55 protein-coding genes, 1 other RNA gene and 1 other annotated feature (1 of these 57 running past the window's edge) are annotated in these 57671 nt (G+C 39.3%); of the genes, 7 read left to right on the top strand and 49 right to left on the bottom strand.

Going from position 1 to position 57671, the window contains the following annotated elements:
- A protein-coding gene (locus RCG25_RS07740; RefSeq protein ID WP_308083091.1) for a M3 family oligoendopeptidase crosses the window boundary here: on the top strand, positions 1-563 show its end. 1237 nt of this gene lie to the left of the window's left edge; only the last 563 of its 1800 coding nucleotides appear in the window; its start codon lies off the left edge, out of view; its stop codon occupies positions 561-563.
- A 431-nt stretch (positions 564-994) separates the two neighbouring features.
- Here RCG25_RS07740 and RCG25_RS07735 read toward each other — a convergent pair whose 3' ends face one another.
- The 6 genes from RCG25_RS07735 to mtnN form a co-directional block, all read right to left on the bottom strand.
- Positions 995-1135, bottom strand: coding sequence for a YrzI family small protein (locus tag RCG25_RS07735; protein WP_308083090.1), 141 nt, complete (start codon positions 1133-1135; stop codon positions 995-997).
- 35 nt (positions 1136-1170) lie between these two features.
- Positions 1171-1311: a YrzI family small protein gene (locus tag RCG25_RS07730; protein WP_308083089.1), complete on the bottom strand. Its 141-nt coding sequence runs from the start codon at positions 1309-1311 to the stop codon at positions 1171-1173.
- 431 nt (positions 1312-1742) lie between these two features.
- Positions 1743-2003 (bottom strand): YrhC family protein, encoded by a 261-nt coding sequence (locus tag RCG25_RS07725; RefSeq protein WP_308083088.1) that lies wholly within the window; start codon positions 2001-2003, stop codon positions 1743-1745.
- Positions 2004-2136: 133 nt separating this feature from the next.
- The gene (locus RCG25_RS07720; RefSeq protein ID WP_308083087.1) at positions 2137-3270 is read right to left on the bottom strand and encodes a bifunctional cystathionine gamma-lyase/homocysteine desulfhydrase; all 1134 of its coding nucleotides are present in this window, start codon (positions 3268-3270) and stop codon (positions 2137-2139) included.
- 1 nt (position 3271) lies between these two features.
- Entirely contained in the window at positions 3272-4195 is a 924-nt protein-coding gene (locus RCG25_RS07715; protein WP_308083086.1) for a PLP-dependent cysteine synthase family protein, read from the bottom strand.
- A gap of 10 nt (positions 4196-4205) precedes the next feature.
- Complete coding sequence (mtnN, locus tag RCG25_RS07710) at positions 4206-4901, bottom strand: 5'-methylthioadenosine/S-adenosylhomocysteine nucleosidase (protein WP_308083085.1); 696 nt, start codon at positions 4899-4901, stop codon at positions 4206-4208.
- 270 nt (positions 4902-5171) lie between these two features.
- Here mtnN and RCG25_RS07705 point away from each other — a divergent pair, with 270 nt between their 5' ends.
- Positions 5172-5375, top strand: a complete 204-nt coding sequence (locus RCG25_RS07705) for a DUF2536 family protein (RefSeq protein WP_308083084.1) — start codon at positions 5172-5174, stop codon at positions 5373-5375.
- A gap of 36 nt (positions 5376-5411) precedes the next feature.
- Here the strand turns inward: RCG25_RS07705 and RCG25_RS07700 are convergent, their stop codons facing one another.
- The 21 genes from RCG25_RS07700 to cymR form a co-directional block, all read right to left on the bottom strand.
- On the bottom strand, positions 5412-6080 hold the full coding sequence (locus tag RCG25_RS07700; RefSeq protein ID WP_308083083.1) for a YrrS family protein: 669 nt from the start codon (positions 6078-6080) through the stop codon (positions 5412-5414).
- A 75-nt stretch (positions 6081-6155) separates the two neighbouring features.
- Positions 6156-7916 (bottom strand): peptidoglycan D,D-transpeptidase FtsI family protein, encoded by a 1761-nt coding sequence (locus tag RCG25_RS07695; RefSeq protein ID WP_308083082.1) that lies wholly within the window; start codon positions 7914-7916, stop codon positions 6156-6158.
- Positions 7917-7964: 48 nt separating this feature from the next.
- Entirely contained in the window at positions 7965-8441 is a 477-nt protein-coding gene (greA, locus tag RCG25_RS07690) for a transcription elongation factor GreA (protein WP_308083081.1), read from the bottom strand.
- 167 nt (positions 8442-8608) lie between these two features.
- The gene (gene udk, locus RCG25_RS07685) at positions 8609-9244 is read right to left on the bottom strand and encodes a uridine kinase (protein ID WP_308083080.1); all 636 of its coding nucleotides are present in this window, start codon (positions 9242-9244) and stop codon (positions 8609-8611) included.
- A gap of 1 nt (position 9245) precedes the next feature.
- The gene (locus RCG25_RS07680) at positions 9246-10517 is read right to left on the bottom strand and encodes a peptidase U32 family protein (RefSeq protein ID WP_308083079.1); all 1272 of its coding nucleotides are present in this window, start codon (positions 10515-10517) and stop codon (positions 9246-9248) included.
- A 15-nt stretch (positions 10518-10532) separates the two neighbouring features.
- Positions 10533-11462, bottom strand: a complete 930-nt coding sequence (locus RCG25_RS07675; protein ID WP_308083078.1) for a peptidase U32 family protein — start codon at positions 11460-11462, stop codon at positions 10533-10535.
- Positions 11459-12109 carry an O-methyltransferase gene (locus RCG25_RS07670; protein ID WP_308083077.1) on the bottom strand — a complete coding sequence of 217 codons (651 nt, stop codon included), beginning with the start codon at positions 12107-12109 and terminating at the stop codon, positions 11459-11461. Before RCG25_RS07670 ends, RCG25_RS07675 begins: the two co-directional genes overlap by 4 nt.
- Positions 12110-12370: 261 nt before the next feature.
- Entirely contained in the window at positions 12371-13507 is a 1137-nt protein-coding gene (gene mltG / locus RCG25_RS07665) for an endolytic transglycosylase MltG (RefSeq protein ID WP_308083076.1), read from the bottom strand.
- A 139-nt stretch (positions 13508-13646) separates the two neighbouring features.
- Positions 13647-13949, bottom strand: a complete 303-nt coding sequence (locus RCG25_RS07660) for a DUF1292 domain-containing protein (RefSeq protein ID WP_308083075.1) — start codon at positions 13947-13949, stop codon at positions 13647-13649.
- Positions 13950-13962: 13 nt separating this feature from the next.
- Positions 13963-14379, bottom strand: coding sequence for a Holliday junction resolvase RuvX (ruvX, locus tag RCG25_RS07655; RefSeq protein WP_308083074.1), 417 nt, complete (start codon positions 14377-14379; stop codon positions 13963-13965).
- On the bottom strand, positions 14379-14648 hold the full coding sequence (locus tag RCG25_RS07650; RefSeq protein WP_308083073.1) for an IreB family regulatory phosphoprotein: 270 nt from the start codon (positions 14646-14648) through the stop codon (positions 14379-14381). Before RCG25_RS07650 ends, ruvX begins: the two co-directional genes overlap by 1 nt.
- A gap of 75 nt (positions 14649-14723) precedes the next feature.
- Entirely contained in the window at positions 14724-17360 is a 2637-nt protein-coding gene (gene alaS, locus RCG25_RS07645) for an alanine--tRNA ligase (protein ID WP_308083072.1), read from the bottom strand.
- A 346-nt stretch (positions 17361-17706) separates the two neighbouring features.
- A complete protein-coding gene (locus RCG25_RS07640; protein WP_308083071.1) occupies positions 17707-18786 on the bottom strand; it encodes an AI-2E family transporter in 1080 nt (359 codons plus the stop codon).
- 91 nt (positions 18787-18877) lie between these two features.
- Positions 18878-19012 (bottom strand): YrzQ family protein, encoded by a 135-nt coding sequence (locus RCG25_RS07635; protein ID WP_308083070.1) that lies wholly within the window; start codon positions 19010-19012, stop codon positions 18878-18880.
- A gap of 21 nt (positions 19013-19033) precedes the next feature.
- Positions 19034-19225, bottom strand: a complete 192-nt coding sequence (locus RCG25_RS07630) for a hypothetical protein (protein WP_308083069.1) — start codon at positions 19223-19225, stop codon at positions 19034-19036.
- Between the two features lie 11 nt (positions 19226-19236).
- Positions 19237-19713, bottom strand: a complete 477-nt coding sequence (locus tag RCG25_RS07625) for a PRC-barrel domain-containing protein (protein WP_308083068.1) — start codon at positions 19711-19713, stop codon at positions 19237-19239.
- A gap of 32 nt (positions 19714-19745) precedes the next feature.
- Positions 19746-22160, bottom strand: coding sequence for an SF1B family DNA helicase RecD2 (locus RCG25_RS07620; protein ID WP_308083067.1), 2415 nt, complete (start codon positions 22158-22160; stop codon positions 19746-19748).
- A 35-nt stretch (positions 22161-22195) separates the two neighbouring features.
- A complete protein-coding gene (locus RCG25_RS07615; RefSeq protein WP_308083066.1) occupies positions 22196-22849 on the bottom strand; it encodes a tetratricopeptide repeat protein in 654 nt (217 codons plus the stop codon).
- Between the two features lie 107 nt (positions 22850-22956).
- On the bottom strand, positions 22957-24075 hold the full coding sequence (gene mnmA / locus RCG25_RS07610) for a tRNA 2-thiouridine(34) synthase MnmA (protein ID WP_308083065.1): 1119 nt from the start codon (positions 24073-24075) through the stop codon (positions 22957-22959).
- Positions 24076-24115: 40 nt separating this feature from the next.
- Entirely contained in the window at positions 24116-25258 is a 1143-nt protein-coding gene (locus RCG25_RS07605; RefSeq protein ID WP_308083064.1) for a cysteine desulfurase family protein, read from the bottom strand.
- 45 nt (positions 25259-25303) lie between these two features.
- The gene (cymR, locus tag RCG25_RS07600; protein WP_308083063.1) at positions 25304-25723 is read right to left on the bottom strand and encodes a cysteine metabolism transcriptional regulator CymR; all 420 of its coding nucleotides are present in this window, start codon (positions 25721-25723) and stop codon (positions 25304-25306) included.
- 169 nt (positions 25724-25892) lie between these two features.
- Here cymR and RCG25_RS07595 point away from each other — a divergent pair, with 169 nt between their 5' ends.
- Positions 25893-27164: a replication-associated recombination protein A gene (locus RCG25_RS07595; protein WP_308083062.1), complete on the top strand. Its 1272-nt coding sequence runs from the start codon at positions 25893-25895 to the stop codon at positions 27162-27164.
- A gap of 203 nt (positions 27165-27367) precedes the next feature.
- Here the strand turns inward: RCG25_RS07595 and RCG25_RS07590 are convergent, their stop codons facing one another.
- Together RCG25_RS07590 and RCG25_RS07585 are read right to left on the bottom strand one after the other, a co-directional pair.
- Positions 27368-28318 (bottom strand): ABC transporter permease, encoded by a 951-nt coding sequence (locus RCG25_RS07590; protein WP_308083061.1) that lies wholly within the window; start codon positions 28316-28318, stop codon positions 27368-27370.
- Positions 28311-29237, bottom strand: a complete 927-nt coding sequence (locus tag RCG25_RS07585; RefSeq protein ID WP_308083060.1) for an ABC transporter ATP-binding protein — start codon at positions 29235-29237, stop codon at positions 28311-28313. The genes RCG25_RS07590 and RCG25_RS07585 overlap by 8 nt, the downstream gene beginning before the upstream one ends.
- A 245-nt stretch (positions 29238-29482) precedes the next feature.
- Between RCG25_RS07585 and RCG25_RS07580 the strand changes: the two genes are divergently transcribed.
- On the top strand, positions 29483-30319 hold the full coding sequence (locus tag RCG25_RS07580; protein ID WP_308083059.1) for a nuclease-related domain-containing protein: 837 nt from the start codon (positions 29483-29485) through the stop codon (positions 30317-30319).
- A gap of 526 nt (positions 30320-30845) precedes the next feature.
- On the opposite strand, the gene RCG25_RS07575 is transcribed toward RCG25_RS07580, so the two are convergent.
- The 5 genes from RCG25_RS07575 to RCG25_RS07555 form a co-directional block, all read right to left on the bottom strand.
- Positions 30846-31613, bottom strand: a complete 768-nt coding sequence (locus RCG25_RS07575; protein ID WP_308083058.1) for a tRNA threonylcarbamoyladenosine dehydratase — start codon at positions 31611-31613, stop codon at positions 30846-30848.
- Positions 31614-31783: 170 nt separating this feature from the next.
- A non-coding RNA gene (gene ssrS / locus RCG25_RS07570) (6S RNA) lies at positions 31784-31981 on the bottom strand.
- A 66-nt stretch (positions 31982-32047) separates the two neighbouring features.
- Positions 32048-33817 carry an aspartate--tRNA ligase gene (gene aspS / locus RCG25_RS07565; protein WP_308083057.1) on the bottom strand — a complete coding sequence of 590 codons (1770 nt, stop codon included), beginning with the start codon at positions 33815-33817 and terminating at the stop codon, positions 32048-32050.
- Between the two features lie 15 nt (positions 33818-33832).
- Complete coding sequence (gene hisS / locus RCG25_RS07560; protein ID WP_308083056.1) at positions 33833-35104, bottom strand: histidine--tRNA ligase; 1272 nt, start codon at positions 35102-35104, stop codon at positions 33833-33835.
- 89 nt (positions 35105-35193) lie between these two features.
- Positions 35194-35438, bottom strand: a binding site (T-box leader).
- A gap of 61 nt (positions 35439-35499) precedes the next feature.
- Complete coding sequence (locus RCG25_RS07555; protein WP_308083055.1) at positions 35500-35676, bottom strand: hypothetical protein; 177 nt, start codon at positions 35674-35676, stop codon at positions 35500-35502.
- Between the two features lie 173 nt (positions 35677-35849).
- On the opposite strand from RCG25_RS07555, the gene RCG25_RS07550 reads away from it, so the two are divergent.
- Positions 35850-37610, top strand: a complete 1761-nt coding sequence (locus tag RCG25_RS07550) for an N-acetylmuramoyl-L-alanine amidase family protein (protein WP_308083054.1) — start codon at positions 35850-35852, stop codon at positions 37608-37610.
- Between the two features lie 35 nt (positions 37611-37645).
- Here the strand turns inward: RCG25_RS07550 and dtd are convergent, their stop codons facing one another.
- From dtd to RCG25_RS07520, 6 genes are all read right to left on the bottom strand, one after another.
- Positions 37646-38089, bottom strand: a complete 444-nt coding sequence (dtd, locus tag RCG25_RS07545; RefSeq protein WP_308083053.1) for a D-aminoacyl-tRNA deacylase — start codon at positions 38087-38089, stop codon at positions 37646-37648.
- A 10-nt stretch (positions 38090-38099) separates the two neighbouring features.
- Positions 38100-40295, bottom strand: a complete 2196-nt coding sequence (locus tag RCG25_RS07540; RefSeq protein ID WP_308083052.1) for a RelA/SpoT family protein — start codon at positions 40293-40295, stop codon at positions 38100-38102.
- Positions 40296-40517: 222 nt separating this feature from the next.
- Positions 40518-41030, bottom strand: a complete 513-nt coding sequence (locus tag RCG25_RS07535; protein ID WP_308083051.1) for an adenine phosphoribosyltransferase — start codon at positions 41028-41030, stop codon at positions 40518-40520.
- Positions 41021-43384, bottom strand: coding sequence for a single-stranded-DNA-specific exonuclease RecJ (recJ, locus tag RCG25_RS07530; RefSeq protein ID WP_308083050.1), 2364 nt, complete (start codon positions 43382-43384; stop codon positions 41021-41023). Before recJ ends, RCG25_RS07535 begins: the two co-directional genes overlap by 10 nt.
- 97 nt (positions 43385-43481) lie before the next feature.
- On the bottom strand, positions 43482-45746 hold the full coding sequence (secDF, locus tag RCG25_RS07525) for a protein translocase subunit SecDF (RefSeq protein WP_308083049.1): 2265 nt from the start codon (positions 45744-45746) through the stop codon (positions 43482-43484).
- 140 nt (positions 45747-45886) lie between these two features.
- A complete protein-coding gene (locus RCG25_RS07520) occupies positions 45887-46183 on the bottom strand; it encodes a post-transcriptional regulator (protein ID WP_308083048.1) in 297 nt (98 codons plus the stop codon).
- A gap of 138 nt (positions 46184-46321) precedes the next feature.
- Here RCG25_RS07520 and spoVB point away from each other — a divergent pair, with 138 nt between their 5' ends.
- Positions 46322-47872 (top strand): stage V sporulation protein B, encoded by a 1551-nt coding sequence (gene spoVB, locus RCG25_RS07515; RefSeq protein WP_308083047.1) that lies wholly within the window; start codon positions 46322-46324, stop codon positions 47870-47872.
- Between the two features lie 41 nt (positions 47873-47913).
- Here spoVB and RCG25_RS07510 read toward each other — a convergent pair whose 3' ends face one another.
- Positions 47914-48576, bottom strand: a complete 663-nt coding sequence (locus RCG25_RS07510) for a DUF421 domain-containing protein (protein ID WP_308083046.1) — start codon at positions 48574-48576, stop codon at positions 47914-47916.
- A 255-nt stretch (positions 48577-48831) separates the two neighbouring features.
- Here RCG25_RS07510 and RCG25_RS07505 point away from each other — a divergent pair, with 255 nt between their 5' ends.
- Positions 48832-49191 (top strand): TIGR04086 family membrane protein, encoded by a 360-nt coding sequence (locus RCG25_RS07505; RefSeq protein ID WP_308083045.1) that lies wholly within the window; start codon positions 48832-48834, stop codon positions 49189-49191.
- A 211-nt stretch (positions 49192-49402) separates the two neighbouring features.
- Here RCG25_RS07505 and yajC read toward each other — a convergent pair whose 3' ends face one another.
- The 8 genes from yajC to RCG25_RS07465 all read right to left on the bottom strand — a co-directional run bounded on the left by yajC (position 49403) and on the right by RCG25_RS07465 (position 56180).
- Positions 49403-49690: a preprotein translocase subunit YajC gene (gene yajC, locus RCG25_RS07500; protein ID WP_308083044.1), complete on the bottom strand. Its 288-nt coding sequence runs from the start codon at positions 49688-49690 to the stop codon at positions 49403-49405.
- A gap of 29 nt (positions 49691-49719) precedes the next feature.
- The gene (tgt, locus tag RCG25_RS07495; RefSeq protein ID WP_308083043.1) at positions 49720-50859 is read right to left on the bottom strand and encodes a tRNA guanosine(34) transglycosylase Tgt; all 1140 of its coding nucleotides are present in this window, start codon (positions 50857-50859) and stop codon (positions 49720-49722) included.
- Positions 50860-50887: 28 nt separating this feature from the next.
- A complete protein-coding gene (gene queA / locus RCG25_RS07490) occupies positions 50888-51916 on the bottom strand; it encodes a tRNA preQ1(34) S-adenosylmethionine ribosyltransferase-isomerase QueA (RefSeq protein WP_308083042.1) in 1029 nt (342 codons plus the stop codon).
- Between the two features lie 41 nt (positions 51917-51957).
- A complete protein-coding gene (ruvB, locus tag RCG25_RS07485) occupies positions 51958-52956 on the bottom strand; it encodes a Holliday junction branch migration DNA helicase RuvB (RefSeq protein ID WP_308083041.1) in 999 nt (332 codons plus the stop codon).
- A 13-nt stretch (positions 52957-52969) separates the two neighbouring features.
- Complete coding sequence (gene ruvA, locus RCG25_RS07480; RefSeq protein ID WP_308083040.1) at positions 52970-53581, bottom strand: Holliday junction branch migration protein RuvA; 612 nt, start codon at positions 53579-53581, stop codon at positions 52970-52972.
- A 140-nt stretch (positions 53582-53721) separates the two neighbouring features.
- Positions 53722-54270 carry a BofC C-terminal domain-containing protein gene (locus RCG25_RS07475; RefSeq protein WP_308083039.1) on the bottom strand — a complete coding sequence of 183 codons (549 nt, stop codon included), beginning with the start codon at positions 54268-54270 and terminating at the stop codon, positions 53722-53724.
- Positions 54271-54396: 126 nt separating this feature from the next.
- A complete protein-coding gene (locus RCG25_RS07470) occupies positions 54397-55089 on the bottom strand; it encodes a YhcN/YlaJ family sporulation lipoprotein (protein ID WP_308083037.1) in 693 nt (230 codons plus the stop codon).
- Positions 55090-55190: 101 nt separating this feature from the next.
- On the bottom strand, positions 55191-56180 hold the full coding sequence (locus RCG25_RS07465) for a phosphotransferase (protein ID WP_308083036.1): 990 nt from the start codon (positions 56178-56180) through the stop codon (positions 55191-55193).
- Positions 56181-57671: the final 1491 nt, after the last annotated feature.

Genomic DNA, 57671 nt, shown 5'->3' with positions numbered 1-57671 from the left:
TGGCAGAAACGGCCTCTACCTTCGCTGAAATGATTGTTGCAGATGCAGCAGTTAAAAATGCAAAAGATGAAGAAGAAAAACTAGTTCTTCTTGACGATAAGATCCAAAGAACCGTTGCCCTTTTAATGAATATACATGCACGCTTCTTATTTGAAACAAGTTTTTATGAAGAAAGAAAGCAAGGACCTGTAAATGCAGAACGTCTGAATGAACTGATGCTTGCTGCACAAAAAGAAGCCTATTGTGATGCCTTAGAAGAATATCATCCATTATTCTGGGCCTCTAAGCTTCACTTCTTTATAACTGGTGTACCATTTTATAACTTCCCATATACGTTTGGTTATCTTTTCTCATTAGGTATCTATGCGCTGGCACTCGAGGAAGGCAAAGGCTATGAAGAAAAATACATTGCTTTGTTAAGAGATACGGCTTCCATGTCCGTTGAAGATTTAGCACAAAAACATCTACAGGTAGATCTAACAAAAAAAGCATTCTGGGAAAAAGCTGTTCATATTTGTCTGGATGACATTGATGAATTCCTTAAATTAACTGACATGAAATAAGAAAAGCATCGGCCGAAACTTTTGGCCGATGCTTTTTAATATTATGCTGCAACACTTAGTTCGGCTGAAATTACACAACCAATCGCCCCAGTAATGACGAATGCCATCACAACCAAAAACATATTCCCCACCCCTTAGTTAGAGACTGCTATTTTCTACTTTGAATTTAACACATTTTCACAGTATCTAACTTCAGGAAATATGAACATTCTGTTAACAAACCTTTGAAGGATTATGATTCTTTTTTCTTTGATTTAAAGAGTAATGATAATAACAAAATATGAAGCGGCATATTGGTTACCTCCTATTTACATTCTTTCACAGTGGCTAGGTGGTATCTTTCATACCCCAGAAACTATTTCCTCGACCTTGCATTAGAAAAAACAACATATTAACAACCACCTTTCTCTATTTTTGTTTTTACTTACCTATTACATTAAACGGTGCATGGAAACCTGACGATCTCTGTTTTTCTCATAAAGTTTATCAACCATTTCTTGATGAGCAGCTTCTTCGAGGCTCATTCGCCGTTTGTTAATAGTTATGGTTAAAAATAAAATATTGAGGGTCATTTCTTTTCACTTCCTTTTTAGTGCATGTGTATTGATTACATGAAATGATGCATGGAAATTTGGCGATCTTTGTTTTGATCATAAAGTTTCTCAACCATCTCCTGTTGAGCTGCTTTTTCAAGATCCATTTTCCGCTTTTTTATTGTGATGGAGAAAAATAATATATTCAGGGTCATGTATCACACCTCCTTTAAAGACTTATTTCTTTCTTGTTCTAACAACATTTTCAATCTATGCATAACATATCCATCTGGCGAATAAAAAGGGCACAAAAAGGCCGCAAGAAGTTATCCCTTGCGGCATGGATTTTTAGGCACAAAAATACCGCAAGGCGTCATTCTCCCTGCGGCATGGATATGTAATGTCACTTAATTACTTAAGCAATCCATTCCAGTCTGGTCGAATGCGTGATATTCAAATATGCTGTTTGTGTGCAGGCTACAATTAAATTCATTTTCTTCGACCTCCTTTTGGAATTTTTTACTTTCTACGGTAATTATATCCACACACCTGCCATTTGTAAACCTTTTACCAGTAAATTTTTTTAAATTAATTAAAATGCCCTTTTTCAGATAAAAAAAAATAAGCGCCCGCAAATGGGAAACGCTTATTTTTTCATTAAATAATCCTGCCCTTCTTCTGTCTCTGACAGCTTCATTTGGCATTGTTTGGATTGAATAAAAAACAAAATAGATAAAGCTAGGAAAGACATTGAGGATAGAACCATTATGTTAACATCCATCTCGCTTTTCGTATCGGATGGAATAATTACACCTAAATAGAAAAATACACCAACAGCCAATAAGATCGTGGCAAACCGTTTAAAATCAATCATTTTTTCATAAAGTCTTCTCGCTTGTTGCTTCACTACTTATCACCTGCTTTTCTTTTAATCTACTAACCTACTTTAACATAAAACTTAATATGAAAGAGGATGTAAATATTAGTAAAAGAAAAGCTCAGGCACCAGGTGAATTCACCTAGTGCCTGGATAATATCAATTATTCTAATGCTTGTGTTAAATCATCAATGAGGTCCTCAACATCTTCTAGTCCAACTGATATACGGACTAATCCATCGGTAATACCTAAATCAGCACGACGCTCTGCCGGTATAGAGGCATGTGTCATTCGGGCTGGTACAGATATTAAGCTTTCGACCGCACCAAGACTTTCTGCCAAAGTAAAGTATTTAATTTTACTTAATAATTGATCTGCATTTTCAGCACTTCCTACATCAAAAGAGACCATTCCGCCAAAACCTCTTGCTTGTTTTTTAGCAATCTCATGATTTGGATGTGATTCAATCCCAGGGTAAAATACCTTTTTTACCTTTGGATGTGATTGTAAAAACTTCACAATCTCAGCAGTATTCGTTTCCGTTTCTTCCATACGGATCCCTAAAGTTTTGATACCACGGATTAATAACCAAGAATCCTGTGGTCCTAAAACACCGCCCGTAGAATTTTGAACAAAATGAAGATCTTCAGCCAATTTATCACTATTCACAACCACTAGACCAGCCACCACATCACTATGTCCACCAATGTATTTTGTCGCACTGTGCAGGACAATGTCAGCTCCTAGCTCTATTGGATTTTGCCAATATGGTGTGGAGAAGGTATTATCTACAATGGTCAATAGCTGATGTTCTTTTGCAAGCTTAGCAACTGCTTCAATATCCGTAATTTTTAGTAATGGGTTTGTTGGTGTTTCTAAATAAACCGCCTTTGTATTCGGTCTGATTTCACTCTTAATATTGTCTAAATCACTAGTATCAACAAAAGTAGAATCGATTCCAAATCGGTTTAATACCTTTGTCATCACGCGGAATGTTCCACCATAGACATCATCAGTAAGAATGACGTGATCGCCGCTATTAAATAACATGATAACCGCAGTGATTGCCGCCATACCTGAACCAAAAGCAAAACCTGCCGTACCGCCTTCAATATCTTTAATTAACACTTCAAGTGCATTCCTTGTAGGGTTTCCAGTCCTGGAATATTCAAATCCCTTATGACCTCCTACCCCTTCCTGCTTATACGTACTAACTTGGTAAATGGGAAAGGACACCGCTCCTGTTGCTGGATCTTGGCTAATTCCTCCATGAATCAATTGTGTTTTCCTTTTCATTCTAAATACCTCCTTCAAAAATCTTTTTGCTTAAATATCGTTCGCTACCGTCTGGAAAAATAACGACGATATTGGTACCAGGTGGAGATATTTGGGCTTCTTTTAGTGCAGCGTGAAATGCAGCACCTGACGAACTACCGACAAGAAGGCCTTCTTTCACTGCTATTTCTTTAACGAGACTAAAAGCATGTTCATCCAACACGGTATAAATGGCATCAAAGTAACTTGCATCCATATATTCCGGCAAGAATTCCATTCCAATACCTTCTGTTTTATGTGGACCTGATTCACCACCGTTTAAAATGGAACCCTCAGGTTCTACAATGACTGTTTTTACTTTCTCGCTCTGTTCTTTTAAGTAACGGGCAGTACCCATGAATGTTCCACCTGTACCCGCACCAGCGACAAACACATGTAATTGTCCTTCAAGCTGCTCCCAAATTTCTGGACCAAGTGTTTTATAGTACGTTTCTGGATTTGCAGGGTTTCCGAATTGCTGAGGGCAATAGGCTCCTGGAATCTCGTTAACAAGTTCCTTTGCCTTTGCAATTGCTCCCTTCATTCCCTTTTCCGTAGGGGTATGAACAATTTTCGCCCCAAGTGCTTTCATTAATTCCTGCTTTTCTGTACTAAACTTTTCAGGAACACATAAAATAACCTGTATACCTTTGTTTATGGCTGCTAGAGCTAATCCGATCCCCGTATTTCCAGCGGTTGGCTCTATGACTGTTCCGTCTTTACACAGCTTTCCACTAGAAAATGCCTCATCCAGCAGTTCCATTCCAAGTCGGTCTTTGACACTACCCCCAGGATTCATAAATTCAAGTTTTGCAAAGATACGAACACCGTCGGGCAAATGAAATTGAGTGATTTCCACCATTGGTGTATGCCCAATTAATTCATGAACATTTTTATAGACCTTCATTTCCCCACTCCTATTTTAACGCTGCCACCATATTCATAACCAACGTAGCAGAATTAGTTGCCGCTTTATCAATAAATTGATCAAAAGATACTTCTGATTCTTTACCAGCAATATCAGAAAGAGAACGAATGATAACGAAAGGAACTCCAAACCGATGGGCAACTTGCGCAATCGCCGCTGCCTCCATTTCAACTGCTTGTAAATCATTAAATTTCGAACGAACAAATTCGACTCTTGCAGGGTCTTCCATAAAGGAGTCACCAGTAACAATTAGGCCTTTGACAATCTGAAACTTTTCCAGTTCCTTTGATGCTTTTTCAGCGATTGCAATTAACTTCTCATCTGCTGAAAAAGCAGCTGGAAGCTGTGGAACCTGCCCGTATTCATATCCAAAAGCTGTTACATCTACATCATGATGACGAACTTCAGTTGAAATGACTGCATCACCAACATTAAGAGCCGGGTTGAACCCACCAGCCGAACCAGTGTTTATAATATAATCAGGCTTATATTTTTCAAGTAAGATGGTTGTTGACATTGCTGCATTTACCTTGCCAATTCCTGAACGGAGCAGAATGACATCTACACCGTACATGGTTCCAAATGTAAATTCACAGCCAGCTACGGTTTCTTGTGTTTTATCTTCGATATGATCCCTTAATAATGTTACTTCCTCTTCCATTGCTCCAATTATAGCGATTTTCATAATTTGACCTCTTTCATCGTGTTTTAACGCTTTACTGCTTATAATCTTCCTCTGTTTTAAGCATCGTATCCGCAAACACTATTCTACCATCTTTTTAAAGATGCTTGCCATAGTAAGCCTGTATTCTCACACTCTCGGAAACTTCATATTAATCCTATAAGCATACTATGAATTGGTTCAAAAAGATGTTATCATAGTCCTCACTTTTATTCAACAATCATTGCTAGCTGATAAATAAATAACTAAAATAGAAATGAAAGGATTGATTTTATGAATTTCCAATTTGATTTAATCGAAGATAAAGTGGAGTTTTTCGAAGCAACTAACCTTAAAACTCTGCAGAAAAAAATTGAGTCACAAATTGATGAAAACCGAGCAATTATGCTTGGAGTCCACTCCGTATCACATCAAATGCATATGAACGAAAATGGACAAACCTATTTCACAGCAGTGGTACATTTTAAGAAAAAATAAACGAGGCTGACTCTAAGTCATCCTCGTCATCATTTATTATTTAACAATTTCAGCTAATTCCTCAACTCGTGTAGGCATCCAACCTTCACCGTCCACCCACTGAAGATACACATTGTATTTTTGCTGCTTATCTTTTGATGCAACGGTAGCAAACGAGCCATTTTGTGTGGATTTATCTCTTCCCAGCCAATATACCGTCATGTTGCTGCCATCTAATCCAGTGGCATAAGATACAGCCTCCAGCATTTCCTGCCAATCGGCTGAATTTGTATCGTATACAGCGGTATGTTCACCAGATTGGGTTGTTCCTACAGGCTTCCAACTTGGATTTTCAATCGTTTTTAGTACATTAGAAGAACTTCCGCCGTCAGTGACCACTTCCTGTGATTCATCTGCCTTTTCAGTTGTTGAAGCTTCCTCACTTTGCTGTTCTTCTTCAGATACTTGATCAGATGAGCTCTCATCGTCTGCCTTAGTGTTCTCTTTTTTATCTGCTTGCTTCTCTGTATGTTGAGATTCTTTTTGCTCTGTTTTTGTGCTTTCTTTCTTAGGTGCTGCATGATCATTTCCTGAAGCAAAAATATTGTATGCCACAAATAATATTAGTAAGAGTACAATGATGATTAAACTATTTAAGACGAGGTTCGTTTTTTTTCTTTTCGATCGGTATCCAGACCGCGAGTTAGAATTAAAATCATTAGTCATACTTTTTCCTCCTAAAATAAAGGCTCTCAATATTCTAACATGATTTTAACAGAACATGAAGGGATAATAGTCGCACTACTCTTTTTCTGTATCTTTTTCATAGAGTGCTTTCACCATATCCGCGAACAATAAATTTATCCCGCCTTCCGAATCTATTACATCCAAATTGACTGCTACTAACGCATATTTGGGCGATTGAAATGGAAAATAACCAGCAAACCATTTATTATGCAATTGCTTCCCGTCTTTAAATTTACCCGTTTCAGCGGTACCTGATTTACCAGCTACTTCATACGGAAGATCTTTAAACCATCTTCCAGTCCCATTTGCATTAGTAATTACTTCACGTAGCAATTTTTGCAGTTTCATGGCTGTATAAGGTGAGATAGAATCCCCGTTTAAGCTTTCCTCTGGGAAATCTACCATCGTTGTTCCATTTTTATATTCTATTTTTGAAACTGCTCTTACCATTTCCTTTTTACCACCCCTTGCAATGGTGGCCATCATGTTAGCGACAGCTAATGGGGTAGCTCGAACCTCGTGCTGCCCGATACCTGACATAGCAATAAAATTAGGATCCTTTCTTGCCTCATCAGACAAAAACACCCTCCCTTTATCTTCATCACCTAGCTGCTTGAAGTCACTGGTATGATACACTTCACCTTGCCAGCCCACCGAACCAGTTAGAGATAATTTATCTGCATAATCCTCGAGTAAATGCGGATCCGTCTTCTGCAATTCCTTTGCCAGTTCCCCGAACGTCCGATTACAGCTTCTTGCAAAACTATTTGTAAAGTTCAACATTCCATAATTATATTTTGATTCTGGTCTTCCATTAATCTTTTTACTGCAATCAAAAAGCCGGGTTGGGTCATCTAAGTTATGATCCATAGCAGCTGCAGCAACCACCGTCTTAAAAACGGATCCCATAATCTGCTGTTTTACCATCAAATTCGTAATTCCTGCTCCATTATAGGGGTCTTTTTTATTGATAGCCGGACGTGAAACCATAGCTAACACACTATTATCCTCAATATTAAGGAGAACGAGTCCCCCCTTTTTAATCTGATACTGATCAGCTAAATCCTCGGCCTTTTGCTGCAGGTCTTTATCAATCGTAGTCCGAATATTAACAGGATAAAACGGGTTAGCAGGGTCCACATATTTTACATTTATTCCAAAAAGCGGGGCTCCCCCACCATCAACATGGTAAACAAGCTTTGACTTACCCTCTGGGAGCAGGAATTCATCAAAGCTTTCTTCAAGGCCAGATACGCCCAGCAGCGTCTTTTCCGATAGCTCTTTACTTGGATAACGTTCTTTTAATTCCTTTGCATTCTCACCTGTTAGCCCAATCAGTTGCTCAGCTGGAATGGAAGAACGTTCAAATTTTTTCTCAATGGCAAATACACCGGGTATTTTTAATTGATTAATTCTTTTCATCTGTGAGGTTGTTAATTCAATGGGCTCTGGGTCTCCGAAAGCAAATGGTTTTTTTGCAGCATCTACTGCAAATTTAAGTGAGTTAACTGATATTCCTGAAATGGTCGAAACCTTTTCGATATCCCAATCTGTCTTTTTTAGAAATGGAAATAAAACGAGCACGGACACTTTTTTATGTGTAAGCATCGTTCCATTTCGATCAAGAAAATTTCCCCTGCCATTATCAATCACTAATTCCTGTGTTCGTTGATTCACACTTTCCTCAAGCAAGTTCACATTGTGCTTTGAAAAGGTTTCTGTCTCAATTAGTTGAATTTGCATTAAACGTACTAAGAGAAGTACTAATCCTGTTATACAAATGACCAGCCAGCCAATGGCTCGTTTTCTCCACATAAAAAACACCTCGTCAAAAGTTTTGACGAGGTTTTCTTATTTCAAACATTATTTAATAGAAACGATACGTACACTCATTTCGCCGCCAGGAGTTTGAACAGAAACCTGTTCTCCCACCTTCTTGCCTAATAGGCTTTTTGCAATTGGAGAATCGTTAGAAATCTTTCCTTCGAACGGATCGGCTTCAGCACTACCAACAATTGTATATGTTTCTTCTTCACCATCAGGAAGTTCAACAAAGGTAACGGAGCTTCCTAATGTAACAGAGTCGCTTGCATTTTCAACTTCAGCGATAATCTTTGCATTGCGAATCATATTTTCTAAGGTCGTAATTCTACCTTCTACAAAGGCTTGCTCTTCTTTCGCAGAATCATACTCAGAGTTTTCAGATAGATCTCCGAAGCTTCTTGCGATTTTAATTCTTTCTACCACTTCTTTACGCTTCACTGATTTTAAAAACTCAACTTCTTGTACAAGCTTATCTTTACCTGCTTGTGTCATTGGAAATACTTTCTCTGTAGCCAAAACCCTCACTCCTTCTAGTCTTCACAATCCCCCAATAGAATTGTGTATGTAATATATGTAGATATTATGCCAATCGGCATAATACATAGCAGCGCGTCCTTTTAATAAGGGCGCGCATAAAAGATATTTATCCAAACGGATTTTTAGATAGTTCTTTTGCTATTGTTTCATAAAATTGACTTTTGTTCAAGAATTGTTTGAATTTTTGTGACCATTATATCGATGGCAACATGGTTATGTCCGCCTTCTGGTATAATGACATCTGCATAACGCTTAGTTGGCTCAATAAATTGATTATGCATAGGACGAACCACATTTAAATATTGCTCGATAACTGAATCAAACGTACGTCCACGCTCACTTATATCACGAGTAAGTCGGCGGATTATTCGTAAATCCGCATCAGTGTCAACATATAGTTTGATATCCATTAAATCCCGAAGACGTTCATCCTCAAGTACAAGGATTCCCTCTAAAATGATTACATCCTTTGGCTCAACAGGAATAACTTTATCTGAACGGGTATGAATGGAATAATCATATACTGGTTTTTCAATCTGTTCATACCTTAGCAGCTGTTCAATATGTTCAATAAGTAAGTCATTATCAAAAGCAAGTGGGTGATCATAGTTAGTTTTTAATCGTTCTTCAAATGGTAGTTCGCTTTGATCTTTATAATAATAATCCTGTTCAAGAACTAATATGGAATGATCTTTTAAACTTTCATAAATGGATTTTGTTACACTGGTTTTTCCGGAGCCGGAGCCGCCGGTTACACCAATAACAACTGGCTTGCGCGTCATGCTAGTTCTCCTTTCGCATCATGTTGTTAGGGTATACCGGTTTGTCCAATTTAAATTGTACAATTTGAAGCGGATGTCTAGCTGCATCCAGTTCATTACCTTTTTCATCCCAAATTTTATCAATCACATGAGTAAAGTTTTGAATTTCTGGTCCGAAGAACTCTACTTCTTCGCCCGGTTTAAAATGATTTCTTTGTTGTAATGTAACGATTTGTGTTTCTGGATTATAATCCAACACAAGACCGACAAACTCAAACTTTGTCTTCTTGCTATGATTACCAAACATTTGCTCTTTATACCCTGGAACACCTTCAAAAAACGCAGGAGCTGTTTCACGGTTAGCACATTTGTCCAATTCTTCAAGCCATTCTCTCTGAATAACAAAGTTCTCAGGGTCCGCGCAATACGCATCAATCACTTTTCGATACACACTAACTACTGTCGCAATGTAGTGAATGGATTTCATACGACCTTCGATTTTCAAGCTGTCGATTCCAAGTTCAATCATCTGTGGGATCGCTTGAATTAAATTTAAGTCTTTTGGACTCATTGCAAAAGGAGCATCTCCCTCTTCAAATAGAGCTGCTTCTTGGTCGTTTCCTTCTAACTGGTAAAGATCATAATCCCAGCGGCAGGACTGACAGCAACCACCACGGTTTGAGTCCCTTGCAGTCATATGGTTACTTAATGTGCATCTTCCGGAATAAGCAATACACATGGCGCCATGAATAAAGGTTTCGATCTCAACATCGACCTTTTCCTTCATTTCTCTGATTTCTTCCGCACTTACTTCACGAGCTAAGACGACACGCTCAGCTCCGGCTTCTTTCCAAAACTGTGCAGCTTTCCAGTTCGAAAGTGACTGCTGTGTACTTATATGAATTTCAATTTCCGGTGCTAGGCGCTGACAAGTTTCAATAATAAGCGGGTCGGCAACAATTATTCCTGCAATGCCTGTCTCTTTTAAACTTAGGATGTATTCCTCTAAGCCATCAATATTTTCATTGTGAGCAAAAATGTTTGTTGTAACATAAATTTTCGCACCGAAACGTTTCGCGAACTCTACGCCTTCCTTCATTTCTTCAAATGTAAAGTTATCAGCATTTGAACGAAGACCATACTCTTGTCCTCCGATAAAAACAGCATCCGCACCATATTGAACGGCAATCTTTAATTTTTCGAGATTACCAGCTGGAGCAAGGAGTTCTGGCTTCTTCACAATGACACGTTTTCCATCGATAATTTCAGAAATCTTATCTTTAACTGTATTCACAGATGAACTCCTCCCTTAGTATACCGTTTCTTTAAAGTAGAACCCTGTGTCTAACGGACGGTTAGCAGGCTGAATCTCTTCCAATGTAGCTAACAGCTCATCCTTTTTATCCTCATAGGCATCAGGATCTTCAACAAATAAATCAATTGCCTCACGATAGGCTTTAGTAACCGCAAGAATATATTCTGGGCTTTTTAAGATTCCATCAATTTTAAATGAATCGACACCAGCTTCTAACATTTCTTGAAGTTCGTCAATGATACAGATATCATTAGGACTCATAATATGTGTTCCATTTTCATCTTCAAAAATTGGGTATTTGTTCTCACGCTCTTTATCGTGCAAGAACATATTTTTTTGCATTTTACGATTTTCGATTTCCATGACTTTCCCTTGGTATTCATAATAATTACCAAGAAGTGATCGCTTGGATTGGAACATACAGCTCATTCCATGAACCTGCACTTCGATTTCTACTTCTGCATTCTCCTTCGTTTCAACGATAGCATCCATATTGATTTCACGTGCAAGAACAGCTCTTTTAGCACCCTTCTTACCCCAATAGTTACATGTATACCAGTTCGTTCCTGTTGTTTCTGTTCCCCAATGTAGCTTCATTTCCGGAGCCACTTCTCTTACAGTCATTAAAACAGCAGGATCACCAAAAATAATGGCATCCGCTTTGACGTTTGCAACAAATTGAATATAATCGCTCAATTCATCTATTTTTTCATTGTGAAAAATAGCATTCATTGCAACATAGACCTTTTTCCCCTTGCTGTGAGCAAGTTCAATCGCCTTTTGGACATCGTCACGATTAAATTCACCTGCAAGTCTTAATCCATATCTTTGTTCACCAACAACAAACGCATCTGCACCAGCTTTTGCTAATGGCAAAATATCGTTGACCGTTATTGGTGTTACAAGCAATTCTGGTTTCTTCATTTGCTCTCACCTCTTCTTTTGCTAATGGCAACCCCGTCTCCCACAGGAAGAATAACGGAAATATAATCTGGATGCTTCATTAACCATTTGTTAAAATCATCAATCTTTTTAACAAGATTCCGAATCCTCTTTGATTCAATTTCTGGTTCAGCTACTAAACCTTTAAAAAGGACATTATCAGTAATAATCATTCCATCGGAACTAAGATAATTTGAATACATTTCAAAAAATTTTTTATATTGTCCCTTCGCTGCATCAATAAAAATGGCATCAAATGGAGCATGTCCACTTATCTGTTCTTCAACCTCTAACGCGTCACCTTTAATTAAGGTAATCCGTTCTTTGTAAGCTGAGCGCTCAATAAATTTGACAGCTACTTGTGCTCTTTCGTCATCCCGTTCAATCGTAACAATTTGAGCACCAGGAAGCGCTTCTGCCATTCTTATAGCGGAATATCCTATTGCTGTCCCAACTTCAAGTATTTTTTTTGTTCCCTGAATTCGAAGTAATTGAAGCATCGTTTCAATACCTTCTAGTTCCATAATAGGTACATTATGTTCACGAGCATAAAACTCCATTTCTGTTAACAATGGATTACGCTCTAAAATAAGATCTTCAATATATGAATGCAGCTTCGCATCTAACAAGCTGCGTCACCTCTCTTTAAAAGCAATTATTGCAAAGTAAAATACTTTTAGTTTATCTATAATTATTCTTCTTTAGACATGAAAAAATAGCGTTCACAGGCACGGACGTCATAAGCTAGTAAATTTGACTCAGGACGTTTTATGGCAATACTGCCGCAAATTACCTTACTGTGAGTTACGCTATAGAGTACGTATTAAAACACTTGAACTATTTTATCACAAAAGTAGGGGGAATGCTAATGCTTCCCCCAAATAAATACACTATTTTTTATTGGAAATATACTTTGCTTTTAACTTATTATGCTCTTCTAATGTCTTTGAATAGTATATGCTTCCATCCTCAGCAGCCAAGAAATAATAAAAGTCTGTTTTCTCCGGCTCGAGTGCAGCTTCAATGGACATTTTTCCAGCATTTGCGATTGGTCCAGGCGGGAGTCCTGTATGTTTGTATGTGTTATAAGGAGAGTTCACTTCCAAATCCTCATATAACACTCGTTCTTTGTGCTTTCCTTGTGCGTATAATACTGTAGGATCGGTTTGCAATTTCATATCCTTCTCGATACGGTTATAGAAAACACTAGCAATTCTTTTACGTTCTGTTTTTTCAGTCGCTTCCTCTTCAACTAACGAGGCCATTGTAAGTAGTTTATGAACAGAAAGCTTCGCTTTATCACTTTCTTCCGCATAGGAAGAGACAATCGATCTTGTTTTATCCAGCATGGCCGTAACCATTTCTTCCACGGTAGGATTCGGTTTATAAAAAGGATAGGTAGCAGGAAATAAATATCCCTCAAGCGGATACTTTATTTTCGAATCTAAGATTTCATCTGTTAATAAATCTGGATATTTCTCCATTAACAGTTTGATAAATTCTTTATCATTTAATTTAGTAAGAACATCCGCTTCCTTTTGGTTGGTTGCTTTCGCCATGATTGCAGCAATTTCTGTTAACTGCTTCCCTTCTGGAATGGTGATTTTAAAACTAGCCTTTGCCAACACCTTTCCAGTTTTTAATCGGCTGACAATTTCAGCTACATCCATAGAAGGACTCAGTTGGTATTCCCCTGCCATAAAACCGCCTTCGTTTTTAAGCTTTACATAATACTTAAATACCTTCGCATTTTTAATAATTCCATTTGCTTCTAACTTTTCTGCAATACCTGTTACAGATGAACCAATTGGAATTTCAACTGTTTTTTGTTTCTTACTATCAGAGTCAACAGGCTTTAATGCTGACTGTATGTAAAGATATCCTCCGCCGCCGATAACAACAATTAATAATAGCAATAAGATTGAGATCACCATGACAATTTTTCTAACTACTTTTGCTTCACGGTGGTGTTCAAGCATTTTTTCCCGTACCAAATCTTTCTTCGGGTCTTTTTGATCAGTTGTCATTCTTTTCCCCCTTTCGTAATAATTTGAGCATATCGTAAGAAAAATGTCAATTTATCAATTAATTTGTCAAATTTATCCTAAAAAATACAGAAAAAGAACCAGCCCTTTTTTATGGCCGGTTCTCTTTCATCGTTATTTATTATTCTTCTTCTTGGTCCTCGTTGAAGGTATTGAATACTTCTTCAACCATATCCCATTCTTCATCCGTTTCGATTTCCATTAGTTCTCCGAAACCGCCATCTTCTGTTGGAATGTAAGCATATGTTAGGATATCCACTTCTTCTTCGTCATCCTCATTTGCCCCTACTGGATAAAAGAATACATATGACCTTTCAAATTCATCTGAATCGAATGTGAAAAGTATTTCAAAAAGTTGTTCGTCTCCATTTTCATCTACTAATGTAATAAAACGCTCTTCTTCATGCTCATGGTTGTGTTCCATTTCATTCACCTCATTAATTTTTGCTATCAAGATAACCTTGTAGGATCATCATTGCAGCCATCTTATCGATAACTTTCTTTCGCTTTTTGCGGCTTACATCTGCTTCAAGCAATACACGTTCAGCAGCCATTGTTGTCAACCGCTCGTCCCATAATACAGTTGGCACAGCAAATCTGCTCTCCACTTCATTCGCATATTGCTGACTGGCTTGACCGCGTGGTCCAATTGTCCCGTTCATATTTTTAGGTAAGCCAATGACAACTGTATCCACTTGGTACTCTTTTATTATTTGACCAATTTCCTCAAAACCAAACTCTTGTCTTTCTTCATTGATTTTGAGTGTTTTAAGACCCTGTGCGGTCCACCCCATTTCATCGCTAAGGGCAATACCAACTGTCTTAGAGCCTACATCTAAACCCAATACGCGCATTACTTAACCTCTCGTTGTTGTTTTAGATAGGATTTGACTAATTCTTCAATTATTTCGTCCCGTTCAAGCTTGCGGATAATATTACGGGCATCTCGATGACGTGGTATATAGGCTGGATCTCCTGATAATAGGTAGCCGACTATTTGATTTATCGGATTATATCCTTTTTCCTGCAATGCTTCATACACTTGTAAAAGAACGTCATTTACGTCATGTTCAAAGGGCTCTTCAGGAAAATTAAATCTCATCGTTTTGTCAAATGAACTCATTTCACACACCTCGCATTTATTATAGACGAGAGAATTGTACTAATTACCTTCATTTTACACTACTTTATCCTATTATCAAACCGATTTTACCCATTCTTCAACGAATTGAAGTGCAGAATCTAGTTTTTCAGGATCTTTTCCTCCAGCTTGAGCCATATCTGGACGGCCCCCGCCACCTCCGCCACAGCGTGTAGCAACCTCTTTAATCAGTTTCCCAGCATGGTAGCCTTTGTCGATTAAATCCTTTGTAACTGCTGCGATCAGGTTTACTTTGCCTTCGTGAGCACTTCCTAGTACTAGTACCACAGAGCCCAGTTTTTGCCTTAAGTCATCAGCCATATTTCTTAAGTTATTCATATCAGCAGCTTGTACCTTTGCAACTAGGACGGTTACTCCGTCAATTTCTTTTACTTGGGAAACCAGGTTACCTGCTTCAATATTTCCAAGTTTAGCTGCAAGTGATTCATTTTCACGTTGAAGCTGTTTCATTTCGCCCATCAGACTATCGATACGTGTGACGATATCCTTTGGATTTGATTTTAATTTATCTGCCGCTTCTTTTAATAAGCCCACTTGATCATTTAATGATTTATAAGCAGCCTCACCTGTTACAGCCTCAATTCTTCGTGTCCCAGCGCCAATTCCGCCTTCTGAAACAATTTTAAACAAACCAATAACAGATGTATTTGGAACATGGCAGCCACCACATAGCTCTAAGCTATAGTCTCCAACCTGTACCACTCGAACAATATTACCATACTTCTCACCGAAAAGTGCCATAGCACCCATTGCTTTTGCTTCAGCAATCGGTTTTAAGCTGATGTTTACTTCGATATTTCTCCAAATTTTTTCGTTGACGATTTTTTCAATTTGCTCTAACTCTTCTGGTTTAATTTGACCAAAGTGTGAGAAGTCAAAGCGTAGACGATCAGGTTCAACGAGGGAACCTGCCTGGTTAACGTGCTCCCCAAGTACATCTTTTAATGCTTGATGCAACAAGTGGGTCGCTGTATGATTTTTGATAATTTTCACCCGGTTGTCTGCATCTACCTTAGCAGTCACTTGTTGGTTCGTTTTGAGCGTACCGCTCTTAACCACTACTTGATGAAGGTTTTGACCATTCGGTGCCTTTTGAACGCCTTTTACAAATAAAGATACCTCTTCACCTTCCATCATGCCGTGGTCAGCAATTTGCCCACCACTTTCAGCATAAAAAGGCGTCACGTCAAGAATAACCTGTACTTCCTCTCCAGCTGAAGCTTGATCAATTAATTCACCATTTTTCACAATAGCTGCCACTGTTGAGCTTGATTCAAGTTGATCATAGCCAACAAACTGACTTTCTACCTTCACATCTCTAAGAACACCGCTCTGAACCTGCATGGAATCAACATCATGACGAGCTGCACGTGCACGTTCACGCTGTTGCTCCATTTCTACTTCAAAGCCTTCATGGTCCACCTTCATACCTTCTTCTTCAGCATATTCCTCAGTCAGCTCAACTGGGAAACCGTACGTATCATATAATCGGAAAACATCTGCGCCAGAAATGGTGTCACTGCCCTTTTCTTTTTCCTTTTTAATGACACTAGCTAGGATGGTTAAGCCATCATGAAGGGTTTCGTGGAAACGTTCTTCTTCATTCTTAATCACTTTTTGGACGAATTCTGTCTTTTCCTTTACTTCTGGATAGAAATCGTTCATGATTTCGCCAACGACTGGAACTAGTTCAAACATAAATGGACGATTAATGTTAATCTGCTTAGCATAGCGGACAGCACGGCGAAGCAAACGACGTAGTACATAGCCCCGTCCTTCATTTGACGGAAGCGCACCATCACCGACAGCAAATGCAACGGTACGAATATGGTCAGCAATAACTTTGAATGCTACATCGGTCTCTTTATTCACACCATATTTCTCTCCAGAGATTTCCTCTGTCGCACGGATAATAGGAATAAATAGATCCGTGTCAAAGTTGGTTGGAACATTCTGAACAACAGATGCCATACGTTCTAATCCCATACCTGTATCAATATTTTTCTTTGGCAGTGGTGTATAAGTGCCATCAGGATTATGGTTAAATTGGGAGAACACTAGGTTCCAAACTTCGAGGTACCGTTCGTTTTCTCCACCTGGATATAATTCTGGATCATTTGGGTCATCCCCGTATTCTGGACCACGGTCATAGAAGATTTCAGTATTCGGTCCACTTGGTCCTTCCCCAATATCCCAGAAATTCCCCTCCAGTCGAATAATGCGTTCCTCTGGAATACCGATGGTTTTATGCCAAATTTCATATGCTTCATTGTCTTCAGGATGAACGGTAACGGATAATAGTTCAGGATCAAAGCCCATCCATTTTTGGTCCGTTAAAAACTCCCATGCCCACTCAATTGCTTCATTTTTAAAGTACTCGCCAATTGAAAAGTTACCAAGCATTTCAAAGAAGGTATGGTGTCGAGCAGTTTTCCCAACATTCTCAATGTCATTTGTCCGAATGGATTTTTGGGCATTAGTGATTCTTGGGTTTTCTGGAACTACACGGCCATCAAAGTATTTCTTTAGGGTAGCGACACCACTGTTAATCCATAACAAGGATGGATCATCATGAGGGACAAGCGATGCGCTTGGCTCCACTGTGTGTCCTTTTTCCTCTTTAAAAAACTGTAAAAACATTGAACGAATTTGTGAACCAGATAAGTTTTTCATATGTATTGACCTCCTTATTTTTTAAAAAAAGCATACAAAAAAGCCCTCATCCCAAACAGGGACGAGAGCTTAATCTCGCGGTACCACCCTGATTATGAATACTAACATTCCGTATCCATCTCTCAAAAAACCCTTAACGCAGGTATACGGCAGTGGTTAGCTGCACTCCGGATTAGCGTTCTGTCATCCTTCATCTGGAGCTTCTTTCAGCCATGAAAGCTCCTCTCTTCCGCGCAATAAGCGTTACAGATGGACTACAACATACTCGACCCTTCAACATTTTCATTCATATTCTATATGACGAATTATATCCACCAAAAAAACGTTTGTCAATTGGCCAAGCACTTTAAGAAGAAGAATCATTTGCTTTGCCTTCTATAAAGTGATTTTTCGCATGAATAATTCCTACCTTCAATACCACAAGAACAGGGACAGCCAAGATCAACCCTAAGATTCCCCCTATTTCACCACCAGATGTTAAAGCTATCATGATTAATAATGGATGCATATGAAGACTCTTCCCGACGATATAAGGCGATAAGATGTTTCCCTCAAGGAATTGCAACCCAAAAACAATAACAACCGTAATGATGACCAACTTAACCGAGGTAGTTGCAGCAATAATGACCGCTGGAATTGCCCCGATAATCGGTCCAAAATAAGGAATCACATTTGTCGCACCAACGATAAGTCCTAGTAACAAAGGATATTTTAGATGGAATACCCAAAATAACAGGGCAGAGACACTTCCAATAATCACACAAACTAATAGCTGCCCTCTAATATAACTTCCGAGAGATTCGTCAACGTCTCTTAAAAATAGAGTGGCTTTTTTTCTCCATTTCTTAGGGGTCAAATACCATGCCGTCCGTTTTAACAAAGGAAAATCCTTTAACATGTAAAAAGCAATAAACGGAATAATCATTAAAAGTAGGGCTGAATTTAGAAAGTCCATTAAGACATTTACAATAATAGTTAAAAGAGAATCCATCTTCTTTTCAAAAGTGTTGACCCCGTCATCTATTTTTGCTTGCAATCCATCCGGCCATGCCCTTGTATGTGTCTGAAGCTCATCAATCCAACGTCGATACTGTTCGGCAAAAACCGGTGCACTTTCAGATAGGTCTTTTAATTGGTCAATGATAGCTGGTATACCTTTATATAAAGCAAAACCAATGCCTCCAAAAAAAATAAAATAAATTAAGAAAATAGCCAACCCTCGGTGGAATCCTTTTTCATGTAATTTTTCAACAATAGGATGAAGGAGATACGTTATAAACCCTGCTATTAGAAAAGGTAAGATGATAATGACGGCAAGCCTGACAACCGGCATCCAAACAAATCTAATTTTAAGAAAAACGTAAAGGGCAATTAATAATAGGAGTATAAAACCAATTCGATACAGCCATTTCATACGAATATCCACGAGCAATCCTCCCTCATGTTAGTGTTAGAGACAATAAAGGGAAATATGCACGTACGTAAAAATCCCCCTAGGAATCCAAGGGGGATTTGCATTAAAACATTGCTCGTTTTACCTTTTTTTGTATTCTTTTCATATTGCGGGTGGACATCATATTATTTCGTTGGGCCATATTATATATGGCCATCCCCGCACCAAAAGCAATCATCGACGTCATCATTTTATTCATGCGTTTCACCTCTTATAATAATTATAGGGTGTAACGACGCTCTTCTTCTTCAAACAAATCGTCTAAGGAACTAAGTGAACCGTCTTCCTCCACCTGATGGGTGTTAATGAGACCTTTGTTAACAGATAGCTCAATAAAACAGCTCCAGCAATAATATTGGTTAATACCAATTTTGCCGATATCTTTGCTTTGACAGTTAGGACACTTAAACATGAAAAGACACCTCACGTATTATCTACATCTACGATAATGGCATCCTTTCCGATCGCTAAGGGCTTCCCGGATTGAATGACTTGTTTACCTTCCGTGATATCCGAAAAGAAGCCATCCGTAATTTCATACCCTACGATTGTGCCCACTTCTTCCTGAAAATATACATCCTTTAACAAACCGAGTGATTCTCCGCTTTTTGAGAGCATCATCATTCCATCTAAAGAATGCTGATGTGTCAAGGTATATTCAGGGTTATCTCCTACCTTTTCCAAGCACCCGCTATCATCAATCATAACCCCATCCCAGCCGAAGGTAGTCACTTTTTGAATATCCAGAAAGTACGATTGTTTGAAGAAAACGCCTTTTTTAATCAATAGGCCTTTGACGATACCATTGCTTGAGATACATAGGTCACTGATATCACCAATTTTTGTTCCACTGCTCGTTTCAAAAACTGGTTGTCCTTTTAATAATGAAAATGTCCGCAAAGAGTGTCCCACCTCCCCGAACATTTATAGTTTCAGTCATTTAGCATGAAATCATAAGGTGTAAGGTTTTCCATTCCAACCATTGGATTGACTTGCATTAATTCTGCCTCATAGGATAAGCCTTCGTCCAACTCTTTATCATTTTGAGGAGTCTTCGGCTGTACTAAAATTGTTTCTTGAAGCTTTTCACGAAGAGTGGTCTGTCTTGAAAGTTCGTCAGCTCTTTCTACGCCCATTCTTAATGCATCTTCTTCTCCACAAAGAATTAACGATTGTTTACTTCTTGTGATAGCTGTATAGATTAAATTTCGTCGCAACATCCGGTAATAACTTCTCGTTACAGGAAGTATAACAATAGGAAATTCACTGCCCTGGGATTTATGGACAGAACAACAATAGGCATGGGTGATTTGATTCAAATCCTGCCTTGTATATTCCACTTCATTTCCCTCAAAGGAAATATAAATCATGTCTTGTTTTTCCGTATTTTCCTTTGCATAGATAATCGAAATAATTTCACCAATATCACCGTTGAACACATTATTCTCTGGTTGATTAACAAGTTGAAGCACCTTATCACCAATTCGGTACTTTACTTCTCCAAAGGTAATTTCCTTTCGTTTACCATCAGGGTTTGGATTAAAAATCTCCTGTAGCAACACATTTAACCGGTCAATCCCTGCAGGGCCTCTATACATAGGCGCCAGCACTTGGATATCCTTTGCAGAATAACCTTTGTTTTTGGCATTTTGTGCTACTTTTTCCACGACTTGAGCCACCTGTGCAGTAGAACATCTGATAAACGAACGATCAGGCTTCTTTTGTGTTACATCCGGGGGAAGATAGCCCCTTTTTATATCATGGGCCAATTCTATGATTGATGAACCTTCCGCCTGCCGGTAAATATCGGTTAATCGAACCGTCGGAATACGTTCTGAATCCAACAAGTCCTTTAAAACCTGACCAGGACCAACCGATGGCAGCTGATCCTCGTCCCCAACAAGTATAACTTGGATATTGTCAGGCAGAGCCTTAAACAATTGATTAGCAAGCCATATATCGAGCATAGAAGTTTCATCTACGATTAATATTTTTCCTTCAAGTGTATTTGAATCCTCATGGTCAATTCCTTCAGTCCCATTTAAACCAAGTAATCGATGAATCGTTACCGCAGGAAGCCCGGTGGATTCACTCATTCTTTTGGCTGCTCTACCTGTTGGTGCAGCAAGCAAAAATGGAAAAGGCTCACCCTTTTTATGATAATCCTTCGGCTCCAACGAACAGCCATGGAGTTCAGCGTAAAGCTCAACAATTCCTTTTATAACCGTGGTTTTACCTGTTCCAGGTCCCCCAGTTAAAATAAGCATTGGTGCCATTAATGCCGTTTGAATGGCTTCTCTTTGGGTGGGCGCATATTGTACCCCAAGGCGTTCTTCCAAGCCTCCCAAAGCAAGCAAGAACTCAGATTCAGGAAATTGATCCTTATATTCAGTTTGCTGTAAGATACGGTGAATGTTAGTCACAAGACCTTTTTCTGCAAAATATAGAGATGGCAAGTAAATTCGTTTTTCTTCACCAATTAATTTCCCTTCTTCTTCCAACTTAATGACTTCATTCGAAATATCGAAAAATTCAATTTGGTCTCGCTTATTTTCTTCCAACAAACTTTTTACTTGTTCGAGTAATTGCTCAGCATGTATGTATACATGACCGGTCTGCAAGCTATCATTTTCTAGCGTATATAGACAGGCTGCTTTGATGCGATCAGGATGACTGCCTGATATCCCAAGCTGATAGCCAAGCTCATCCGCACGGCCAAAACCAACTCCCTCAATATCCTCAACTAATTGGTAAGGGTTCTTTTGAATAATACCAAGTGTCTCCTCTTTGTATGCCTGGTAAATTCGCATTGAAATCTGCGGCCCGAACCCATATTGGTTTAAAGCTACCATGACCTGCTCGAGTCCTTGGTGCTCCATGAGTGTGTCATACAGTGATTTAGCCTTGTCAGGAGGAAGCTTAGGAATGGAATCTAGCAGCGACGGCTGGTTAAGTATTTTTGAAATGGCGTTTTCCCCAAGCGTATCTACGATATTTTCTGCTGTCTTCTTACCAATCCCTTTGAACAGTTCACCTGACAAATAAGCAATAACCCCTTGCTTTGTCTGTGGCATATCTTTTCTGAAATGATTTGTATGAAATTGCAGACCAAACTTAGGATGATCTTTAAATTCTCCGTAAAAGATATACGTTTCCTGCTCATGTACCTTTGGAAAATAGCCAGTGACAACCGCTTCTTTGTCATCATAAGAATGGTTTGTTTCATCTACTCGTATCCGTAAAACCGTATATAGGTTTTGTTCATTATGAAAGATGGTAACGATGGGTCTTCCCTTTACAAACTTTCCTTGTTCGGCAAATAAATCAAGCGAATCCTGCTTCTCCACTCGCGTCTCCCTCCTTTCAAAAAGATCGGCATCACCTATTGCATATTTTCAATTAATTTTTTTGCATGTCCTGCAAGCAAATGGTCTGGCTGGTTTTCCAAGGCTTTATTAAACATTTCAATTGCTTTAGTAGAATTTTCTTTAAAGGCATACGAAACCCCTAAATTATAATAAGCATCTGAGTGTCCTGGATCGAGTTCAATACACTTTTCAAATTGAACCATAGATTCGTCAATGAATTCTAATTGTGCTAGACATAAACCATATTGAAACCTTGCTTCTGCATCCTCTTCATTCAGCTCAACACTTCTTTGCAGGTAAGGAAGGGCGAAGCGGTTCTTGTCTAATTGTACTAGCGTTAAACCTAACATAAAGTAATTATCGGCAGACTCCAGCCCCTTTTTCATGGCTGTTTCAAACATATTTTTAGCCTCGTCAAACTGATCATGAGTGAACATAATGTTACCGATACTATAGTAAGCTGCTGCCGCGTTTTCATCTATTTCAAGTGCCTTTTGATAAAATTTGATAGCCTTTTCATCGTCACCGACAGCTGAAAGAACATTGCCGAAGTTAATATAAGCAACAGGGTCCGTCGGATTTTCTTCTATTGCTGCATTGAAGGCTTTAGCTGCTTCTTCGTAGTTACCTTCCTGCATGTATTGTACACCTAATTGGTTTTTATCCATTTTTTTCAGCTCCAATCCTAAGGGAAAGTATATCATATTCTGAGAAGAAAAACGTACCCAAAAAAGAGTAAAAAGCCCTGACTCCAGTATTGGAATCAGGGGATAAATTATCCTACATATGTTAACCGTTCACCATTTTTGTACACTTCGTCGATGGTACCGCCGCCAAGACATTCCTCGCCATTGTAAAAAACAACTGCCTGTCCTGGGGTAACCGCACGAATGGGCTCCTTGAAAATAACTTCTGCACGATTGCCTTCTAACAAACGTACAGTCACGCTATTATCTTCCTGGCGATAGCGGAACTTGGCCGTACATTCAAACTCAGCCGATTTTTCTTTGTTCGATACCCAACTAACGTTGGTTGCAATAATCGAGTTGGAATAAAGCTTTTCATTGTGGAAACCTTGTCCAACATAAAGGACATTTCTATCTAAGTCCTTTCCAATGGCAAACCAAGGTTCACCTGCTCCTCCTATACCTAAACCATGACGCTGGCCAATGGTATGATACATTAGACCTTCATGTTTCCCTTTAATCTCACCTTCAAATGTCTCCATCCTACCCGGTTGAGCCGGTAGATATTGACCTAGGAAGTCCTTAAAATTCCGTTCACCGATAAAGCAAATACCCGTACTGTCCTTTTTTGTGGCAGTAGCAAGTTCTGCTTCCTTCGCTATTTCCCTTACTCGAGATTTCTCTAAGTCTCCAATTGGGAACATAACTCTACTCAGTTGTTCCTGTGTCAGTTGATTTAAGAAATACGTTTGGTCCTTATTTTCATCCAGGCCACGTAGCATTTTATATTCACCATCACGGAATTCAACTCTTGCATAATGACCCGTTGCTAAGTAATCTGCACCTAATTTAAGCGCATGCTCGAGGAATGCCTTAAATTTAATTTCTTTGTTACACATCACATCTGGGTTTGGTGTTCTACCCGCTTTATATTCTTCAAGGAAATAAGAAAATACCTTATCCCAATATTGTTTTTCAAAATTAACAGCATAATAAGGAATGCCAATTTGATTGCATACCCGAATGACATCCTCGTAGTCTTCAGTGGCTGTACACACACCATTTTCGTCTGTGTCATCCCAATTCTTCATAAAAATTCCGATTACGTCATAGCCTTGCTGCTTTAATAGTAGTGCAGCTACAGAGGAGTCAACACCACCTGACATTCCAACTACAACACGGATATCTTTTGGCTCTTTTTTCTCCATTTCTCTTTCACCTCTCTTTTAACCCTACTAGATATTACATTTATTTTTTCAGACGCAAAACAACCTTTGCCGTCTCTTCAGCAGCTTTCACGACGTCCTCAGTCGTCGTGTTTAAGCCAAAACTAAATCGGATCGAATTGATCAAGCGCTCTGACTGTTTACCAAACATGGCAACCAGGACATGAGAGGGTTCTAAGCTACCAGCCGTACATGCTGATCCGCTCGAAACAGCAATGCCTGCCAAATCAAGATTAACAAGCATAGCCTCCACACTCGTTCCCGGAAAGCTTAAGTTTAATACATGTGGCAGTGAAGTTTCAAGCAATCCGTTTATGTTAAACTCGATATCTAATTCACGCAATTTTGCTAACATTACCTCTTTAAAACCTATATACTTTTCTCTATTAGCCGCTCTTTCTTCATTTGCAATTGTAACAGCTTCATGAAAACCAACAATAGAAGCAACATTTTCCGTTCCAGCTCGTCTCTTTCTTTCTTGGTCCCCGCCAAAGGAGCGAGGAGAGAGTTTCACATTTGAACGGGCAAAAAGAAAACCTGTTCCTTTTGGACCATTGATTTTATGAGCAGAAACGGATAATAAATCAATTTGGCTTTCGTTTACATCAATCTTTTCTATTCCATAGGCTTGTACCGCATCGGTATGAAAGACTGCTTGATGATCTTTTAGTAAGTGGCCGATTTCAGAAATTGGCTGAATCGAGCCAACTTCATTGTTACCATACATGATGGATACTAAAATCGTATCATCCCTCAATGCTTCTTGGAATTCAGAGATGGAAACCCGTCCTATTTCATCAACAGGTAAATAGGTAACCTCATAACCCATCTTCTCTAGCTTTTTACAAGCATGCAAGACAGCATGATGTTCCACCTTAGTGGTAATAATGTGTTTGCCTTTATTCTGATAGCTTTCAGCCACACCAAACAACGCCATGTTATCGGCTTCTGTACCACCGCTTGTAAAAATAATCTCGTTTTCCTTTGCACCAATGCTGCGCGCAAGTCCAGCCCTAGCTCTATCAATTTGATGACGGGCTTCCCTTCCGAATGAGTGAATACTCGAAGGGTTACCAAAAATCGTATTCATAGCTTCGACCATTTTTCCAATTACTTTAGGATGCATGGGTGTGGTTGCTGCGTGGTCGAGATAAATTCGTTCCATCCTTACACCTTCAATCAAAATAATTCTATGTTCATACTCTTCGCCTTATATATAAAACATATAACCTTCGGTATCATTATCTTCACTGTGATTTGCCAGATCTTCTAAAGTAGTGTTATCTAAAACACCCTTAATCGCATCCCTAATTCTAATCCAAAGTTCTCGCTTTGCTGGCTCCTCATCTTCAATTCCTTCAACCGGCGTAATCGGTCCCTCCAGGACACGAATGACATCCCCAGCAGTAATTTTAGAAGGAACATTTGTAAGAATATAACCACCATATGCCCCTCTTATACTCTTAACTAAACCTGCATTCCTTAACGGAGCAACCAATTGCTCTAAATAATGTTCTGATAAATCATTTGCCTGTGCAATGGCTTTTAAAGATGTGGGACCTTCACCATATTTTTTAGCAAGCTCAATCATAATTGTAAGACCATATCTACCCTTTGTTGATATTTTCACTACTTAGCACCTCTATTCAAAATCTATATATTTAAATACGTAATTCCACAGTAAATTGATAGGCATTAGAAATTATAACACATTCTCCTTTAATATGCTTTTTCCCCAAGAAAGTGGTATCGTAGTATAAAAGTATGAATAAAATGAAATTCCTTTTGGAGAGATGATTATGCAGCAAAAGCCTTTGGCCTTTCGGATGAGGCCAAGAACGATTGACGAAGTCGTAGGTCAGCAGCATTTGGTTGGTGACGGAAAAATCATTGCTAGAATGGTGAAAGCAAAACAGCTTACATCCATGATTTTATATGGACCACCTGGAATTGGCAAAACATCGATTGCAAGTGCCATTGCTGGAAGTACCAAATATGCCTTTCGAACCTTAAACGCAGTAACAAATAATAAAAAAGATATGGAAATTGTTGCAGCTGAGGCAAAAATGTCAGGAAAAGTGATTCTTCTTCTAGATGAAGTCCATCGTTTGGACAAAGGAAAACAAGACTTTTTGCTTCCCTATTTAGAAAATGGAATGATTACGCTAATCGGCGCAACCACAAGTAACCCCTACCATGCGATTAATCCTGCGATTCGCAGTCGCTGTCAAATTTTTGAGCTTAAACCACTAACACCTGATGAGGTGAAGCAGGCATTGCTCCGTGCGATTGAAGACGAGGATCGTGGACTGGGCAAATTAAAGGTGAATGTGACTGACGAAGCCTTACAACATTTCGCCAATGCCTCGAACGGAGATGTCAGAAGCTCCTTAAATGCACTCGAATTAGCCGTGCTCTCAACAGACGAAGATGAAGAAGGCATGGTTTCAATCGATGTGGAATCGGCCGAGGAATGTCTGCAGAAGAAAAGCATGGCTGCAGATAAGGATGGGGACGGCCACTATGATGTCCTGTCTGCCTTTCAAAAGTCCATCCGTGGTAGTGACGCCAATGCTGCCCTGCACTATCTTGGCAGGCTAATTGAAGCAGGTGACCTTGTCAGTATCAGCCGCAGACTAATCGTCATTGCCTATGAGGATATTGGACTCGCCAATCCACAAGCAGGACCACGGACGTTAGCAGCGATTGAAACGGCAGAAAGACTGGGCTTTCCTGAGGCAAGAATCCCGCTTGCTAATGCCGTAATTGAACTATGCTTATCGCCCAAATCGAACTCTGCTATTTTGGCTATCGATACCGCTCTTGAAGATATCCGAAAAGGGAATGTAGGTGAAATTCCTGATCATTTAAAGGATGCCCACTACAAGGGAGCAAAAGAGCTTGGCAGAGGAATCGAATATTTATATCCACACAACTATGAAAATGGCTGGGTTCCGCAGCAATACTTGCCGAACCGGCTGAAAAACAAACAATACTACCAGCCGAAGAAAACCGGGAAATTCGAGCAGGCCCTTGCAGTAGTCTATGAAAAACTAATACGTAAAAGCTAAAAAAGGTGTCAGGCACCAATAGTTATGGTGCCTGACACCTTTTTCTAAATTATAAGAACGTATAAATTTCGACTTCGAGAACTGTCTAGCTCCAGCGCCTAACCCCTCGGGTCAAATAACCTTCGGCAAAAAAGTCAAAAGGCGGACTTTTCTTGCCGAAGAACATTTGCCTGTCGGGGCTGACCAAGGCGCTTCCGCTTTTCTTATGCAGCAACGTCTCGTTTTTTAAAGACAAAGAATGCGAGAAATTGGAATAGAGCAAAGTAGGCCAACAGCATAAGCACGGAGAAGGACAGGGTCATTCCTTCCACCAATGGCGCTCCTTCCACATATTGCATTAAATCCGTATTAGCAAACAGAATGTATTTTGCCCAGGTAAATTTCATGGCCAGTAGAGTAGTAAACTGACCCCCAGTGAACAATAGAAATAGGGATAAACCAATGGCAAGCGAACTATTACGGAAGACTGAAGAAATCATAAATGCCATTGTAACCAGCATAATCATATCAATTGAGCTTAAACCGTAATAGATTAATAAATGGACAACGATATTTTGCTCCGTTACTTGACCATTATTATAATTTAAATACGAAACCGCTTCGTCTGGCATGCCGAACAGGATGGCACCAAGTATAGTTGAAAAGACAAATAAGATGGACAGCATGAATATAGCGTACAACAATACCGTCAAATATTTAGATAGTAAAATTTTCGTTCGGTTGATTGGCCTAATCAATAACAGCTTGATTGTTCCCCAGTTAAACTCACTGGCCACAATTCCAGCAGCCACAATAATGATGAATAACCCAGCTAACACAATGAGCTGTGATGTATCTTTTACAAATGACCACACCGAATATTTTTCTCTTGGCGGAATATGATGCTTGATTCGGTAATTATTAATCGCTATTTCTTTTTTAAAATACTGCTTTTCGATTTTTGTCCGGCTTTGGTCCATCTGCTGCTTTAATGCATTATTTTCTTCTTGTAGGACTTGTTCCCATTTGGGATCCTCGGACACATCCATCCCATTTTGTTGATACTTTACTACAAAACCTACTATTGCTATAGAAATGACTAGGATGGCAACCATCACATAGGTTCCAGGGCGTCTAAAAATTTTCATCCATTCATTTTTGATTAAATTACCCACGTGTTACCGCCTCCTTTTCAGCCGTTACTTCTAGGAAGCGATCTTCTAGTGTTTTTGCTACTTCTTTGATTCCGTAAACTTGAATATCTTCTGCAACAAAAGCTTTTACAAGGTTAGGTATTTCTTCCTTAGAAAGCTCTACCGATATCCCATTTCTAGAGCGGTTCGCTCGGATACTTGAATAGTGGTTTTGGACAATTAACAAAGCTTTATCGCTTGGAACTACTTCTAACTCATAGGTAGTTTCCGTTCCATGGACAAACTCCTTTACGAGCTGAACATCGATCAACTGACCATTTTGAATAATCCCAATGCGGTCGCACATCATTTCCATTTCGGAAAGTAAATGACTCGAAACAATGACTGCCATACTTTTTTCACGTGCCAGTAGACGAATATAGTCACGGATTTCTCGTATTCCTGCAGGATCTAAACCGTTGGTAGGCTCATCCAGGATTAACACCTTTGGATCATGTAAAAGACATTGAGCTAACCCCAATCTTTGCCGCATTCCAAGTGAATAGGTTTTTACTTTGTCATTGATACGATCTGTTAACCCAACCAGTTCCACTGTTTCAGCGATTTTTTCCTTTGTAATCCCTTTTCCCATCCGCGCATAGTGGACGAGGTTTTGATAACCAGTTAAAAATTTATACATTTCTGGATTTTCGACGATAGCACCCACATGTCCCACCGCATTTTCAAAATCAGCTTTGATGCTCGATTGGCCGATGATGATATCTCCTGAGGTGATCCCCATTAAACCGACAATCATTCGGATAGTCGTTGTTTTCCCAGCACCATTCGGGCCAAGGAAGCCGAAAACTTCGCCTTTATTTACTTTAAAACTGATATTATCAATGATAGTTCTTCCTTTAATCACTTTAGTTACGTTTTTTAACTCTACGATTGTTTCCAATTTTCCTCTCCTCTCTTTAGCCGTCCACTATAGTGTACATTATTTCGGAAAAATTCTCCTGTTTTTAAGAGCATGAGTTCGTGAATTGTTAACAAAATATTCATATAATTACAAGGGATTTAAAGTATTTTTTTATAAAATAAGATTGTATCTGTAAAAAAGAAAGGATGTGGCCCATGCTATTAAAGCCGCGCTATAAGTCCAATGAATTGATCATTATGAAATCACTATTCATGAGAACGAATTTGTCAGCAAAGGATAAAAAATATTATTTAAAACTTGAAAAAGGATACCAAGGTGAGATGAAGTTTGACCAATATACTAGTAAGTTGCAAAATGATTTGTATTTTATAAACGATTTATGCATTGATTTTAACAATGCGAATTTCCAAATTGATACATTAACCATTTCTCAAAGTACAATCTTTCCTTTTGAAGTAAAGAATTTTGAGGGGAATTATTTATACGAAAATGATAGTTTTTATACTTTATCCAGGGACGAAGTTCAAAATCCATTAGATCAATTAAAGCGAAGTTCATCTCTATTACGCCAGCTAATCAAAAATATTGGTTTTCATACACCTATAGAAGGAAATGTAATCTTTATTAACCCCGATTTTACTTTATATCAGGCCCCTCTTAACAAACCAATTATTTATTCAACACAGCTTAATTCCTATATGAAAAAATTAAACCAGCTTCCTTCAAAATTAACATCTAATCACAGGGAGCTTGCAGAAACATTAATCTCGATGCATCAAAATAAATCCCCCTATTCCCGTTTTCCGCCATATAGATATGACCAAATGAAAAAAGGAATTATTTGTCCTGATTCTAATTCATTTTTAATTTGTAAAGATGATAAGAAACTAGTTTGTGTAGATTGTGGATATGAGGAAGAACTTAAAACAGGTATTTTAAGGAGTGTAGAGGAGCTAAGACTTCTTTTTCCTGATTTAAAAATTACAACTAATCTAATCCATGAGTGGTGTAATGTGATCCATTCTAAAAAGTTATTAAGACGTATACTAATGGAAAATTTAATGGCAACTGGGTATGGTCGGTGGGTGTTTTTCGAGTAGTATTTGATTGTTTTCTGGGGTAAAAAGCTGTTTTATTTTTCGACACTTTTATTGATCGTGGGTTTGGGCATTCTACGTTACCAATTTCTTCTTTTCTTCATAGACTCGGGCACGTAGAACCTTTCTACGTTACCCATCTACTCTTTTCATCATGGACTCGGGCACGTAGGACCTTTCTACGTTACCCAACTACTCTTTTCCTCATGGGTTCAGGCACGTAGGACCTTTCTACGTTACCCATTTCTTCTTTTCATCATGAAGTCGGGCACGTAGGACCTTTCTACGTTACCCAACTACTCTTTTCCTCATGGGTTCAGGCACGTAGAACCTTTCTACGTTACCCACTTCATCTTTTCATCATGGGTTCGGGCACGTAGGACCTTTCTACGTTACCCAACTACTCTTTTCCTCATGGGTTCAGGCACGTAGAACCTTTCTACCTAACCGTAACCTCAACACTTTTTTGCACTTAACCCAACATAAAAAGCCCTAACCAACCATTATGTTTAGGGCCTACATATATCAATTATTTTTCATCAGATACACGTGTGATTTTAATATCCTTTAATAACTCACGAACAACGTAGCTGGCCATGATCAGACCGGCTGCTGATGGGACGAATGCATTCGATGCAGGCGGCATTTTCGCCTTACGAATTGGCGCATTTTCTTTCCCTACTACTTTTACAACTTCTTCTCGAACCACAATTGGACTTTCATCCGAAAATACAACTGGAATCCCTTTATGAATGCGTTCCTTACGAAGCTTTGTACGAATCACCTTTGCAATGGGATCCGTATGTGTTTTAGATATATCCGCAATTTGGAACCGCGTTGGGTCCATCTTGTTGGCTGCTCCCATACTTGAAATAATCGGGATATTTCGCTTTAAACATTCCTTCATTAAATGAATCTTATACATAATCGTATCAGAAGCATCCACAACAAAATCTAATTTATGGCCGAAAATCTCTTCGTACGTTTCTTCTGTATAGAACATCTTAAGGGCAATCACTTCACAGTCTGGATTTATATCTTTAATCCGTTCCTGCATAATCTCTACTTTTGGTCTACCTACTGTTGAAAGCAAAGCAATTAGCTGGCGGTTGACGTTTGTAATATCCACATCGTCCTTATCAATTAAGACTAAGCGGCCAACGCCAGAACGGGCAAGAGCTTCAGCAGCAAATGAACCGACACCCCCGATTCCCAAAACAGCAACCGTACTATTTTTCATGATATCGAGGCCTTCTTTACCAATGGCAAGCTCATTACGGGAAAATTGATGCAGCATGATGTTCCTCCAAAATAAATTTCATTTTTATCTTTTATTATCTTTTACCCTAAAAAATATAACATACAATCCTATAAAAACAAGTATTTAGATAGGAATTATGAAGATAGAGAGCAAAAGAAAACCTCCATAGCAATTTTGCTGGAGGTTGTTGTTAAACAAATAAATAGAAGAGTCCCAATGATGCCGTCGCTTATGTCCATCGTTTTGAAACCCGCACTCAGCAGGTGGGTTCCCTGTTCCCGATATTGTAAGTCCCCTAACCCGTCAAAGGGTGAGGCATTTACGCAATCAGAAAAACTCCGGATTCCCGAATAAATAATGTTCGGTCAAAACTTCAGGTAACACAACGTACATTTCAGGACTCTTCTCGATTGACTTAATCATATCATATTTAAAAGTCTGCTTCAAGGATTCATGAAAGCGAATTCTTGTTATTTATTAACATTTAATGACAAATTCAGTTCCTTTAATTGAGCTTCTGAAACTTCACCTGGTGCATTTGTTAATAAGCAGCTTGCACTTGCTGTCTTAGGAAATGCAATAGTATCACGTAGGTTTGTGCTGCCAGCAAGAAGCATAACTAAACGGTCAAGCCCTAATGCAATACCACCATGTGGCGGAGTACCGTATTCAAATGCATTCAATAAGAAACCGAATTGTTCTTTTGCTTCTTCAGGAGTAAACCCAAGGATGCTGAACATCTTCTCTTGAATATCACGCTCAAAAATTCTCAGTGAACCGCCGCCAAGCTCATATCCATTCAACACAAGGTCATATGCTTGAGCACGTACTTTTCCAGGATCTGAGTCTAACAATTCAAGGTCTTCCCTAAATGGCATTGTAAATGGATGATGGGCAGCATAATAACGGCCTTCTTCTTCATCGTACTCTAACAATGGCCAGTCTGTGACCCATAAGAAATTGAACACACTTTGATCAATTAGATTTAACTCTTTTCCAAGCTTCGAGCGAAGCGCCCCTAGAGAATCAGCAACTACACTCTTTTTATCAGCAACAAACAAAAGTAAATCACCTTCAGCGGCTTCAAGACTTGCTGTCAGTGCTTGCACATCTTCCTCAGTGAAGAATTTCGCAATTGGTCCTTTTAGTCCTTCAGCATCTACTTTAAGCCAAGCCAGCCCTTTCGCACCATATACAGCTACGAACTCAGTTAAAGCATCAATGTCTTTACGTGAATATTTTTCTGCAGCACCTTTAACATTAATCGCTTTTACTTGTCCACCATTGGCAACAGCTGCAGCAAATACTTTAAAGCCAGAATCCTTCACAATCTCAGAAAGGTCAACTAGTTCTAGTCCAAATCGCGTATCTGGCTTATCGGAACCGTAACGGCTCATCGCTTCATCATAAGTCATACGTGGGAAGGCTGCTGGAATGTCTACGCCTTTTACTTCTTTCATAAGCTTTGACATCATTGTTTCCATCATTCCCATGATATCCTCTTGGCTTAGGAAGCTTGTTTCAATATCAATTTGGGTAAATTCAGGTTGACGGTCTGCACGTAAATCCTCGTCACGGAAACAACGGGCAATTTGATAGTAACGCTCCACTCCACCAACCATTAGTAATTGTTTAAATAGCTGTGGTGATTGTGGCAGTGCATAGAATTCACCAGGGTGAACACGGCTTGGTACTAAATAATCACGTGCTCCTTCTGGAGTACTTTTGGTTAAGATTGGTGTTTCAATATCTAAGAATCCTTCAGAGTCTAAGAAATCTCTAATTTGTTTTGTTACCTGATGACGCATTTTTAAGGTTTCAAAAATAACTGGTCTACGGAAATCTAGGTATCGGTATTTTAAACGAACATCCTCAGATGCATCTGTTTTATCAGAAATCATAAAGGGAGGTGTCTTTGCCTCATTGATAATCGTTACTTTTTCTGCCTGTACTTCAATCTTTCCTGTTTTCAGGTTTTCATTAATTGTTCCCGCTTCACGGCTGACAACTGTTCCAACAATATCGAGAACATATTCATTACGAATCTTTTCAGCTGTTTGTAGTGCTTCCGTTGATAAATCCGGGTTGAATACTACCTGAACAATTCCAGAGCGGTCGCGAAGATCAATAAAGATTAAGCCACCTAGATCACGTCTTTTTTGAACCCATCCTTTTAATGTTACCTTTTGGCCAACGGCTGTTTCTGGAACTTCACCACAAAAATACGATCTGCCATACATCGAATATATCCCCCTTTAAGCTTGCAATTCCTTAAATTGTGCAACGAAAGAATGTAAGTCTAGTTCAACCTGTTCACCTGTCGCCATGTTTTTCACATTGATTTTATTGTTTTTTAATTCCTCATCCCCGAGAATAGCAACAAACTTTGCTTGGAGACGGTCAGCCGCCTTAAATTGCGCTTTGATTTTACGGTTTAGATAATCTCTCTCTGCAGAAAAACCAGCTATTCTAAGCTGCTGTAGAAGTCCTACTGTATAATCTTTAGCTTCATCACCTAGTGCAGCTAGGAAACAATCGATTCCCTGATTCACTTCTAGTTCAATTCCTTCAGCCTGAAGTGCAGCGATAAACCGTTCAATACTTAAGGCGAATCCAATTCCTGGCGTTTCAGGTCCACCAATTTCTTCAGCAAGTCCATTGTAGCGGCCGCCCCCACATAAGGTAGTAATGGCCCCAAATCCCTCGGCATTGCTCATAATCTCAAACGCCGTGTGATTATAATAATCAAGACCTCTAACTAGATTGGCATCGACTTCAAATGGAATATCAAGCTGTGTTAAATACTGCTGTAATTTTTCAAAATAAGACTTTGAATAATCATTGAGATATTCCAAAATGGAAGGCGCCGTTTTCATTAGTTCGTGATCACGGTCCTGTTTACAATCAAGAATTCTTAATGGATTCTTCTCAAGACGGTTTTGACAGTCATGGCAAAACTCACCGATTCGTGGTTTAAAGTGGTTTACTAACGCTTCACGATGGGCCGTTCGGCTCTCCTTGTCACCAAGGCTGTTAATGATCAATTTCAGCTGTTTTAAGCCCATTTCTTTATACAAGTTCATCGCTAAGGAGATGACTTCTGCATCAATGGCAGGGTCGTTACTGCCTAATGCTTCCACTCCAAATTGAACAAATTGACGGAATCGACCGGCCTGTGGACGTTCATATCGGAACATCGGTCCCATATAGTAGAGTTTGACTGGCTGGTTGGCATAGCCAAACATCTTTTTTTCAACAAAGGACCGAACGACTGCTGCAGTTCCTTCTGGTCTTAGTGTGATGCTGCGTTTTCCACGATCTTCAAATGTGTACATTTCTTTCTGAACGATATCCGTACTATCGCCCACTCCTCTTGAAAAAAGGTCAGTATGTTCAAAGATCGGTGTACGAATCTCTTGATATTGATATTTTTCACAAAGTTCTCTTGCCTTCGCTTCAATTAGCTGCCACTTCTCTACTTCACCAGGCAAAATATCCTGTGTTCCTCTAGGGATGCTTATAGACATAGTGGATTACCTCCTCTTCACATTCACAAGTATGTAATTTTTTCCTCTTAACAAAACAAAAAAACTCTCGTCCCTTGTATACAAAATATACAAGGGACGAGAGTTTGTATCCCGCGGTGCCACCCTAGTTGAAGTGCACATGAATCGTATTCCATGCCCTTCCTCTTTTACAGTTAACGCCTGTAACGTTCATCTCCTACTAAAAGTACTTTTTTCAGAGAGAAGCCTACGGAGTGTTCATTCATTAAGACTCATGTAGAAATGCTTTCAGCCTAAGGCATTTCCTCTCTTTTCATGGGTTTGCTTAATTACTATGCTCCATCATTGGTTATACCATGTATGTGTTTTATATTTATATAATAATACGGAGCATTGATAGTAATGTCAAGAGAGTTTTAGGATCTCTCTAAATGTTTTTTTAACTTTCTGACATCCCCAATCGTTAATCCAAATTCTGATGCAAGCTCAAACGAAGTGGCATTCTGTTCTTTTTGGATAAAATCGTGGAAATCAACACCGAAAATCCTGCCCTCCATGGATTGGATGTTCATTCCTTTTTCACTTGACCTCATAATCAATCACCCCTGCCTATTCTTCAATATTTCTATTATCTCCACCATTGATGAAAAACTTGCATCAATGAAAGGAAATTCGCACATATACTGGTCAATTTTAGTAAATAAGGAATGATTTTCAGTTCTAATTACGATAAAATATAATTTAACACTAGAAAAGGAGGGTGTGGATGGTTAAGAAATTTAGTTTCCTGTTATTATCTATCATTCTTATTTTCGGAGCCTTCCTACCACAAGGAAAAAGTAGTGCTGCAACCGGGACGGTAACCGTTTCTTCTGATTCGGTGAATATACGGGGTGGCCCTGGATTAAGCTATCCTCTTGTAAAAGTTGCCAAGCGAGGCGAGAAATATTCAATTGTAAAAGAAAAAGGCGATTGGATTGAAGTTGAGGTGTCTTTTGGTAGTACAGGCTGGGTCGTTAATTGGCTGGTTACTAAGGAAAACATGCCAAAACCATCTAGTACTACTACATCCAGTGGTTCAAAAGGAATGATTGCAAAGGCTAACACCGATCAATTAAGAATTCGTTCAGGTCCTGGGACAAGCTTCCGTATTGTCGGTTTCTTAAATAGAGGGCAAGAAGTAAGCATACTGGACCAAAATGAAAACTGGTACAAAGTTTCCTCCTCATTTGGCGAAGGTTGGGTTACAAGGGATTTTTTAGTCTTAAAAACCGAACCTGCAGATCAACCTAAAGCTACTAGTAAACAAACAAGTACTGGAATAGTAAATGCGGACACACTTAATATCCGAAAAGAATCGTCTGCAACTGGAACTGTTATTGGAAAGCTAACAAAAGGAACGATTGTATCCATTTATTCTAAAGAAAAGAATTGGCTTGAAATTGGATTCGCCAATTTAAAAGGTTGGGTAAGTGCAGAATTTATTGATACTGATGGAAAAGCAGGGAAAGATACATCTAAGAACGAACCAATCGGTATGAATGGTACAGTCACTGCCAACAGTTTAAGTGTCCGCTCAGGATCATCCTTAAATGCAGTCATTATTGGAACTGTAACGGGGGGACAAAGCTTTCCGATTTTAGAAGAGAATAACAATTGGGCAAAAATAGAATATAAATCTGGCAAATTCGGTTGGGTTGCCGGGTGGTACCTTGAGAAATCTAAAGCATCCACCCAATCTGGACAAGCTGTCAAAGATCGTAACGTTACCATCTTACATAATGGAACAAATATCAGAGCATCAGCCAATGTACAAGCCGATGTAATCGAACGGGCAAATGAAGGTACTAACTATCCTGTTCAAAACGTTGTGAATGATTGGTATGAAGTTAAATTGAAGAATGGCAAAACGGGATTTGTAGCAGGTTGGATTGTTTCTATCAACAATTCCAAGACACAGATTGAGAAATCGGGTGGAGAAGGTTACCTTAAAAATAAAACAATCGTTTTAGACCCTGGGCATGGCGGCGGTGATAACGGCACTACAGGAGCAAGCGGCACTCTTGAGAAGGAACTGACACTTCGTACGGCTCGATTGTTGTATGATAAATTAAGAGCTGCAGGTGCAGATGTCTACTTAACCAGGAATAGTGATTCCTTTATTCCTCTTCCCTCGCGTGTAAGTACGGCCCAATCCTACAATGCCGATGCATTTATCAGCCTGCATTACGACAGTAATTTAGATCGAAGTGTTCGTGGAATGACTGGCTATTATTATCATAACTATCAAAAATCACTTGCTGATACTCTTTATGCGTCCACTGTGGCACAAACAAAACTAAAAGATCGTGGAGTACGATTTGGTGATTTCCATGTTGTTCGAGAGAATAATCAGAAAGCTGTGTTAATGGAGCTTGGATATTTAAGTAATCCTGAGGAAGAAATGACTGTGAAATCAGGTGTATTCCAAGAAAATGCTGCATCAGGTTTATTTAATGGCCTGGCTAGGTTTTTCAAAGGAAATTAGAAAAAGCTTGGCACAGAATTTGTGCCAAGCTTTTCTTATGCTTTACTTTCAACGATCAATGTTACTGGACCATCATTAATTAATTCTACATCCATCATGGCACCAAAAACACCCGTCTCCACATGGATGCCTTTTTCACGGAGCAGGTTGTTAAACGCTTCGTAAAGCTCAACTGCCTGCTCTGGTTTTGCAGCATCCATAAAGTTAGGTCTTCTACCCTTTCGGCAATCTCCATATAAGGTAAATTGCGAAACAGATAGAATCTCTCCCCCAACATCTAATAAAGAATAATTCATCTTTTCATCTGCATCTTCAAAAATTCTAAGGTTTGCAATTTTGTCAGCTAAGTAGGCAGCATCCTCTTGCTTGTCGTCGTGTGTAACACCTACTAGCAGAACCAGCCCTTTGGTGATTTGCCCCGTCACTTTTCCTTCAACGGTGACCTTGGCCGCTTTGCTCCGTTGAACAACTACTCTCATGATAAACTCCTTAATTCATAATTCGGCGAACCGAATAAATATCTGGGATTTGCTTAATTCGGTCGACTACCTTTTGCAGATGGCTGACATTGTGAATCGCAATAGACATACTAATGGTAGCCATTTTATTGCGGTCAGATTTGCCTGTTACTGCTGAGATATTTGTTTTTGTCTCATTAACAGCTTGTAGGACTTCGTTCAGTAGACCTCTACGATCATACCCGCTAATTTCAATGTCTACATTATATTCCTTCCGGTCATTCAAGGATGATTCCCACTCTACCGGAATTAATCTAGACTGGGCATCATTGGAATCTATATTCGTACAATCAGAGCGGTGGACAGAAACACCACGCCCTTTTGTAATAAAGCCAACAATTTCATCGCCAGGTACTGGATTACAGCATCTGGACAAACGGATTAATAAATTATCAATTCCTTGTACTCGAACGCCTGATTCGCGTTTTTTTGTTGAAGGAAAAGCTTTTAAATCCGTAATCGCGTTGGCAATGTTCGCCGACTGTTCCTTGTCACGCTTTTTACGCCATTTCTCAGTTAAACGGTTTGCCACTTGTAAAGCAGTGACACCGTTATAACCCACTGCTGCATACATATCCTCTTCATTTGAAAAATTAAACTTCTCTACGACTTTTTTCAGGTTATCCGGAGTTAAAATTTCCTTAATATCAAACTCCATGTTACGGATTTCCTTTTCGACAAGCTCTTTACCCTTGTCGACATTTTCATCGCGGCGCTGTTTCTTAAAGAAAGCGCGAATCTTATTTTTCGCTTGAGAGGTTTGCGCAAGCTTCAACCAATCCTGACTTGGTCCATAGGAATGTTTGGAGGTAAGAATTTCAATGATATCACCTGTTTTTAGACGGTAGTCTAAGGTAACCATCTTGCCGTTTACTTTTGCCCCAATCGTTTTATTCCCAATCTCAGAGTGTATCCGATAGGCAAAATCAATCGGAACAGAGCCTGAAGGCAATTCAATGACATCACCTTTTGGCGTAAACACAAAAACCATATCTGAGAACAAGTCAATCTTTAACGATTCCATAAACTCTTCAGCATTAGCCGTATCGTTCTGGAACTCAAGAATTTCCCTAAACCATGTTAACTTTTGCTCAAAAGTGGAGCTATCACTAATCGCTTTTCCTTCTTTATAAGCCCAGTGGGCCGCAACCCCGAACTCGGCAATACGGTGCATCTCATATGTTCTGATTTGGACTTCAAGCGGATCACCCTTTGGTCCAATTACCGTAGTATGCAAGGATTGATACATATTTGGCTTTGGCATCGCAATATAATCTTTAAATCGACCTGGCATAGGCTTCCAGCACGTGTGAATGATTCCTAAGACCGCATAACAATCCTTAATGCTATTAACTACGATTCGAACGGCAAGTAAATCATAGATTTCGCTGAATTGCTTATTTTGCAAAGCCATTTTACGATAAATGCTGTAAATATGCTTTGGCCGGCCTGACAACTCTGCTTTAATGGAGACTTCACCCATTCGGTTTTTTACTTCATCGATAACATCTTCTAAATATTGCTCTCGTTCCGCACGTTTCTTTTTCATTAAGTTAACAATCCGATAATATTGCTGTGGATTTAAATATCGTAATGCGGTATCCTCCAACTCCCACTTAATCTTAGAAATACCAAGACGATGTGCTAAAGGTGCAAAAATTTCAAGTGTCTCATTTGAAATCCGACGTTGTTTTTCCAGCGGAAGATGCTTTAGTGTCCGCATATTATGCAGACGATCAGCCAGCTTAATCAAAATGACACGGATGTCTTGAGCCATAGCAACAAACATTTTCCGGTGGTTTTCGGCCTGCTGTTCCTCGTGCGATTTATATTTAATTTTCCCTAATTTTGTTACACCGTCGACAAGCATCGCCACTTCGCCGTTGAAAGCTACTTCTATATCCTTTAAGGACACAGTTGTATCTTCAACAACATCATGAAGAAAACCCGCTGCTACCGTTGCAGGATCCATCTCCAGGTCAGCTAATATTCCAGCTACCTGTATGGGATGAATAATGTACGGTTCCCCTGATTTTCTATATTGTTCACGGTGAGCATGTTTGGCGAATTCATACGCCTTCCTAACTAACGCAACATGCTCCTCATTTAAATAGTTGCGGGTCTTGTCGATGACTTGGTCGGCTGTTAACACTTGATCATTCGCCATGAAATCACCTTTATTTTCATCTCATTTTATTTATTCAATGTTATTCGTATAAAATTGTTACTAATTTAGAATGATTGTTTCTATTATCAGAAAAAATCACGAAGATGTAAAGAGATTGAAAGCTTTTTTCCAAAATTTAAAGAAATATGTCGAAAAAAATGAAGCGGAAGCTCCGAAATTATATAAAGAGAGCACTCGTTTTCGGAGTGCCCTCTAGCAGGTTTAATAGTGCATTAATGTTAATATATCATAACCGTCGAGTTTTTTACGTCCATCTAAGTAACTTAACTCAACTAAGAAAGCGATACCAGCAACAACTCCACCAAGCTGTTCCACTAATTGGATGGTTGCTTCAATCGTGCCGCCTGTCGCTAACAAATCATCTGTGATTAGTACACGCTGACCAGGTTTAATAGCGTCTTGATGGATTGTTAGAACATCTTTACCATATTCAAGGCCATAGCTTACTTTTATTGTTTCTCTAGGTAATTTACCCTCTTTACGAACAGGGGCAAACCCCAAACCAAGTGAATAAGCCACAGGACAACCGATAATGAATCCACGAGCTTCAGGTCCTACAATCAAGTCGATTTGCCTATCTTTTGCATATTCAACGATTTGGTCTGTTGCATATCTATATGCATCACCATTATTCATTAAAGGGGTAATGTCTTTAAATTTAATTCCTGGCTTAGGCCAATCAGGCACAATTGTAATAAATTCCTTTAAATCCATTCTTTAATTGCCTCCTCAGTCTCAACTGACTCATGAATCATTTGATCGAACCAGTTTTTTAATTCCTGGAAGGATGAAAACAGTAAATCCTTTTCAAGAGCGTACTGTTTCTGTTTGATTTGATAAGTTCTTGAGTCAGTTAATTCACGCTTCTGCGTTTGATTATTCAAAGTGATAAATCCATTGTTTATTGTAACAAAATCCAGTTCAGAAAACACCTTTGACATAAAGATAATTGTTTCCTGCGACCAGCCGCGGTGCTTGGCAATGACATCTCCGTGACGATTAAGGTCTAATGGTCCCTTTTTTAACAAATATGCATAGAACCATTTAAAGTGATCACGAGTCGGTACAGTACTGAAAAAATCACTGGATTCTTTATAAAAATAGGCATAAATCCTTGCTGGTTGTTTCCCTTTAAACAAATCAGATAGGATTTCCATTGATGGTGGGAAGTCCACCAGGACGATATTTGCATGATGTCCGTCAAAGGCCTCTGCTTCTTCTTTTGTTTGAATGAAGGTGGTGTCCGGCAGGAAGCTTGCGTTTATTTTATCAAGATGCTCCTTATTGAACACAATAAGCTTTCTGTTTTCGGAAGGTACCGTTTGGGCGATATGGTTGATTCGCTTTTGCCCGCGATAGTCAAATAACTGCCACGATTCAACTGCGAGATCGTGGATAAAGATTTGTGGTTTACGTATATTGTTCCATTCATTAATAGATAATTCTCCAATTAATGAAATTTTCGAGGCAGGAGAGATTTGATCTACTAAAGCTCCTAGTCCAAAGCCAATCCCATCTAGATTGGAACCATCCTCATTTACCAAAACCTTAAGATGATTTTGCTCACTACCAATTTTTCTCATACTGGCAATATCAACATTATTTATTAAAACTTTTGGTTTGGGGTTGTCCATACCAAAAGGAGAAAGTAAGTTCATTTCATCTAATGAAGATAGATGAACATCTTCAAGACGAACTTCTTCGTCTAGATAGGTGACCGGGATAAGGTGCTCATCCGTTAGCTGGTCTTCTGCAAGGCTATTAAGCCGCTCTCGAAGGTCTGCTACATTATCGAGATTTAAAGTCATTCCAGCAGCCATTGGATGTCCGCCAAAATGAGGCAGAATATCTCTACATGTCGATAAATTTTTAAAAAGGTCAAAACCCTCTATACTTCGGGCTGAACCTTTTGCAATGCCCTTTTCTGAGTCAAAGCATAAAATAATGGTTGGACGATAATACTTATCAACCAGTCTGGATGCAACAATTCCTACTACTCCTGCATTCCAGCCTTCCTTCCCAATGACAAGGACTTTATTGCTGTCAACCGGGTAATTTTTTTCAACGATTTCAATCGCTTCAGCAGTGATTTCATTTACGATGGTTTGCCTTGTCTTGTTCAACGCATCCATTTCTACCGCTAGCTGGTGCGCTTCTTCAGGATCATCTGTCAGAATCAGTTGAACTGCCATATCTGCATCTTCTAATCTCCCAACTGCATTAATCCTTGGGGCGAGTGTAAAACCTATCGTTTCCTCATTAATAGCTGTAGGGTCTACTCCAGCTAATTTAAAAATAGCTTTAAGTCCAACATTTTGCGTTACTTTCAGCTTTTCTAAGCCCTTTTTTGCAATGAGGCGGTTTTCCTCCGTTAAGGATACTAAGTCGGCAATCGTACCGATGACGGCAATTTCAAATAAATGCTCCGGCACTTCACCATACAATGCATGGGCAAGTTTAAATGCAACCCCTACCCCGGCCAGTTCCCGGAAAGGATAAATGCTATCAGGCAGCTTCGGATGAATGATTGCAAGGGCTTCTGGTAGAACAGGACCCGGCTCATGGTGATCCGTAATAATAAGGTCCATACCAAGCTCTTTTGCTATCGACGCTTCATGCACAGCTGATATTCCTGTATCCACAGTTATAATTAAGTTTATTCCAGATTCCGCAGCATGACGGAATGCACGTTCATTCGGTCCATATCCCTCTGTAAAACGATTCGGGATATAAAATTGTACATTTGCACCAAGGTCACGCAGTGTCATCATTAACACCGAGGTGCTGCTTACACCATCCGCGTCATAGTCGCCGAAAATGAGAATAGGTTCTTGTTTTTCAATCGCACCACGAATTCTATTAACCGCGATATCCATTCCTTTTAAGAGAAAAGGATCATGAAATTCTTCCTTACCAAATAAAAAATACCGTGCAGATTCTACGGTATCTAAACCACGATTGACAAGTAGTGACGCAACTAGAGGTGTTATCTTTAATTCATTTTCCAGTTGTTTAACTAGATGGTTATCAGATTTGCGAACAATCCATCTTGTTTTCGACTTTAACATACGTGTGTTCACCCCTCAGACTTTATTATTATACAGGAGGAACAACTCTGTTTCAATCAAAAGAAAAAACCGCAGATGGTCTGCGGTTTTTAAATGTTTACACCTGTGGTTGATCAGAGTATTTTTTCTTTTCTTTCACCGTTTTAATGACGCCTTTTTTATTTAATTCTCTAGATTTAAACACAACCCATAAAGAAGCTGCAATAAATACAGAAGAGTAAACACCTACAATTAGTCCTACAAACAAAGCAATATTGAAGTTACGAATGGATTCTCCACCAAATATCATCATTGCTAAAACTGTAATTAAAACAGTTAATACTGTGTTAAAGGAGCGAGTTAATGTTTGGCGAATACTTACATTCACAACATCAGCAATGTCTTGGAATGTTCTTAAGCGTTTTTTCTTATGCATGTTTTCACGCATACGGTCAAAGGTAACAATGGTATCGTTGATTGAGTAACCAACAATGGTTAGAACAGCTGCAATAAACGTTAAATCCACTTCTAGTCTCGTGATACTAAAGAAAGCAACCATAAAGAATGCATCGTGCAGTAACGAAGCAATCGCAGCAATCGCCATCGCCAATTCAAAGCGAATGCTTACATAAATAATAATCCCTATTGAAGCGATTAGCAGAGCAATAAGTGCGTTCTTGGCCAATTCTTTACCAACGGTAGGAGAAACTGTACTAACATTTGGCTCAGAACCAAATTCCTTTTTAAAATCTGATTTCAACTCGGCAATTTCATCTTTTGATAAAACACCAATCATTCTTGCCGCGCCAATTTCCTTTTTGTCGCCAGAGATAACGATATCATCAGGTTTCAAGTCATGCTTTTTAAAAGCACTTTCTACTTTTTCTACAGTAAGAGGTTTATCAGATAATACCTCTACACGTGTCCCACTTGAAAAGTCAATTGAAAGATTCAAACGGAAAACTAAAAGTATAATTACACCAGCTGTAAGAAGAACACCTGATAAAATGAAAAACTTCTTGCGATTCTTAACAAAATCGATTTTGTCAAATCGAGTTGGAAGATCTAACGTATCATAGTTTTCAGCTATATTTTTAATATTTGATTGTTTAACACCAAACCAGCTTGGTTTCTTTTTAAAGATTCCACTGTGAACCCATAGCCCAAGTAGTAATCGTGAACCGTAAACGGCGGTTAAGAAACTCATTAGGATACTGACAATTAACATCGTCGCAAAGCCTTTTACAGAGCTTGTCCCGTAGAAGAAAAGCACTCCGGCTGTTAGGATGGTAGTCAAGTTTGAGTCAAGAATGGATGTAAATGCATTTTTTTCACCAGCTTGGAAAGCTGATTTAATAGATTTACCAACCTTAATCTCTTCCTTAATTCGCTCATAGGTAATAATATTGGCATCGACAGCCATACCCACCCCTAGAATAATCGCGGCAATCCCCGGTAGGGTAAGAACACCATTCATCCAATCAAAAATTAATAAAACTAAATAAATATAAATGGATAATGTAACAGTAGCGATGAAACCAGGGAAACGATAGTAGAAAATCATGAATAGGTAAATAATTGCAATACCAATGATTCCTGCTAAAATCGTATCATTTAACGCTTGCTCACCAAACTTCGCTCCTACAGAAGTGGAATACACTTCCTTAAGCTTGACTGGTAATGAACCTGCATTTAATAGCGAAGCCAATGTTTTAGCTTCTTCAGCTGTGAAGCTACCAACAATGGAAACTGAATCTTGGTTAAATATTTGCTTTACAGTTGGAGCTGACAAATATGTTGGATTTGGTTTTGTTACCTCATTTTTAAAGGAATCTTTTCCTTCTTGAAAATCAAGCCAAATAACTAGGACGTTATTTGGAGCCATATTCATAATTTCTTCTGATACTTTTCGGAACTTATCAGCGCTCTTTAATGATAGAGAAACACTTGGTGCTCCGTTTTCGTCAAATGTCTGCTTAGCTCCACCCTGCTTTAAATCTGATCCGTCCATCATTAGACGATCATTGGCATCGCGGAAGGTTAAGTTCGCTTGTGTTGACAGAATTTCACGGGCCTTGTTTTGATCCTTAACGCCAGCAAGTTGAACACGAATCCGGTTATTTCCTTCAATTTGAATACTTGGTTCACTTACACCTAGAACATTAATACGCTTGTCCAGTGCTTCAGCGGTACTGGCCAATACTTCCTTGTCAATTTTTTGACCTTTCTTCGCTGGCTTAACCTCGTACAAAACCTCAAATCCACCTTGAAGGTCTAGTCCAAGCTTAATATTGTTTAAAATGTTCTTTGCTGTTGCTCCCATTGTGCTTCCAATAATAAGGACCACAAGAAAGAAAGCAATGATTCTACTACGTTTTACCATTATGTATTGTTCCTCCTTAGTGCATGTGCATTTGCACTGTTACGTAAAAACTCTTACAAGCCTTATATAATAATAAAAATAAAGTCACTGCTACCATTATGGAATAACTAAGAAAAGCTGTCAATTTGAAAAACGTGGGATTATTTCAATAACTCTTTCAATTCATTCTCATCATCAAAAGAAAACTCCACAGTTTTATATGCCTCAATGGTTGCATAGCTCATATAATCACTTACTCTCACAGAAAGAATTTCTTGGATAATCTCGTATAGTTTCATTTCATTCTTTATTTTTTTCCACTTTTTCTTTATTAAGAAATTCCAAAGCTCATTCTCCGAAACAGAATCATATCCAAGCAAGTGAAATTCAGAGAGTTTACTTGCTAATGCGGGTTGTACTTGGATACGAAAATGATCGTATATCTGGCTATTATCCATTCAAACTGCCCCCTTGGGGAAACCCCCTGATTAATTGAACCTTACAAAAAGCTCTTACTACTTGTCATGCTTTGTCCACCCTTAGGCATATAGTTAATTGTATATGAATTCTTCTTTTTTGAGAAGGTGGGAATCAGCATGTCGAAGTTTTTAAAAGGGACGTTTATCCTATTAATTGCAGGATTTATTACAAGGATACTTGGTTTTATTTATCGAATCGTTCTAGCGCGCAGTATTGGTGAAGAAGGCGTCGGTTTATATATGATGGCATATCCCACGTTTATTCTTGTGGTCACGATTACACAACTCGGGCTTCCAGTAGCTATCTCTAAAAATATTGCAGAGGCTGAGGCAAGGCGGGATTATGCGGAAATAAAAAAAATACTTGTAGTCTCCCTTGCCATAACCATTGGATTATCAATTATTATCACACCTGCTATGATTTTACTGGCGCCATTTTTATCCACTACACTTTTTACCGACCCAAGAACGTATTATCCACTCATGGCGATTGCACCAGCACTACCTATTATTGCGGTCTCTTCTGTTTTACGAGGATACTTTCAGGGACGCCAAAATATGCGCCCGTCAGCCATCTCTCAAGTATTAGAACAATTTGTAAGAATATCCATCATCGCAACAGCAACAAAAACATTCCTGCCTTATGGAGTTGAATACGCTGCAGCGGCAGCAATGGGGGCTTCGGTTTTAGGGGAATTACTATCACTCATTTATCTTTTAACTATGTTTAAATTAAAAAAACGATTCAAGCTCAGAAAGGATTTCTTTCAATTTATCCATAAGGGAAAACGAACCTTTAAGGATTTAATGGAGATTGCCATTCCAACTATGGGAAGCCGAATGATTGGTTCGATTGCATGGTTCTTTGAACCGATTGTAGTAGCACATAGTTTAGCTCTTGCAGGGGTAGTTGCCGTGAATGCAACGAAACAATACGGTGCCTTAACCGGCTATGCCATGCCGTTATTAATGCTTCCTTCTTTTGTTACCTTTTCATTAGCTACTTCCCTTGTCCCGGCAATCAGTGAGGCAAATTCGAAAAATAATCATAAATTAATTGAGTATCGCCTCCAGCAAGCATTAAGGTTCGTCTTTTTAACAGGAGGACTTGCTGTGATTGTACTTTACGTACTCGCTGACCCGCTCATGCAGCTTATGTACGGTTCTGCCAAAGGATCTTACTTCATTCAGATTATGGCACCATTTTTCCTTTTTTATTACTATCAAGGACCACTACAAGCCGTACTCCAAGCACTAAACCTTGCAAGAGCAGCAATGATTAATAGTTTAATTGGTGCGGTGGTTAAAACAGCCGTCATTTTTCTACTCGCTTCCCAGCCTTCCTTTGGCATTACCGGGGCAGCACTAGGAATTATCGTTGGCTTTGTCCTTGTAACGGGTCTACATTTCGCGACAGTTCTAAAGAAGGTTTCATTTTCCTTTTATATCCGGGACTATGTGAAGGGATTCATAGCAATGGGAGTAGCTGCTTGGTGCGGCTACTGGCTCTTCGAAAATATCTTATTAGAGATACATTTGGTGATACGTGTCTCTTTCGCAGCCTTTTCTATGACCTTATCTTATTCAATCCTGCTCCTTATTTTTGGTTTAATCAAAAAGGATGAGCTTAAACGAATTCCGTGGATAGGAAAGTTTATTACCACATAAAAACAGAAAAGGTTGACCCAATCTAAAGGGTCAGCCTCTTCTTAGTCTTCATCCTGTAAGTCAATGTAGAATTCTCCATTCTCATAGCTACAAAAGGAAATTTTCTTAACATCACGGTATCCTTTTTTCTTCAGTTCTTGGCGCAGCCATAAATTTGTCTTATTAATTCTTTTTAAGTTTTCTTCTTCAATCGTCCCATCTAAGATTAATGGGACAGTAATATCCCCCTGCTTTTGCTGTTCCTTACTATTCTTTAATTTTTCAATTACTGACAAACTACCTGAGGATTCTAATATCGCGAATTCCACATCCGCAATGCTGCGAATATCCTTCTCCCTTAATTGGGTCATTAAATCATCAAAATTGTAGCGTTGCTTCCGCATTGCATTTTCATCAATTTTCCCTCTATTGATAATAATGGTTGGTTGACCATCGACCAGGTCACGAAACTTTTTACTTTTCAGCGAGATTAGAGCGAGAGTAATTTGAATGATCATCAATAAAACCATCGGTATCACCGAGTGAAGCAGTGGGTCCTTTGTATTTTCAATGGCAATAACCGCCATTTCACCAATCATGATAAAAACGACTAGATCCAGGATGCTTAACTCACCAATTTCCCTTTTGCCCATTAATCTAAAAATAACAATGATTAATAAATACAAAAATAAGGTCCTGAAAATGATACCTAAATAAACGTCCACAATATTTTCTCCCCTTTTTTAGTCGTATTCATTGTTTGCATTTTTGAAAAAAAAAATAAGGAGAATTATTTTCCAACGCTTTTAAAATGAGGAAAATCATAAAATTTTAATTCTACTTTTCTTCTTCCACGAATACGCTTGTACTAGGTAAAAAACTGTTTCTAAGGCCTGAGACTTAACCAAGTAGAAAGTCAGGCCTAAGGCAACTGAAGGAGGAGAGCTAAAATCGAATCAAAAAGCTTTGGTACATCCATTTTGTACGGATTAATTTTCATCTTTGCCTTTGCCGTGATTTCAAGCCTTATTTTTGCGTTTATTCTAAGGTATACCTCTGCTAAAGAAGGATCACTTCAATATGTAATTACGGCCTTATCATTTATTGGGCTTTTTGGAGGAGGATTTCTTTCAGGCGGAAAGCGGAAAGAAAAAGGCTGGCTAATTGGGGGATTAACTGGTCTAATTTACTCCATTGTTGTTTTCTTATTTCAATACTTAGGCTATGATCGCCTCTTTGACGCAGAGCAAGTCATTTATCATACTTGCTATACACTCATCGCCATGATGGGTGGAATTTTAGGGGTTAATATTTCAGCTGGCAATACAAGATCTGCGTAACCAAAAATTAAGAAAAGCGTAAGCGCCTTGTTCAGCCCCGACAGGCAAATGTTCTTCGGCAAGAAAAGTCGCTCTTTGACTTTTATTGCAGAAGGTTATTTGACCCGAGGGGCTAGGCGCTGGAGCTGGACAATTCTCGAAGTCGAATTTTAAACTTTCTATACTAAAAAAAAGGAAGCCATTTTGTAAAAGGCTTCCTTTTTGTGTACGATTATTTTGTTAAACTAACGCTTCCCTCACCAGCTTCAGTGACCTCACGAATAGCAGAACGATCGTATGTAAGACGGCTGCCGTCTCCACACTTAATGACTACTTTATTATCATCGATTGAGTCAACAAAACCGTGTAATCCACCAATCGTAACGATTTTATCACCTTTTTTCAACTCGTTTTGCATGTTCGCAACCGCTTTTTGACGCTTTTGCTGTGGGCGAATTAATAGGAAATAAAATAACACAAACATTAATATTAATGGAATGATTGTACTAATTCCTTGCATCTTGTTTCCCTCCTTTCAAAAAGGTTCTATTAGAAATTTTTCGCGTTCGGTTTATTAAAACCATAACGTTCAAAAAACTCTTCGCGGAAATCACCAAGCCTGTCTTCCATGATGGCTTGTCTGACCTGCTCCATTAATCTTAACAGAAAATAAAGATTATGGTAAGACGTTAAACGAATTCCGAAAGTTTCATCACATTTAATCAAGTGGCGAATATAGGCTCTACTATAATTTCGGCAAGTATAGCAATCACAATTTTCATCAAGCGGTCCAAAATCTCTTGCAAATTGTGCATTTTTCACAACAAGTCTACCCGTACTTGTCATTAAGGTACCATTTCTGGCTATTCGGGTTGGCAATACGCAATCAAACATATCAATTCCACGAATGGAGCCATCAATTAATGAATCTGGTGAACCCACACCCATTAAATACCTTGGTTTATCAGATGGTAAAAGCGGAGTTGTGAACTCAAGTACACGATTCATCACATCTTTTGGTTCCCCAACCGATAAACCACCAACCGCATAACCAGGGAAATCAAGGGACGTAAGATCTTTGGCACTTTGCTTACGTAGTTCCTCAAATTCTCCCCCCTGTACGATTCCAAATAATCCTTGATCTTGCGGGCGTTGGTGGGCATTTAAACAACGTTCAGCCCATCTTGAAGTACGTTCGACTGACTTCTTCATATACTCAAAGGTAGCAGGAAATGGCGGGCACTCATCAAAAGCCATCATAATATCCGAACCTAAAGCATTTTGAATTTCCATTGCTTTTTCAGGTGATAGGAACAGTTTCTCCCCGCTCATATGGTTCCTAAAATGAACCCCTTCTTCTTCAATCTTTCGGAACTCACTTAAACTGAAAACCTGAAAACCGCCGGAATCTGTTAAAATAGCCCGGTCCCAGTTCATAAACTTGTGAAGGCCGCCAGCCTCCCTAATGATTTCGTGTCCTGGTCTTAACCAAAGGTGATAGGTATTACTTAAAATAATTCCTGCACCCATTTCTTTAAGATCTTCAGGTGACATGGTTTTCACTGTTGCAAGTGTTCCAACCGGCATAAAAGCTGGTGTATCAAACGAACCGTGCGGTGTGTGCACCCTTCCTAAGCGTGCTCCTGTTTGTTTACATGTTTTAATTAACTCATAACGAATTGCAGTCAAATTTATATCTCCTTCCGTGTGCATAAACTTAGATGAGCAACATTGCATCCCCAAAACTGAAGAAACGATATCGTTCTGAAACAGCCGTCTCATAGGCATGCAAAATATTCTCTCTTCCAGCTAATGCACTAACAAGCATAATCAAGGTTGATTTAGGTAGATGGAAGTTAGTAATCATCCCATCGATTGCCTTAAAGGTATAACCAGGGTAAATAAAGATATTCGTCCAGCCACTACCTTCAACAAATCGACCATCATTTGCAGACGCAATGGTCTCCAATGTCCTTGTTGAGGTGGTTCCGACTGATACAATCCTTCCCCCGTTGCTTCTTACTTCGTTTAGTAATCGGGCGGTTCCATCTGTCATCATGTAAAATTCAGAATGCATATCATGCTCCAACACATCCTCGACATTCACAGGACGGAAGGTACCAAGTCCCACATGAAGCGTAATAAACGCAATGTGGACACCTTTTTCTCTTATTTCGCCCAATAAGCTTTCTGTAAAATGAAGGCCAGCTGTTGGCGCTGCTGCTGATCCAGGCTCACGGGCAAATACTGTTTGATATCTTTCCCGATCATCGAGCTGTTCTTTTATGTAAGGCGGCAAAGGCATTTCACCCAATTGATCAAGAACCTCGTAAAAAATACCTTCGTATTTAAATTCCAATACTCTTCCACCATGTTCAGAGGTGGCTGTACAAACAGCGGAAAGAAGACCGTCACCAAAATCGATAACTGTTCCTTCTTTTACTCTTTTTGCAGGTTTTATTAGTGTTTCCCACTGGTCTCCTTCCAGTTGTTTTAACAGGAGGACTTCAATTTTAGCACCAGTGTCTGTTTTAACACCAAAAAGGCGTGCAGGCAATACCCTTGTGTCATTTAAGACAAGGCAGTCCCCTTCACGCAAATACTCTGTAATATTTTTGAATACTTCATGTTTAATTTCGCCTGTTTCCTTATTTAAGACCATTAATCGGCTGTCTGTCCGATTTAATAATGGAACTTGTGCGATTAATTCTTCAGGCAAATGAAAATCAAATAAATCTACTTTCATATTATGACATCCCTAATCTGTTTAAAATAAGTTACCTATTGTTAAGTGGGTACTTCCATACCAAAATGTTGATAGACCGCTGATGTGACCATTCTGCCTCTTGGGGTTCTCTGTAGAAAGCCTATTTGCAGCAGGTACGGTTCATACACATCTTCAATTGTTTCTGCTTCTTCACCAATCGAAGCGGCGATGGTATCAAGGCCGACTGGGCCGCCGCGAAACTTTTCGATAATCCCTTTTAGTAATTTGTGGTCTATATGATCGAGGCCAAGCCTATCTACCTGAAGCAACTCCAATGCTTCTCTAGCAAGAAGTAGGTTTATTGTACCATTACCCTTTACTTGAGCAAAATCCCGCACTCTTCTAAGGAGGCGGTTCGCAATCCGTGGGGTTCCTCTTGATCTTCGAGCAATTTCTGCTGCAGAAAGCTCGTCTATTTCTGTGTCAAACAACTCAGCTGTACGTAAAACAATGTTTTTTAGCTGATCTTCCTTATAATACTCGAGCCTGCTTAAAACTCCAAATCGATCGCGTAATGGAGCTGATAAAGAACCGGCCCTTGTTGTCGCCCCCACCAGTGTAAATGGAGGAAGGTCAAGCCGAACAGAGCGTGCACTAGGTCCTTTACCAATCACGATATCTAGGCAAAAATCCTCCATTGCTGGATACAAAACCTCTTCAATTGTTCGCGGCAGTCGGTGGATTTCATCTATAAATAGTACATCCCCGGGCTCAAGTGCAGTCAGAATGGCTGCAAGGTCCCCAGGTCTCTCAATGGCAGGTCCAGCAGTGGTTCGAATGTTTACGCCCATCTCATTGGCAATAATCACGGCCAGCGTCGTCTTCCCTAAACCTGGAGGTCCATAAAGGAGAACATGGTCTAAGGTTTCGTTTCGAAGCTTGGCTGCCTTAATAAAAATTTCTAGGTTTTCCTTTACCTGGTTTTGCCCAATATATTGCCTTAAGGTTTGCGGTCTCAAGCTTTGTTCAATATTTATTTCGCTCTCATTCACTTCACTTGAAATAATCCGCTCTTCCATCCATCATCACCACCTATTTTAAAAGCCGCTTTAGTGCATTTTTAATGTATTGGTCTGTTGACAGTTGTTCTTTTCTTAATTCAGGTGCAATCTTTTTAATTTCCTTTTCTGAATAACCGAGAGCCTTTAAAGCAAGAATAGCTTCTTCAAAGGCAGTATTGTTTTTTTCTGTATGTATAGGAAGTTGATCTGCATTGAATAAATTCGGGAAAAAGTCTGGAACGATATCCTGTAATTTCCCTTTTAAATCAAGAATCATTTGACGGGCAGTCTTTTTACCTACACCAGGGAATTTCACAAGGAAACTTTCATCCTCATTTTCAATGGCTGTTACCACTTGCTGTACCTCACCTGAAGCAAGAATAGCGAGTGCTCCTTTGGGCCCGATTCCAGATACATTTAATAATTTAGTAAACAACCTTTTTTCTTCTCGGGTTTCAAACCCGTACAGGGCCATAATATCTTCGCGTACATAATGATACGTGTAGACAGTAACCATTGTCTCCAATTTACCAGAATAAATAAACGAATTGGGTGTGGAGATTTGATAGCCAACCCCATTGTTTTCCACCACGATATATTCTGGACTAATAAATTCAACAGTCCCTTTTATAAATTCATACAATACCATTCTCTCCTCTAGTTTCCTGTTGCTCTCATATGCACTGTCTTTCATTTTAACATAAGAATGAAATGGAATTGAAGAAAATAGGTCATAGAAAGAAAAAATCAGGCTGAATGCCACTCAGTCTGATTGAAAAAGAACTATTCTTTTTTTATAGAGTACGGCTTGAAGGTTTCTAACACTTCAACATAATGATCTTTTGATTTAATAGGTATTCCTTGGATCAAATCTTCTTGAGTTTTACTTTCTAGCCTCTTAATATCTATTTGAAAAAAGGATTGTATGATTTTTGAACGGTCTGGTCTACCATTGAAAATAGTCAACACCCCGTCTTCAGTGATTCCAAAAAAGCCATTTGCTTTTAAAAGTGGGGAGATATCATCTACTTGTCTTCTAAATACCATAGTGTACTCATCCATATCAACCATCTGCCACTGGTCATATTTTGCCCAAAAATTCTCCATTGACCAGCAAGTCTCGTGAACTACTTCTTGGCTAATCTCTCCATCTAAATAGACTCTTTCTAAAATCACCGTCATATGCAGTGGTTCTTTCTTCTGTTGATTTAGCGGGGGTTCTTGTTGTGCAGCGGAGCCTGTGATTCCCGGTGCCCAGCCACTAAACATGAAGAGAGTAACAGCAAAAACGGCTATTCCAAACCGGTACATTGCTACCCAAGTGAACCTCATGCTCCTCACCTCTTATTGTTAAAAATTGAACATAATTTACATTCCTAGTTTAGCCTTAAATTGGCTTTTTATCCGTCCTATGTTTTTCACATAAAAAGAGCAAAGCCCGAAGCTTTGCTCTTTCCCTTATTGCCCCCATTTATGAGGTTGACTATCGTTATGCTTGTTGCGATCGCGTCCCATGGTTCCCTCATCTGTTAACACGGTAACCTTTCTTCCCTTTGTGTAGGGCATAACGGCTTTCTTAATGGCCCTTTTTGTTTCGCCTGCCTTGTTGTTATCAGCTAACTTCACTGAAACAATTACCGTATTCCCATAGGCAACTGACTGTACGTCCTGCACATTATTAACAGATGCGACCTTCCTTCTAATTTTTGCCGTAACATTATCTTGGAAATCAGAATCAGTAGCTACGCCAGTATTTCCAGTATTTTTACTTAAATGGCCGTGATAATTCATATCACTGGTACTGAATCGATTATCACGTTGAAAAAAATTCCGATCCTTAGCTGCTAATGGTTTCGTTGGATTAATCGGATTGCCATTTTCGTCCCTATTCTGAAGGACCTTTCTGTTATGCTCCGTTGTCTGCTGGTCCTCATTCCCCATCGTATGATCCATTATTTCTGTTACCCCACCATCATTATCACCAAATAGATTATCTTGTGATGGATGGTTTTCATTGGAGTAATATCCCATCGGCTGTGCTACGTTATTTTTCCCATTAACCCCTGCACGATTATTATAATCTCCATTACATCCTGCCAGCCCAATTGTCATGATGGCTGAAAGAGGAATTATCCACTGTTTCTTGTTCAAGCGAAAAACCCCCTAAAATAACATCCTGAGAGTGACCACTTTTTTCAGAGTCCATCTCATTTATAGGGTGTTATTTTATAGAGGATTTCATTCTGGAAAAATCATTTTACCATTTCCTGTAAATGGTCAACAAATCTTTTTCTTGCATAATACTGTTTAATCGATAAATCGGTTACTTGCTTTAATTTTACAGAATCAGTGTACGATTTTTCTCTAATTAACCGGTTCCATTCCCGAAAAATATCAGCTGGATAGGCTAGTGCATACAGAAAAGCCTCTTCTTGAGCATTTTTTTTCATTTGGTTATGCTTGATAAGCTTTTCAAATGACCAATCTATTGAAGGCAGAATTCGGTTTGCGTATTGTAAATAATCAAAAGCAGGTGGACCGATACAGATTAAATCAAAATCAATTAAATGCAAACTCCCCCTGTGATCGCGTAAAAAATTATGATGCGCTACATCACCGTGTAAAATCACGAAGGGGTCCTTGAAAAAATGACGATACTTTTTTTCCATTCCAGCAAGAGCCCATTTGGCCCAAGAAACCATATCCGCTAAGACTAACTCATTGATAAAATACTTTATGAAAGGAAAATTAGCGGTAAACATATTGAACCGATCTGTCCACTTTTCAAGTAGATGTCCTTTAGGAAGCAAGGTGCGATATCTGGCCTCAAAGAGACTCGTGGTTTGATGAAATTGTTCTAAAAGCTCTAGTCCTTCTTGACGATTCTTTTCAGTATGGAAAGAAAACGCTGTTTTATGTGGAGGCAGATATTCAATACATCCGAAATAAGTCCCTTCAAAAAATAGCTGTTCCTTTACTGAAGGGGTTAAATAGGAATAGGTTTTTGTAAATCCTTCCTTTTTCAGTGTATCGGTAAAGACTTCTTGAAGTCTAAGTCTGCTATTGGTGGAATAGCCTTTTATAATGTAAGTATTTTTCTCTGTTTTCAAAAAAATAACGGTTTTTCGAAGCGGTACAAACTGGGTAATCCTTTCATAAAACTGGGACTGAAAATAAGAGAAGAGACGATCATAATACTCATCGTCTCCTTTTTTGTTGGCTGACATATTAATTGCTTTCATCACGGTAACCAGGCATACCGTAAGGAGCGCTTCCTGGTACTCCCATTCCATAAGGATTCATATACGGTGGTTGAGCGACATTCATTGGACCCGTATAAGGAGCACTGTAAATAGGTGGAGTCGGTGGTACAAATGTTGACGGCATTGTTGCAGGAACACTTTCAGCGGCAGGCATGGCACCCATATAAGGTGTTGCCACAGGACCACCACAACCGCAGTCACCCATTGCAGCTGTACTCATCGGAAACCCTTGAGTTGGATAAGGGTTTTGCATGTAAGGCATTTGACTGCCTGCAACAGGCATCATCATTTCTGGTGATTCAAAATCAGTTACCCCATATGGGTTCATACCGCCCATTTGTGGATATCCGTAAGGCATTTGGCCACCCATACCATAAGGATTTGTCATTCCTGGGTTTCCGTACATCGTTCCAGGCATCATTGGAGCGGCTTGCATGGATTCTCCCGGGTTCTGTGATGGCATTGAAGTCGGAGCCGCACCCATTGGCATTTGACCATATCCAGCTGGCATCTGGCCGTAGCCCATTGGCATTTGACCCATTCCTGCTGGCATCTGGCCGTAGTCCATTGGCATTTGACCCATTCCTGTTGGCATCTGGCCATAGTCCATTGGCATTTGACCCATTCCTGTTGGCATCTGACCATAGTCCATTGGCATTTGACTCATTCCTGTTGGCATCTGACCATAGTTCATTGGCATTTGACCCATTCCTGTTGGTATCTGACCATAACTTGCTGGCATTTCGCCCATTCCTGTCGGCATCTGACCGTAGCCTGCTGGCATTTGACCGAATGCTGCTGGGTCCATATAAGGATTTTGCATCTGCTGCTGGAATCCTGGGTTCTGTGCACCCATCATTGCTCCTGGGTTGTATGCTGGATTCATGACAGGCACTTGTGGCATAAAAGATGATGATTCATCATCATGGAAGTATGGAGCTGCCATACCAGGTGCAGCCGCTGTCATTGGAGCTACGCCTGGATAACCTGGAACCATACCTGGAGCAGGCATCCCCATTCCCTGCATTTGCGGATATGGCATCATCGGAAATCCACCAAATGGTGGGCAAAAGCCCGGACCAGGCATAACGGGCGTCATAGGAACGCATTGTTCTTGAACCGGCATTTCCGCAATAGGGGCTTCAACTGGCGGCGGTGCAGGAACAAAATTCTCTTTAATTGGCATTTCTTTCATAGGTACTTCTTTTATAGGTACTTCTTTCTTCGGAACCTCTTTTACTTCTGGAAGGATATTGGCTGGTTTAGGCGGCAGCTGAGGTTGCTGAACCGTCATATTTTGCATATTCATCATGTAATAATTGTTAATATCAATTTCTGGGACGATTTGTAGAGGCATTTTTGGAGTATAGGGCGTTTTCGGTACTTCTTTTACGATAGGTTTTTCTTTGACAATTGGTGCTTCTTTTTTAATTGGTGCCTCTACCATCGGCATTGGCACAGGTTTCTCTT

This window comes from Neobacillus sp. PS2-9, from assembly GCF_030915525.1.
Taxonomy (GTDB): domain Bacteria; phylum Bacillota; class Bacilli; order Bacillales; family Cytobacillaceae; genus Neobacillus.
This window is presented reverse-complemented; position numbering and strand designations above follow the sequence as displayed.

Bases quoted from the DNA above. Each gene is read 5' to 3' on its own strand.
- alaS (WP_308083072.1), bottom strand. From the start codon at position 17,360: ATGAAAAACTTATCTGGTTCACAAATTCGTTCAATGTTTTTACAGTTT.
- RCG25_RS07540 (WP_308083052.1), bottom strand. From the start codon at position 40,295: ATGGCGAATGATCAAGTGTTAACAGCCGACCAAGTCATCGACAAGACC.
- mltG (WP_308083076.1), bottom strand. From the start codon at position 13,507: ATGACAACTGATCAAAAAGACCCGAAGAAAGATTTGGTACGGGAAAAA.
- RCG25_RS07575 (WP_308083058.1), bottom strand. From the start codon at position 31,613: ATGCTGCATCAATTTTCCCGTAATGAGCTTGCCATTGGTAAAGAAGGC.
- secDF (WP_308083049.1), bottom strand. From the start codon at position 45,746: ATGGTAAAACGTAGTAGAATCATTGCTTTCTTTCTTGTGGTCCTTATT.
- aspS (WP_308083057.1), bottom strand. From the start codon at position 33,817: ATGTATGGCAGATCGTATTTTTGTGGTGAAGTTCCAGAAACAGCCGTT.
- mtnN (WP_308083085.1), bottom strand. From the start codon at position 4,901: ATGAAAATCGCTATAATTGGAGCAATGGAAGAGGAAGTAACATTATTA.
- ruvX (WP_308083074.1), bottom strand. From the start codon at position 14,379: ATGCGCGTATTGGGTTTAGATGTAGGCTCTAAGACAGTTGGTATTGCC.
- RCG25_RS07735 (WP_308083090.1), bottom strand. From the start codon at position 1,135: ATGACCCTCAATATTTTATTTTTAACCATAACTATTAACAAACGGCGA.
- RCG25_RS07660 (WP_308083075.1), bottom strand. From the start codon at position 13,949: ATGGAACACAACCATGAGCATGAAGAAGAGCGTTTTATTACATTAGTA.
- hisS (WP_308083056.1), bottom strand. From the start codon at position 35,104: ATGTCTATAAGCATCCCTAGAGGAACACAGGATATTTTGCCTGGTGAA.
- RCG25_RS07595 (WP_308083062.1), top strand. From the start codon at position 25,893: ATGCAGCAAAAGCCTTTGGCCTTTCGGATGAGGCCAAGAACGATTGAC.
- RCG25_RS07520 (WP_308083048.1), bottom strand. From the start codon at position 46,183: ATGGATAATAGCCAGATATACGATCATTTTCGTATCCAAGTACAACCC.
- RCG25_RS07555 (WP_308083055.1), bottom strand. From the start codon at position 35,676: ATGAGGTCAAGTGAAAAAGGAATGAACATCCAATCCATGGAGGGCAGG.
- RCG25_RS07695 (WP_308083082.1), bottom strand. From the start codon at position 7,916: ATGTGGAGAAAACGAGCCATTGGCTGGCTGGTCATTTGTATAACAGGA.
- RCG25_RS07605 (WP_308083064.1), bottom strand. From the start codon at position 25,258: ATGGAACGAATTTATCTCGACCACGCAGCAACCACACCCATGCATCCT.
- RCG25_RS07715 (WP_308083086.1), bottom strand. From the start codon at position 4,195: ATGAAGGTCTATAAAAATGTTCATGAATTAATTGGGCATACACCAATG.
- RCG25_RS07635 (WP_308083070.1), bottom strand. From the start codon at position 19,012: ATGAATAAAATGATGACGTCGATGATTGCTTTTGGTGCGGGGATGGCC.
- RCG25_RS07650 (WP_308083073.1), bottom strand. From the start codon at position 14,648: ATGAGTTCATTTGACAAAACGATGAGATTTAATTTTCCTGAAGAGCCC.
- RCG25_RS07700 (WP_308083083.1), bottom strand. From the start codon at position 6,080: ATGACTAATGATTTTAATTCTAACTCGCGGTCTGGATACCGATCGAAA.
- RCG25_RS07675 (WP_308083078.1), bottom strand. From the start codon at position 11,462: ATGAAGAAACCAGAATTGCTTGTAACACCAATAACGGTCAACGATATT.
- RCG25_RS07535 (WP_308083051.1), bottom strand. From the start codon at position 41,030: ATGGATTTAAAGGAATTTATTACAATTGTGCCTGATTGGCCTAAGCCA.
- udk (WP_308083080.1), bottom strand. From the start codon at position 9,244: ATGACGCGCAAGCCAGTTGTTATTGGTGTAACCGGCGGCTCCGGCTCC.
- RCG25_RS07475 (WP_308083039.1), bottom strand. From the start codon at position 54,270: ATGAGGTTCACTTGGGTAGCAATGTACCGGTTTGGAATAGCCGTTTTT.
- RCG25_RS07465 (WP_308083036.1), bottom strand. From the start codon at position 56,180: ATGAAAGCAATTAATATGTCAGCCAACAAAAAAGGAGACGATGAGTAT.
- RCG25_RS07630 (WP_308083069.1), bottom strand. From the start codon at position 19,225: ATGTTTAAGTGTCCTAACTGTCAAAGCAAAGATATCGGCAAAATTGGT.
- RCG25_RS07730 (WP_308083089.1), bottom strand. From the start codon at position 1,311: ATGACCCTGAATATATTATTTTTCTCCATCACAATAAAAAAGCGGAAA.
- spoVB (WP_308083047.1), top strand. From the start codon at position 46,322: ATGTCGAAGTTTTTAAAAGGGACGTTTATCCTATTAATTGCAGGATTT.
- recJ (WP_308083050.1), bottom strand. From the start codon at position 43,384: ATGTTAAAGTCGAAAACAAGATGGATTGTTCGCAAATCTGATAACCAT.
- queA (WP_308083042.1), bottom strand. From the start codon at position 51,916: ATGAAAGTAGATTTATTTGATTTTCATTTGCCTGAAGAATTAATCGCA.
- dtd (WP_308083053.1), bottom strand. From the start codon at position 38,089: ATGAGAGTAGTTGTTCAACGGAGCAAAGCGGCCAAGGTCACCGTTGAA.
- mnmA (WP_308083065.1), bottom strand. From the start codon at position 24,075: ATGGAGAAAAAAGAGCCAAAAGATATCCGTGTTGTAGTTGGAATGTCA.
- ruvB (WP_308083041.1), bottom strand. From the start codon at position 52,956: ATGGAAGAGCGGATTATTTCAAGTGAAGTGAATGAGAGCGAAATAAAT.
- RCG25_RS07720 (WP_308083087.1), bottom strand. From the start codon at position 3,270: ATGAAAAGGAAAACACAATTGATTCATGGAGGAATTAGCCAAGATCCA.
- RCG25_RS07550 (WP_308083054.1), top strand. From the start codon at position 35,850: ATGGTTAAGAAATTTAGTTTCCTGTTATTATCTATCATTCTTATTTTC.
- RCG25_RS07615 (WP_308083066.1), bottom strand. From the start codon at position 22,849: ATGGATAAAAACCAATTAGGTGTACAATACATGCAGGAAGGTAACTAC.
- yajC (WP_308083044.1), bottom strand. From the start codon at position 49,690: ATGCAAGGAATTAGTACAATCATTCCATTAATATTAATGTTTGTGTTA.
- RCG25_RS07705 (WP_308083084.1), top strand. From the start codon at position 5,172: ATGAATTTCCAATTTGATTTAATCGAAGATAAAGTGGAGTTTTTCGAA.